The 57671-nt window shown below is 44.7% G+C and carries 46 protein-coding genes (1 of these 46 only partly in view); 13 read left to right on the plus strand and 33 right to left on the minus strand.

What is annotated here, in order from left to right:
* Positions 1-183: 183 nt before the first annotated feature.
* Both RS891_RS18150 and RS891_RS18155 read right to left on the minus strand, forming a co-directional pair.
* Positions 184-1155: an alpha/beta hydrolase gene (locus RS891_RS18150; protein WP_315792771.1), complete on the minus strand. Its 972-nt coding sequence runs from the start codon at positions 1153-1155 to the stop codon at positions 184-186.
* Positions 1156-1390: 235 nt separating this feature from the next.
* The gene (locus RS891_RS18155) at positions 1391-1660 is read right to left on the minus strand and encodes a CD3324 family protein (RefSeq protein ID WP_315792772.1); all 270 of its coding nucleotides are present in this window, start codon (positions 1658-1660) and stop codon (positions 1391-1393) included.
* A gap of 397 nt (positions 1661-2057) precedes the next feature.
* Between RS891_RS18155 and RS891_RS18160 the strand changes: the two genes are divergently transcribed.
* The 4 genes from RS891_RS18160 (at position 2058) to RS891_RS18175 (ending at position 7384) form a co-directional block, all read left to right on the plus strand.
* Entirely contained in the window at positions 2058-3161 is a 1104-nt protein-coding gene (locus RS891_RS18160; protein WP_315792773.1) for a helix-turn-helix domain-containing protein, read from the plus strand.
* A gap of 25 nt (positions 3162-3186) precedes the next feature.
* A complete protein-coding gene (locus RS891_RS18165; RefSeq protein WP_315792774.1) occupies positions 3187-4116 on the plus strand; it encodes an alpha/beta hydrolase family protein in 930 nt (309 codons plus the stop codon).
* 289 nt (positions 4117-4405) lie between these two features.
* Entirely contained in the window at positions 4406-5029 is a 624-nt protein-coding gene (locus RS891_RS18170; RefSeq protein ID WP_315792775.1) for a TetR/AcrR family transcriptional regulator, read from the plus strand.
* Between the two features lie 48 nt (positions 5030-5077).
* Positions 5078-7384 carry an MMPL family transporter gene (locus RS891_RS18175; protein WP_315792776.1) on the plus strand — a complete coding sequence of 769 codons (2307 nt, stop codon included), beginning with the start codon at positions 5078-5080 and terminating at the stop codon, positions 7382-7384.
* 118 nt (positions 7385-7502) lie between these two features.
* On the opposite strand, the gene RS891_RS18180 is transcribed toward RS891_RS18175, so the two are convergent.
* A complete protein-coding gene (locus RS891_RS18180) occupies positions 7503-8114 on the minus strand; it encodes a DUF4304 domain-containing protein (protein ID WP_315792777.1) in 612 nt (203 codons plus the stop codon).
* Between the two features lie 40 nt (positions 8115-8154).
* Positions 8155-9027 carry a LysR family transcriptional regulator gene (locus RS891_RS18185; RefSeq protein WP_113054382.1) on the minus strand — a complete coding sequence of 291 codons (873 nt, stop codon included), beginning with the start codon at positions 9025-9027 and terminating at the stop codon, positions 8155-8157.
* A gap of 111 nt (positions 9028-9138) precedes the next feature.
* On the opposite strand from RS891_RS18185, the gene dapA reads away from it, so the two are divergent.
* Entirely contained in the window at positions 9139-10035 is an 897-nt protein-coding gene (gene dapA / locus RS891_RS18190; protein ID WP_113054383.1) for a 4-hydroxy-tetrahydrodipicolinate synthase, read from the plus strand.
* A gap of 187 nt (positions 10036-10222) precedes the next feature.
* Here the strand turns inward: dapA and RS891_RS18195 are convergent, their stop codons facing one another.
* The 6 genes from RS891_RS18195 to RS891_RS18220 form a co-directional block, all read right to left on the minus strand.
* A complete protein-coding gene (locus tag RS891_RS18195; protein WP_315792778.1) occupies positions 10223-11437 on the minus strand; it encodes a GNAT family N-acetyltransferase in 1215 nt (404 codons plus the stop codon).
* An 82-nt stretch (positions 11438-11519) separates the two neighbouring features.
* Complete coding sequence (locus tag RS891_RS18200) at positions 11520-12695, minus strand: FAD-dependent oxidoreductase (RefSeq protein ID WP_315792779.1); 1176 nt, start codon at positions 12693-12695, stop codon at positions 11520-11522.
* Positions 12696-13177: 482 nt separating this feature from the next.
* The gene (locus RS891_RS18205) at positions 13178-13453 is read right to left on the minus strand and encodes a barstar family protein (RefSeq protein WP_315792780.1); all 276 of its coding nucleotides are present in this window, start codon (positions 13451-13453) and stop codon (positions 13178-13180) included.
* Positions 13454-13468: 15 nt separating this feature from the next.
* Entirely contained in the window at positions 13469-13906 is a 438-nt protein-coding gene (locus RS891_RS18210) for a ribonuclease (RefSeq protein WP_315792781.1), read from the minus strand.
* Positions 13907-14065: 159 nt separating this feature from the next.
* Positions 14066-16645: a glycosyl hydrolase gene (locus RS891_RS18215; protein WP_315796365.1), complete on the minus strand. Its 2580-nt coding sequence runs from the start codon at positions 16643-16645 to the stop codon at positions 14066-14068.
* A 180-nt stretch (positions 16646-16825) separates the two neighbouring features.
* Positions 16826-17563, minus strand: coding sequence for an SDR family NAD(P)-dependent oxidoreductase (locus RS891_RS18220; protein ID WP_113054389.1), 738 nt, complete (start codon positions 17561-17563; stop codon positions 16826-16828).
* 177 nt (positions 17564-17740) lie between these two features.
* Between RS891_RS18220 and RS891_RS18225 the strand changes: the two genes are divergently transcribed.
* A complete protein-coding gene (locus tag RS891_RS18225) occupies positions 17741-18352 on the plus strand; it encodes a TetR/AcrR family transcriptional regulator (RefSeq protein ID WP_315792782.1) in 612 nt (203 codons plus the stop codon).
* Between the two features lie 147 nt (positions 18353-18499).
* Here RS891_RS18225 and RS891_RS18230 read toward each other — a convergent pair whose 3' ends face one another.
* The 11 genes from RS891_RS18230 to RS891_RS18280 all read right to left on the minus strand — a co-directional run bounded on the left by RS891_RS18230 (position 18500) and on the right by RS891_RS18280 (position 33854).
* Positions 18500-18628: a DUF6254 family protein gene (locus tag RS891_RS18230; protein WP_220095247.1), complete on the minus strand. Its 129-nt coding sequence runs from the start codon at positions 18626-18628 to the stop codon at positions 18500-18502.
* A gap of 464 nt (positions 18629-19092) precedes the next feature.
* Positions 19093-20349, minus strand: coding sequence for an alpha-L-fucosidase (locus tag RS891_RS18235; protein ID WP_315792783.1), 1257 nt, complete (start codon positions 20347-20349; stop codon positions 19093-19095).
* Between the two features lie 40 nt (positions 20350-20389).
* Positions 20390-22123: a DUF4091 domain-containing protein gene (locus RS891_RS18240; protein ID WP_315792784.1), complete on the minus strand. Its 1734-nt coding sequence runs from the start codon at positions 22121-22123 to the stop codon at positions 20390-20392.
* 90 nt (positions 22124-22213) lie between these two features.
* Positions 22214-23905, minus strand: a complete 1692-nt coding sequence (locus RS891_RS18245; protein WP_315792785.1) for an ABC transporter substrate-binding protein — start codon at positions 23903-23905, stop codon at positions 22214-22216.
* Between the two features lie 108 nt (positions 23906-24013).
* Positions 24014-24913: a carbohydrate ABC transporter permease gene (locus RS891_RS18250; RefSeq protein WP_315792786.1), complete on the minus strand. Its 900-nt coding sequence runs from the start codon at positions 24911-24913 to the stop codon at positions 24014-24016.
* Between the two features lie 29 nt (positions 24914-24942).
* On the minus strand, positions 24943-25929 hold the full coding sequence (locus RS891_RS18255; protein WP_397333690.1) for an ABC transporter permease: 987 nt from the start codon (positions 25927-25929) through the stop codon (positions 24943-24945).
* A gap of 235 nt (positions 25930-26164) precedes the next feature.
* Complete coding sequence (locus RS891_RS18260) at positions 26165-28387, minus strand: helix-turn-helix domain-containing protein (protein ID WP_113054396.1); 2223 nt, start codon at positions 28385-28387, stop codon at positions 26165-26167.
* A 265-nt stretch (positions 28388-28652) separates the two neighbouring features.
* Positions 28653-30563 carry a DUF4832 domain-containing protein gene (locus RS891_RS18265; protein WP_315792787.1) on the minus strand — a complete coding sequence of 637 codons (1911 nt, stop codon included), beginning with the start codon at positions 30561-30563 and terminating at the stop codon, positions 28653-28655.
* Between the two features lie 207 nt (positions 30564-30770).
* A complete protein-coding gene (locus tag RS891_RS18270; RefSeq protein WP_315792788.1) occupies positions 30771-31607 on the minus strand; it encodes a carbohydrate ABC transporter permease in 837 nt (278 codons plus the stop codon).
* Between the two features lie 12 nt (positions 31608-31619).
* Entirely contained in the window at positions 31620-32489 is an 870-nt protein-coding gene (locus RS891_RS18275; RefSeq protein WP_113054398.1) for a carbohydrate ABC transporter permease, read from the minus strand.
* A 75-nt stretch (positions 32490-32564) separates the two neighbouring features.
* Positions 32565-33854: an ABC transporter substrate-binding protein gene (locus tag RS891_RS18280; RefSeq protein WP_315792789.1), complete on the minus strand. Its 1290-nt coding sequence runs from the start codon at positions 33852-33854 to the stop codon at positions 32565-32567.
* 313 nt (positions 33855-34167) lie between these two features.
* On the opposite strand from RS891_RS18280, the gene RS891_RS18285 reads away from it, so the two are divergent.
* The 4 genes from RS891_RS18285 (at position 34168) to RS891_RS18300 (ending at position 41005) form a co-directional block, all read left to right on the plus strand.
* Positions 34168-35706, plus strand: coding sequence for a glycoside hydrolase family 31 protein (locus RS891_RS18285; protein WP_315792790.1), 1539 nt, complete (start codon positions 34168-34170; stop codon positions 35704-35706).
* Positions 35707-35906: 200 nt separating this feature from the next.
* On the plus strand, positions 35907-37544 hold the full coding sequence (locus RS891_RS18290) for a response regulator (RefSeq protein WP_315792791.1): 1638 nt from the start codon (positions 35907-35909) through the stop codon (positions 37542-37544).
* An 18-nt stretch (positions 37545-37562) separates the two neighbouring features.
* Entirely contained in the window at positions 37563-39296 is a 1734-nt protein-coding gene (locus tag RS891_RS18295) for a sensor histidine kinase (protein ID WP_315792792.1), read from the plus strand.
* Positions 39290-41005 (plus strand): extracellular solute-binding protein, encoded by a 1716-nt coding sequence (locus RS891_RS18300; RefSeq protein ID WP_315792793.1) that lies wholly within the window; start codon positions 39290-39292, stop codon positions 41003-41005. The genes RS891_RS18295 and RS891_RS18300 overlap by 7 nt, the downstream gene beginning before the upstream one ends.
* A 92-nt stretch (positions 41006-41097) precedes the next feature.
* Here RS891_RS18300 and RS891_RS18305 read toward each other — a convergent pair whose 3' ends face one another.
* A complete protein-coding gene (locus RS891_RS18305) occupies positions 41098-41853 on the minus strand; it encodes an SDR family NAD(P)-dependent oxidoreductase (RefSeq protein WP_315792794.1) in 756 nt (251 codons plus the stop codon).
* 310 nt (positions 41854-42163) lie between these two features.
* On the minus strand, positions 42164-42736 hold the full coding sequence (locus RS891_RS18310; RefSeq protein WP_113054404.1) for a TetR/AcrR family transcriptional regulator: 573 nt from the start codon (positions 42734-42736) through the stop codon (positions 42164-42166).
* A gap of 168 nt (positions 42737-42904) precedes the next feature.
* Between RS891_RS18310 and RS891_RS18315 the strand changes: the two genes are divergently transcribed.
* On the plus strand, positions 42905-43351 hold the full coding sequence (locus RS891_RS18315; protein WP_315792795.1) for a hypothetical protein: 447 nt from the start codon (positions 42905-42907) through the stop codon (positions 43349-43351).
* Positions 43352-43397: 46 nt separating this feature from the next.
* Positions 43398-43850 (plus strand): hypothetical protein, encoded by a 453-nt coding sequence (locus tag RS891_RS18320; RefSeq protein WP_113054406.1) that lies wholly within the window; start codon positions 43398-43400, stop codon positions 43848-43850.
* A gap of 151 nt (positions 43851-44001) precedes the next feature.
* Here the strand turns inward: RS891_RS18320 and RS891_RS18325 are convergent, their stop codons facing one another.
* The 8 genes from RS891_RS18325 to RS891_RS18360 all read right to left on the minus strand — a co-directional run bounded on the left by RS891_RS18325 (position 44002) and on the right by RS891_RS18360 (position 52167).
* Entirely contained in the window at positions 44002-44367 is a 366-nt protein-coding gene (locus tag RS891_RS18325; RefSeq protein WP_113054407.1) for a hypothetical protein, read from the minus strand.
* Between the two features lie 207 nt (positions 44368-44574).
* Entirely contained in the window at positions 44575-45504 is a 930-nt protein-coding gene (gene rbsB / locus RS891_RS18330) for a ribose ABC transporter substrate-binding protein RbsB (protein WP_315792796.1), read from the minus strand.
* Between the two features lie 14 nt (positions 45505-45518).
* Positions 45519-46490, minus strand: coding sequence for an ABC transporter permease subunit (locus RS891_RS18335; protein WP_076289211.1), 972 nt, complete (start codon positions 46488-46490; stop codon positions 45519-45521).
* A gap of 1 nt (position 46491) precedes the next feature.
* Complete coding sequence (locus RS891_RS18340; protein ID WP_315792797.1) at positions 46492-47973, minus strand: sugar ABC transporter ATP-binding protein; 1482 nt, start codon at positions 47971-47973, stop codon at positions 46492-46494.
* A gap of 15 nt (positions 47974-47988) precedes the next feature.
* Positions 47989-48390, minus strand: coding sequence for a D-ribose pyranase (gene rbsD, locus RS891_RS18345; RefSeq protein ID WP_315792798.1), 402 nt, complete (start codon positions 48388-48390; stop codon positions 47989-47991).
* The gene (gene rbsK, locus RS891_RS18350; RefSeq protein ID WP_315792799.1) at positions 48387-49268 is read right to left on the minus strand and encodes a ribokinase; all 882 of its coding nucleotides are present in this window, start codon (positions 49266-49268) and stop codon (positions 48387-48389) included. The genes rbsD and rbsK overlap by 4 nt, the downstream gene beginning before the upstream one ends.
* Positions 49261-50250 (minus strand): LacI family DNA-binding transcriptional regulator, encoded by a 990-nt coding sequence (locus RS891_RS18355; RefSeq protein ID WP_315792800.1) that lies wholly within the window; start codon positions 50248-50250, stop codon positions 49261-49263. Before RS891_RS18355 ends, rbsK begins: the two co-directional genes overlap by 8 nt.
* A 453-nt stretch (positions 50251-50703) precedes the next feature.
* The gene (locus RS891_RS18360) at positions 50704-52167 is read right to left on the minus strand and encodes a DHA2 family efflux MFS transporter permease subunit (RefSeq protein ID WP_315792801.1); all 1464 of its coding nucleotides are present in this window, start codon (positions 52165-52167) and stop codon (positions 50704-50706) included.
* 425 nt (positions 52168-52592) lie between these two features.
* Between RS891_RS18360 and RS891_RS18365 the strand changes: the two genes are divergently transcribed.
* Complete coding sequence (locus RS891_RS18365; RefSeq protein WP_315792802.1) at positions 52593-53018, plus strand: MaoC family dehydratase; 426 nt, start codon at positions 52593-52595, stop codon at positions 53016-53018.
* Positions 53019-53115: 97 nt separating this feature from the next.
* On the opposite strand, the gene ppsA is transcribed toward RS891_RS18365, so the two are convergent.
* Both ppsA and RS891_RS18375 read right to left on the minus strand, forming a co-directional pair.
* Positions 53116-55731 carry a phosphoenolpyruvate synthase gene (ppsA, locus tag RS891_RS18370; protein WP_315792803.1) on the minus strand — a complete coding sequence of 872 codons (2616 nt, stop codon included), beginning with the start codon at positions 55729-55731 and terminating at the stop codon, positions 53116-53118.
* A gap of 360 nt (positions 55732-56091) precedes the next feature.
* Positions 56092-57671, minus strand: the 3' portion of a protein-coding gene (locus tag RS891_RS18375; protein ID WP_315792804.1) for a HAMP domain-containing sensor histidine kinase. Its footprint extends 160 nt past the window's final position; the window shows 1580 of its 1740 coding nt (coding positions 161-1740); the start codon falls outside the window, past its right edge; its stop codon occupies positions 56092-56094.

Genomic DNA, 57671 nt, shown 5'->3' on the forward strand with positions numbered 1-57671 from the left:
AATTCGATATGCACAATTATCTAAACTATGCTTGGGTGGTAAAAGGCCGAGTTCTTGTCCCCGACGAAACAAAAAAAGCCGCATCAATGCGACTTTTATCTTTCAAAGCTTTAACTTATATCTTCTGTACTGTTTGCCACCTATTGTCACGGTTCCGATTCCACCTCTAAATTAATCTTATAATCAAAGTAGCTCCAGAGCTTTCAACAAGGCATACTCACTAGAGTTGGCACCTATTTGAGAAAAATGTGCATTCGGAAACATTGGAGCCAAATGATGGTATCCAGGGAGTACTTGCAATTCAATTAACACACCGTCAAAGGCAAGTTGTTTGGCAAATAATAAGGTTTCATCTATAAACAGATCAACGCTGCCTATGCTCATATACGTGGGTGGCAAACCGGCAAGAGATTTTGCACGCGCTGGCACGTAATATTCACTTGTTTCTTCTTGTCCGGGTTCGTGACCTAATACTGATTTCCAGCCGAAATAATTGCTTTTTTTGGTCCAAACAAACTCACCTGCATATGGATGACCTGGCAAAATACTCGTACGATCATCGAGCATTGGACTTCGCAGTCTTAGATGGTGGATGTCGAATTCCTTCTGGTCGCGAATGTACAGGGCTAGCCCTGCCGCTAAACCACTGCCAGCGCTGCTGCCCGCAAGAGCGACTTTCTCGGTATCGATCCCTAATTCCTCGGCATGCTCGATGCACCATTTCAGGCCAGAATAACAATCCTGTAATTGACTTGGCTGAATATGTTCAGGCGCTAGCCGATAGTAAACAGATACACAGCAAAAACCATGTTGCACAGCCAGTGCCGCATTGCTTTGGCGTTCACCGACCGGACTGCCCATAACCATTCCGCCACCATGAATCGAATAATATAACGGCAACTTACTGTACTTTGGTTGGCCGGGTTTAATAATTTCTATACGAATATCAGGACCACCAAAATAACTTGGTATCTCCCTTTCTTCGAATGTGACTGGAAACAACTGTGTTACATCGATTTGCGGCATCATTTCTGTTTGACTTTTCCGTGCTTCCATTAGTGTGGCAGCGGAAAGATCGGTGGTTGGGATTAATTCAATCGCACCTATGATCTCCTGATCGATCAGATGTCTGCTTCTGCTTTTTGGTTCATTCATATTTACCGTTTCCTCGCTCTCTTAATCATGTTCAATGAAGTGCTGCTCGCTCCAATGGTTCCAGTATTCCCGATTTGAATTCTAATCAAAAGTTACACTTTCTCTCACCGTATCGACTTCCCTTCTGCCTAATCCTATTGTAAAGAGCGCACTAAGCTATTCAAATGAAAACAATAAGTTAGAATCGTTTTTGACATAAAAAAACACTGATGAATTTCTTCATCAGTGTCGTGTACTACTTATTTTTGGAATAAACAATTTTCTTAATGGTTTCAACAGAGAGAAAGTAGTCCTTAGCAAGTTGCTCAATGCTGCTATTATTCTTAAAAGCTTGTCTAATAGTGGCATTTCGGTGATCTAACCACTGCCTTCCGCCACTCAAGCTTCCCCAATGGCTATATTCCTTTTCCTGTTTCGGAATGTAAATCGTCTCTCCCTGGACATACTCTTGAATCATTATTATTAACTTTTCGGGTAATATTTTTTTAGCGTTTGTATATCTCACTCTGCTTCACTCCTTATTTTAGAAAATAAGGTGCAAAGCCAAAATATTAGATAAGCTTATTTAGCGTTAGAAAAAATTTAGCCCCATGCAAAGTAACGCTTTTCCAATACTGGCTTTGCACAAGTGAAGAAAGTCACAGACAATCTTAACAGATTCTCCATCAGTAAAGCACCTCCCTTTTACGTTGACAGTATAGCATAAATATTATTACTTCGGACTATCTCATGATCAAAAGTTAGTCGTTCCTATGGATATATTGAATTAACTTAACTTTACCGGGATCGATAACCCTTACCTATCAAGTTTCCCATTGGTTGATTTTTTTAATACAAGTCAACGACAAGTCGCTTGGGAGTTGATTTTATAAACCGTATAATCATAAGCAGAGGTGACGTTGATGAACGAAATTAATTTGGCATCGATTCTAGTCGCAAAACGCAGAGAAAAAGGATTAACACAGGATGCAGTTGCTGCATTTATCGGTGTTTCCAAAGCGTCTGTTTCCAAATGGGAAACGGGACAAAGCTATCCCGATATCACATTTCTGCCGCGGCTTGCGGCCTATTTTAACATTAGCATTGACGACTTGATGGGTTATTCCCCGCAAATGAAGCAGTCGGACATCGCAAAGCTCTACACCAAACTGGCCAACGATTTTGCTTCTCTCCCTTTTGATGATGTAATTGCTGAATGTGCAGCGATCATCAAGAAATATTACGCCTGCTTCCCACTCTTATTGCAGATGGTCAGGCTGTACACCAATCACTTCACGCTGGCGAGAACACAGGAGCAAAAAGAGGCGCTTCTTAACGAAACCATGACGCTATGTGAACGGATTGAGGCCGAAAGTGGCGACATGCAGCTTTCCAACGATGCGGTTATGTATCAGTCGGTTTGTTGTCTGGCTCTCAGGGACCCGCAGCGGGTGTTAGATTTGCTTGGGGAGACTGTGCGGCCCATGATGCCAAAAGGTGTATTAATTTCACAGGCATATCAGCTTATGGGCAACATCGACAAAGCCAAAGAAACCTTGCAGGCTGAACTCTATCAGCACGTAATGGCAGTCTTTCAAGGGCTGCTGAACGTCCTGCAATTAAATATTAATACTATCGAAAAAGCCGAAGCTGCTTTTATGAGAGCGTCCGATTTTGCACGGATTTTTGATATGGAGCGATTAAATCCAAACAATGTCGTCCTGCTTTATGCACTAGGTGCTCATCTATATTGCGTGAACAAATCCCCTGAGAAATCGATTGAACTCCTTGAAAAATATGTAGATACCTGCGTGAAAGGATTCTTTCCTTTTGAGCTTCGTGGAGATTCCTTTTTTGACCTGATTGATCCGTGGCTGAACGATTTCGACGTCTCCGCACCACGCAGCGAGCAAGTTATCAAGAATAGCATGATGAGGGATGTTCTGATGAATCCAGCGTTCAATTCGTTACATGAAGTTCCCGAATTTCAACGATTAGTTCAAAAAATGAATAGATTTATTGAATAAACATGCTGATCGGAGGTTATAGGTTATGGGAATGAACGAAAAAATAATTATTGGCAAAGAAACGAAATATCCTCTAAATGGAATGTTATCACTGCCGGAGGATGGCTCGTCAAAAGTTCCGGCCGTGGTATTGGTGCATGGCTCTGGCCCTGCGGATATGGATGAAAAGGTGGGGAATAACTTCCCTTTTAAAGACCTTGCAGAAGGATTGTCTGACAAAGGAATCGCCGTGCTGCGATATGACAAAAGAACACTCGTCTATGGAAAAGAAATGAAAAACGATACCAGCTTATCCGTTAAAGAAGAAACCATTGAGGATGCTATCCTCGCAGCTGACTTATTGCGTCAGGACTCGCGTATTAATACCAACCAAATATTCATTATAGGTCATAGTTTAGGCGGGATGTTAGCTCCACGAATTGATGCAGAAGGTGGACATTTTGCTGGTATCATTATTATGGGTGGATCTCCACGAAAATTCGAAGAGATTTTGATGGACCAAAATGACGATGTTTTGAACTCGTTGAATCTGTTTTTGAAAATGATTGCGAAGAAACAAATAGCAGCACTATCAACCAAGTTTAATAAAATCTATACGTTAAGTGATGCAGAAGCAAAATCAACTGTCGTTTTGGGTAAATATTCCAGAGCCTTCTACTTCAAGGAAATGGGAGAACATCCATCCATTAATTACCTTAACGTATTAGATAAACCCGTACTCATTTTGCAGGGAGATCAAGATTTTCATGTATCCGTAGACAAAGATTTTAAGGGTTACCAAGACTTGTTGGGAGAAAAGCCTAACGTAACGTTTAAACTTTATCCCCACTTAAATCATTTATTTATGCCAGCTGTTTATGGGGAAATATTAAAAATGAAAAAAGAATACAAAGTTGCACAACATGTAGATAAGAAAGTGATACAAGACATTGCTGAATGGATTCATTCCGTTTAGGAAAAAACATCGTTCATACCATGCTAGATCAAAGAGCTCTTTACAGGGCTCTTTCTGCTTTTCAAATAAACCCCTCGGTTGAATGAAACATCTCATCTATGAACAACGAACGAAGTTTTACGTTTATCGCAAAGGTAATAACTTTCCCTTTGAGCAAATTTGCCTAAAGGGCAAATTTAAGTTAAGATGATCCTGAGAAAGGAGTCGTGTAAAACCATAATGAAGTTAACAACTTACAATTGCTTCCCTCCCGAAACAACCATGACGGAGGTGTACGCATAAGCGGAAAATGATGGCCAAACCAACTTTGCGGCATTTAAAAAAAGAAGCGACAGAGCAATCGCTGGCGATCGCAGCATTTGAACTTGCACTTGAACATGGTCTGGATGGCTTCGTTGTTGAAGATATCGTGCAAAAAGCCGGTTACTCCAGAAGAACTTTCGCAAACTATTTCACATGCAAGGAAGAAGCTGTTGCGATGGGAGCTACAGCTGTTCACAATACTGCTGAGTTTGAGAATTTACTTACCATGATTCCCCCAAATACCTCCTTGCTTGACGTTCTGTATCAACTTATCCAGATGCAGCTTACAGCGGATCTCATAGGAAGATTGCGAGAACTTTTGTTACTTTCGAAAAAATATCCGGTGTTAGAACCGCATTTCCTCGGGGTACTGCATCATATGCAGACGACTGCGCAAGAAACATTGTTAGACTTGTCCAATGGAAATGATGACGAGGTATATACTTATCTACTTATAAACGCAGTTTACGGGATTATTCTTCCTTTAATTGACGGAAGGCTTAATGTGCTGCTCCCTGGACAAAAGAAAACGGACCACCCTAGCACTGAAGCTGTAGCATTCGATGAGTTTTTAGAAACCATGTTTGGTCATTTGCGCAAAGGATTCTAATGCGCTAGCAACCCATAATCACCATAGAGGGAGTGTAAAATTAGAGATATGTCTACATTATTGTATAGATTGGGGAAAACGGCTTTTCGTAAACCGGGGTATTTCATCATCGGGTGGGTATTGATTCTGGGTGTTGTCATTTCTATGATCAGCATCAATGGCATTCATATTAGTTCTGAAATGAAAATTGAAGGCACAGAATCACAAAAGGTTTTGGATCAATTAGCTAAAGAATTACCAGCCGCCTCCGGCGGGCAAGGAAGTGTTGTGTTCAAAGCACCTGACAACGAGCGTCTGGATACGCCTGAACGTTTGGCTGCAGTGATGAAAGCTGTTAGTGAAGTATACGGATTGAAGGATGTGATTAATCCTGCCGATTATGCAGCTGAAGCTGGCAGTTCGGGTGCATCCGCAGACATGGCTCAGGCTGCCAATATGCAGCAATCAGCAACAGCCTCACCTCCTCCCTATGGACCTCTAATGGTGGATGGCGTTCCTGTACCTGGTGTCCTTCTCTCTTCTGATGGTAAAGTTGCTCTGTTTCAATTTCAGTTTACCATTGAGCAGTCTGCAATTACGCAAGATGTATTTGATTCTGTAATTGACTCCGTTATGTCTGCCCAACAAGGGACCAACATCACCGTGTTACCGGGCGAAACGCTCAAAACAGTAGCTATTGGAGTAGGCTCGGCAGAGATTATTGGACTGATCATTGCTGTCATTGTTTTGTTAATCACCTTGGGTTCCGTTGTTGCGGCAGGTCTGCCACTTGTCACCGCACTCCTCGGCGTTGCCATTGGAGTGGGTGGTGCATTCTCGATCTCCAAATTTATAGAAATGCCGAGTGTCACTTCCGTCCTGGCTCTCATGGTTGGTCTGGCCGTCGGAATCGATTATGCTCTCTTCATTGTTAATCGCCAGCGCCGAATGATTATTGATCAGCGCTTGAGCGCACAAGAAGCAACAGCAAGAGCGATTGGCACATCGGGTAGCGCTGTATTCTTTGCTGGATTAACCGTTATTATTGCACTTTGCGGTATGCTTGTCATCGGCCTCACATTCTTATCTACGATGGCTTTAGTTGCCGCAGCTACCGTTCTTATTAATGTATTTGTTGCCCTTACTCTATTGCCCGCTTTACTTGGATTGGTGGGTGAACGCATCTGTTCCACTAAAGCACGCGAGAAAAGTACAAAACATCCTAAAGCGGCTGGCCACGGGATCGCTCACAGATGGGTGAAATTCGTTATCAAGTATCGTTGGATCACAATTATTGCCATCGTCGTGCTTCTTGGCGCGGCAGCCACTCCTATAACAAAAATGGAAATGGGTATTCCGGGAGCTTCTTCAGCTAATCTGGACACGACAGCAAGACAGGGTTATGACGCAATATCCGAAGGCTTTGGAGAAGGATTTAACGGACCACTTATTCTGGTCGCGGAGCCTAACAATTCTTCCGCGCAGGTGACTCCGGAACTCTTGGGCAATGTCATGAAGGAACTCCAAAGCCAAAATAACGTTGCACAGGTTACACCGCTAGGCATGACAGAAGATCTGGCTATCTTTAGTCTTATTCCCGGCACAGGTCCTAACGATAAAATCACCAAAGATTTGGTGAATGAACTACGATCTACTGAATCGAGCGTTGCGAAGACGAATGACGTTAAGATTGGTGTTACGGGATTCACTGCCGTTAACATTGATATGTCAGCGAAATTAGCGCAGGTATTCCCTATCTATGTAGGAATTATTATCTTGCTGTCGCTTATCATTCTGCTGTTGGTATTTCGTTCGATCATCGTTCCAATTAAAGCAACTATCGGTTTCCTTCTTAGCATTCTGGCTACTTTCGGGATCACTACTGCTGTATTCCAATGGGGCTGGCTCCATTCGCTCTTTGGTTTCGACACTGGCGGCCCGCTGCTGAGCTTTATGCCCATCATCGTGACAGGTATCCTGTATGGCTTGGCAATGGACTATCAGGTCTTCCTTGTCAGTTCGATGCGGGAATCATACGTACACGGTCACAGAGGAACAGAGTCTGTTGTTCATGGTTATAATCAAGTAAGTCGCGTAGTTGTTGCAGCAGCTGTAATCATGGTCTCGGTATTTGCAGGGTTCATCTTCACAGATGACGTCATGATCAAACAGATTGGTTTTACATTAGCTGTAGGAATTCTGATTGATGCTTTCATTATTCGGATGGGATTGGTTCCTGCCATCATGGCTATTTTCGGTGACAAGGCTTGGTCACTTCCAAAATGGCTGGATCGCATTCTACCAAATCTCGACGTTGAGGGCGAGAAGCTGATTGCTACGCTTCACGCTAAAGATCATTCCAACTCCAAGTCTTAATAAGGATTTGAATCATAGTATAAAACGAAAGCCCGTTGACCAGTCCAGTCAATGGGCTTTCGTTTTGTTTTACTTCCGTTTTAAAAAATTGATTCATAGGAGTTGTTCCTGTCCAAGCTTATGACACATCATATTTCACTCCATATATATTGAAGATGGCCTTGTATTTATTTTCAAAGATGGTCCAACGATGTTCTGCTCCATACTTTCCATGCAAAGCCCTCAAATAATGGTTAGCGGCTGTTACCTCCCCGGATTTCAGAAGGAGATGGAAGCTCTCTTCACTTAGATGCAAAAAGGGACCTGACATGTAATAATCAACAATGGATCTCGCATCGGTCATCGTTTCAAAGAACCGTATTACTTCTTCCAACCCGGGCAGCAGCACTGCTATCAAATCATCCTTATTCGTATCAGGAGTAACTGCGAATCGATCCGGAACAGCCTGAACAATTTCCCCGATTCTTGCTCTGAAGTGACACTCGGGTTCAAGGGGTGCCGTCAAAATCTCTTTTGATTGAATTTGTGCTAACTCCACTGAGTAAATGCCGCAGTTCACATAAAACATGACATTATCCGCCGAATTTCCAAAGGATTTTTGAAAATTGAACATGTAAACAAGGTCGTCTGCTTTTCTACTGAAATTTAAACTCTTCTTTGTATAACCGTAATTGGAAAGCAACGGCTTTACATCCTGTTTGATCAGATCGTTAAAGAGCTGCTGCAACACAATCCCTCCTTCTCCTAACCAACTCCATCAGTTTAGCGCTTTACTTTTTTAAGCTTTCCATAAAATCGTGCAGCGCGTTGGATACCCACTTCTTCGGATGAAGAACGAGCTGTATTTCGAGTTGGAGCTCTGCATGTTCAAGGGGTAAGGCTTTCAACTCTCCCCGCTCGATTTCTTCCATTACAGCCATTTGCGGCAGAATCGAAATGCCCTCCCCTGACTTAATACTTCTTTTGATCGCCTCCGGATTGCCAAGTTCCAGACCGATCCGATAAGGGATTGAATTTCCGCGAAGCACTCTTTCAAGCAGCTGTCTGTAATTGCAGGTATCTTCAGGCATTATCCATTCCATATCCTTTAGATCATTCAATTCAATCTGCGCCTTGATGATCAGCGGATGCTGAGGATGGACGATCAACAAAAGCGGTTCCTGGCGAATGGTAATCCACTGCAAAGCCGGATCGCTCGAATCATCTGCGAGAATAAGTCCGATATCGGCTTCACCTTCCCTGACCTGATGCAAAATTAACCCCTCACGATTCGTATGCAATCGTATGTTCAGATCAGGGTATTCCTTACGAGTGGCTTGCATATATGGAGGTAAAAAGTAAGAAGCGATAGAGTCCATCGTACCAATCGTTAAGGAGCCACCACCCTGCTTCGCCATTTTTTCCTTGGACTGTTCAAACAGTTCCAACATCTGTCCGGCAAGCTTGAACAACTCTTCCCCGGCAGAAGTCAGACGAATCTTGTTATTGCTGTAGCGTTCAAACAGTTTGACTTGATATGCTTTTTCCAGCTTCTGAATTTGCGTAGTAACACTCGATTGTGCATAACCCAGTACTTCTGCAGCTCTAGTGAAGCTCTCGCGAATGGCAACTTCTCTGAATGTCTGAAGATAGATTAAATCCAACTTGCTCACCTCATCGAAAATATTGATGACAACTATCATTTGTTATAGGTAACTGTGATGCTGGTTCCTATGTTACATTAGTTTCAATATAACGGGAAGAGGTAGTTGATTATGATGAATGAACAACATGTTCAAGGAATTTATATACCGGTAATTGCCCCTTTTTCGGACGACAACAAGCTCGACATTGAATCGTATCGCAAATATGTTACCCATCTTGCCAAACACGACATTCAGGGATTGGTCGTAAACGGCACGACCGGAGAATCTCCGACTGTCTCCTGGGATGAAGTAAAACAGATGGTGGAAGTAACGAAAGAGATTTTGACAAGTCTGAACAAATCCATCCCCCTCGTCGTGGGGACAGGAACAAATGATACCTATTCAACGGTTCATCGGACTGAAATGGCTGCTGAATTAGGAGCAGATGCTGCCCTGGTAGTCACTCCTTATTACAACAGACCGACGCAAGAAGGAATTCTAGAGCATTTTTCCAATGCATCCCGGACCGGATTACCGATTCTAGTCTATGAGATTCCGGCTCGAACCGGTAGTCGCATGACCTTGGATACGATGAGAAAAGTCATGGATCTGGATGGGGTTATTGGCCTGAAGGACAGCACTGGCGGTTTGGATCTGCTGCTGGCGTTAACCCAATATGAGATGAAACCTGTACTTTGCGGCGAAGATGCGTATTTCCATGCGATGCTGTGTCAAGGTGCTGCAGGCGGGATGGTGGCCTCTGCCAACATTCATACCCAACGGTATGTGGACGTGTATCAACGCTTTGCATCTGGTGACGTGAATGGGTCAAGAGACAGCTTTAAGCAGCTGCAGCCTCTGATTAGTGATGTATTTGCAGAACCTGCTCCAGCCTCGATCAAATGGTGGCTTGCTCAGCAACAGCTGATCGCCACGGCAAAACTGCGTCTGCCACTGACTGCCGCATCGGAAAAAGCAAAACAAAGGTTGTCGGATACACTCGCAGAGATGGTTGTACCTTCTTAAAAAAGCGCAAATCTTGCTACGATTGATGAATACATTGATCTGATAAAATGAGACATAATGGAATGGGAAATAAAAACAACCAGTATGGATACATCCATCCTGGTTGTTTTACGTTTAAACACAGATTTTCAGACGGAAATCGAGGTATTGCTAATCCCCAAGGGGATGCTGATCCCTACTTTGAATATTAAAAGTAATCCGAAAAGTAAGGCGCCTGCTGCTCAATAGCATCTTCTAATAAATCAAGCGTTTCTGGATCACACTTAATGCGTCCAATCTTATGCAAATATTCAGGACGCTTATAGCCCAACAACATCGTCGTCATGGTTTGGATACTTATGCTATCTTCACTACGTCGACTTTGACTCCGAATTACTCTTCCGCCTCCATTCGGTTCAATTTGTAGAGTAAATGTGCCCTGATTCCATGACAGTAAAGGGTCTTGCAAAGTAAAGGTCCACTCTCTATCCATCGCTGCGGGTTTGAACGGATATTTTGAGATGAATTGCTCAATGTCCACGATCCGTGCCATAAAGTAAGGCGAAATGGTTTCCTTAATATCCGCATCTTCCAGCAAAAAAGCAAGCTGTTCATCGGTGTGAATATTGCCTACCACTTTAGATATCATTGAAAAATGCGCACTAATGAAATTCCACAGTCCACTTCGTGCCTCTTCGTGAATGAAGATCATATCTTTGACGTGGAATACTTCTTCTTCAATCCAATATAAAATGTAGCCATCCGGTTGACCATCTTCACCATAGTAGACGGCTGCAGTTAAATCATCTGAATCCCACCGCCAATACTCACTCCACGCCAGCTCTTTCCGCAGCATGGCTCCATGGGTTTGCATTGAAAAGCGTTCATAAGCCAGCTTCACATCTTCGCTGTCAGGTTCTACACGTGCCACATCACCAGAAACAGGTTTGTTTTTGGGTAATTGGAAGTCTTGAACCTCAAACACGATTTTATCAGAAATGATCTCCCAGCCTTTACGGCGATAATACGGTATGGAGTAGGGATACAAATACGAAATGGATTGTTTCTTTTCACGCATATTGGTGAGTGCTTGCAGCAGCAGTTTATTCATTAAGCCCTGACCGGAATATTCAGGAAAAGTTCCGACACCTGTGACGCCACCCATAGCGTAAGTTTGGTTAAATATCCGAACCTCAAATGGATATATGGATACCTGAGAAATCAGTTTTTCTCCATCGAACCATCCAAGTACATCTGCCTGTTGTAAGACAGGTGACTTTTCATGGAGAATTTCGTTTTCTTTCCAGCCATGTTTGTGAAGATCATTATGAGTGACCTGAAATACATAGCGTAACAGCTGACTATATTGTTCTAAATGTGATAAATCTACTTTTTTCATTTTTAGATTTTGCTTACGATGCATGCCAGTTATTCTCCCTTGGTTTTAAATTATATGATTTACCAATTGCTTCAGAATAATGCTGGCAATGATCTGATCATAATGATTAAGAGCTTGTTTTTACCTCTCTAAGTTTCCCTGTCGAATCTCTAAGGATAATATCCAGAAACTTATGCGCTGCATTATGTGAGAAGCTGAGCTTAAGATTCATATCCGATTCCAGTGTTGCTTTAGAGCTATATGCAAACATTTTTTCCTCATAGTGCTCTAAAGCCGTTTTTAGATCGCTGTGATTAGCAAGAGATAAACCTAACTCGGCTGCATCAAGCATGGCAATATTCGCTCCTTTTCCTGCAAATGGAGACATTAAGTGTGCAGAATCTCCTATGAGAGTGACCCCGTCCTTATGCGTCCAGCTGTGGTCGATTGGCAGCATATAGATTCTACGAGGCAACATCTCTCCATCAGAATAACGAATGTAATTTTTCAAGTCATCACTCCAATCGGATAATAATTGGAGCAGAGATTCTTTTGCCATGGCTGGCTGTTCGAAGTTAATACCGCAATGATCCAGCCATTCTTTCTCAATCTTGAAAGCCAAATAAGCTCGGATGCGGCCGTCACCATTAAGCTGAGCCATAATCGCTTTTTGATCTTGGAATGCAAACATACTCCCTTTCCCGTTAAACTCGGCTAAATCCGGGTGATTTTCATCAACATTTGATATCCCCATCTCAACCGCGCTTATTCCCGTATAGATGGGCTGCACATCCGAGAGAAACTCACGAACTTTTGAAAAGGCACCGTCAGCACCAACAACAAGATCTGCAATTTCTGTATGCTCATTCTCAAATTGCAACTCAAGCTGACCATTGTCTAGTGAATGTATACTTTTTAGGTGATGGCCCCATTTTATTGTGTTTGGTTCAATAGAATCCAATAACAATTTGCGAAGTACGCCACGATCTATCTCAGGTCTATGGTTATCTTCGGGACCTGAAATTTCGTCCCAATAGACTTTTCCGGTTTTATCCAGAAGTCGTAAGTCCTGACCTTCATAACGAGCATTCACTTCGAATTCCTTTATCAGTCCAGCTACCTCCAATGCAAATTGACCTGACTCAGGATGCATATCAAGTGTGCCGCCTTGTTGACGAGAGTTGGAGGAAGGTTCACGCTCATATACAGTAGCCTTCATTCCATTTTGCTGCAGAATACGAGCCAGCGTTAATCCCGAAGGACCACCACCAATGATAGCAATACGGGCATTTTTATTTGACATATGAAAATCTCCCTTCAATCTTCAATGAATTGTTAAGATAAATAGAATACCATTAAAATATTATTTACCTGTAAACAATAATAGTTGATAAAGATTATCATTGTCAAATAATAACGTGGTGATGTCCATATCATAGAATACTAACGTTTGTTTTTAGAAAAAACATGCTAGAATTAAGAAAGTATCATTATATTCTGACATTCAGCTTGAAACCGATAAAATTCTTGCTGTGTTTCTCTTTCCAATTTAAATGTTAACCCCTCTACTCATAAAAATATTACAACCCAATTTATTGTAAACTTGTTAACTAAATTATTGAACTAAATGCTATTCACCATACGTTAAAACACGTTAGCCTTCTGTTTATAAAAATCCAGACATGTGTTGGTCCTCTCATGTGAGGCAAGATTTCATACTCACAAAAAAAAGCCGCTAAAATAGCGACTTTCAATGGGTCCATCTTATTGCCTCACACAAACCAACTAGTTTCTCAACTCCAATGTAAATCCTTCCAGCTCTTCTTCAGCTTCATGCATCAGGTCCAGCAACTGATCTGCGTACTCTCCAAGAGACTTCCGACTTGCATCAAAATCAATCCACTGAATGGTAAGTGGCATAGGGATAAATCCAGTCAGGCAATCCCATAATGCGTCCAAATTCCGACCATATGTTTGACCTAATTCAAGACTGGTCTGAAGGACGTCATGTAATTCTTCTCTTCCATGAATGTCCTTTCCATTAATGACAATTGTCTTCATATTATCACCTTTTCCCTATTCGATTTGCTTGAACGTACGGTAATGATCCGTTGTTTTATAGATTAATCCATCATTGGAATATAAAATCCGATCACTGCCCCGCGTTCCTCCCGAATAGTTAATGTCTGCTTCGTACCAAATTCTTCCTTTTTTCTTAGGCAACAGCCCTTCTCGATTTTGAAATACGTCACCGCCAATGCTTTTGCCTGGAGCTACTTTTTCCAAATTACCTTTGCTAGGCTCCCATCCTAATTCTCTGGCTTCTTTCTTGGTTATATAATTTTCCGGAAGTTCATTATGCTCCGAAATATACTTGGCTACTTCATCAAATTGCGTTAGAACGGCATTCTCTTGAGATGAGTCATTTAACGAAACCGTTTCGAGTGAGCATCCTGTAAACAGGATCGTCGCCAGAATAAAAAGTAAAGCACCTAACCACTTTTTTACAACCATTGATCTTTGATCTCCTTCTGAAAAATTAGCATCCTCCCTATCATAACATGTTCCTTACGTATACTCCTCTTTATATTCGTTTCTCGTGAATTTCAGCCATCCCAACAGAAAAAGGCTGGAGCAGATATCCCCGCTCCAACCTTTATTATGTTTGCATCCTTACGGCTCAATCCCCCACACCAGTTGACCGTTGATATACCCGGTAACCTGTTCATTGTTTGCGAACTGAGTACCGGATGCCTTAAACGAGTAATCGTTAGCCTGGTTGTAATTGGACCAGTTATTTTTGGAGAACCGTGCTTGAATTTCAGCGCTTTGTCCGGCATTAAGCGTTCCGGCAGAACTCGTAAAACCAACCTCCAAAACATAATCCGCTCCCGCAACTGGCGTAGCCAATTTAACGAATTTGCTGGTTACATTTGCACTCCCGATACTTGCCCAGTCAGACCAGAAACTCTGCGCTTCTTCCCCGTCAATCGTATAGTAATACCGGAGCTTTACATCACTTAACTGAATCGCCGAATTACCGGTATTGACCACTTTAAATTTAGGTGAAATTCCGTTGGTGGACACACTTGTATTGCCGTTAAAAGCTTGGATCGTCAAGTTCCCAGAGGGTACAGAAACACTGCTGTCCACTACGTTTACTGTAAGAACAGCGTTATTTCCTCCGTTAAAATGAAACGTTATCGTATTTGGACTTAGCGGCAGCGTGGAAAGGTAGGATTTACGCAGAACGACGGCTGTGCTTGATGCCGTATAATCCTGGCCCGATACAAGTGTATAAGTTCCATTCGTTATGCTTGTAAGCTGTCTTCCGTTTAAGGTAAGGGTCAAGGAAACATCCTGCGCTAGATTCGCTGCTTTATCAAACGTTGCATTCACGGGCGAAATTACAGCGCTTGTGCTTGGAGTTGAATCTACAATTTTAACTTTTAGTACAGGATCTTGCCCTTGATTAAAATCAAAAACGATGGAATGTTCGCCAACCGGCAGTCCGGTCAAAAATTCTTTTTTCAGCAGCAACGTACTTCCGCTTAACGTATAATCCTGATTTGCAGTTAATGCAGAGGTACCTATCCGTAGACCGATTAACGTATTACCGTTAAAGTTCACAGTTATGGCCTTGTCGCTTGAATTGGGCGTGTGTTTGTCAAATTCAACGGTTGTAGGAGTGAGGGACGCGTTTGATGTTGGATTGTTAGCCTTCAAATTAGGCAGTTCATCCAGCGTAATGACATAATCACTTTGATAAAGCGTTTTCAAAGTTGCTGGATAATTAAAGGCCGAACTCATAAGATGCTCGCCATACCAAGGACAGAAGTAGAGCCATCCTGATTTTTCCTCTGTCAGATTCTGTACACTTGGGACGGTATCGTTCTCTGTCATGGCCACCATTTTCTTGCCATCCGTCAGATCAACCAGTTGATAGAAGGTCGAGGTAATGGCATCCTCATTCGGCACCCCAGACAAACCGTCATTGCGGTTGTAAATCGTATTGTATTTATCATAACCGACAATATCTACCTGATCGTCACCAGGGTACCATGCAGGAGAAGTGTTATATACGTAGCTGTTGTAAGTCCAAATCAAGTTGTGCAGACCGTATGTCTCTGTAAGTTCAGTGTAGAGCATATCCCACAGTTGTTTGTACACATCCGCACCTGCAGAAGCCCACCAGAACCAGGCGCCTTCCCCATTCAACCCGCCGTTGCCCTCTGCCTCATGATAAGGTCGGAAAAGAACGGGCACATTGTTATCTTGAAGAATCAATAGTTGTTCTGCCAGATCATCAATCGTACTCATTACGTATTGATATTCTTTCGTACCAGGAATTACGGCGTTGGCTGTATTAAAATTCGTTTCTGTTGGTTTATAAGTAGCCTCTTTCCAATCCACATGATCCCCAAGCTGGTAGGTCGTGAAATTTCGGGGTACATTGATATGCCAGGAAGCTGTCGCAATTCCATCCCGGTTATTGACCCAATCGATCATTCGATCGGTTGTACCGTCTTCCCATCCGTAGAGCGGATTATAGTTCATAAAATCAAATCCGCGGATAGCTGGATACTTTCCGGTTAAATTATGAATCCAATCAAACTCCAACTCCGTATTGCCATCGTTTCCACCACCGTATATCTCCTGCTGGCCAGAGATAATATGATTGCCATAAACCTCCGTTAGATAATTCATCAGAAGTTGTGTTTCCGGTGTGGCTTGGGGATCAGTAAGGACAGGCTGAACTTCCAGGGGATCAAGATTGGCATAGTCTACAGTGAAGGTGTCGAAATAAGCGAAGCCCCAACCTGCCTTCAATTGAATCGTGTTACTTCCCTGATTCAGCTTCTGATAACCAAAATTGAAATCAGACCATGTTGTTGTGTAGGGCAGCATAAACGAACCTTTGGTAACGCCATTAACAGATAAATATTGAAGTCGGCCATCAGCACTTAGCTCCTGCATGTATCGGGTGGAAATTGCATACATGCCTGTTTCGGGGACAGTCACAGTGAAGGTTATTGTGCCGGAATTCTGCATCCAAACAAATCCACTTCCAGAATATCCAGGCTTGGGTTGACCGTAAATTTCTGTCGTCACTTGAAGATCGGAGGAAAGTAAAGCGTTTTCGCTTTCGATCGTGAAAAGTGGTGAATCTGCATGAACGGGTACTGTCATCAATCCAAGAAGCAGAGTCAATGCCAGCATTAATACGCCTGTCTTTTGGAGCAAAATCTTCATCATCATCTTCCTTCCCATTTTAAAATATGATAAAGAATGATCCCTCTGTTTACTCATGATGGCGCTTTCATTGTAAACATAGCATATGTATCAATTTTTGCAAATATCTGGACGAAAAAAAGCCGCAATTTTGCGGCTTTTAATATGTTAATCCATTTATGTTCGGTAAATAAAAACCTCTTATTGGGCCGTGTATCCTCCATCAACGATCAGGCTATTTCCTGTCATATAGGATGAATCGTCGCTAGCCAGGAACAGTACCGCTTTGGCCATTTCATCTGCTTGTCCGAGCCGCTTCATTGGTGTTGCCGAAGAAAGAGCCTGTTTGCTCTCTTCTGGAATAATCGGTGTATCGATGAAGCCTGGGCAAAGTGCATTCACCCGAATATTTTTCTCAGCATACTCCAGCGCGAGCGAACGAGTCAAATTCACGACGCCACCTTTCGCTGCATTGTAGGCTGCAGAACCGGGTGAACCCACCCATCCGTACATGGAAGCCGTGTTGACGATCGTCCCACCGCCAATTTTGAGCATTTCACGGATCGATTCACGTGCGACCAAGAATACGCCGTCCAGATCTACATTCACCGTATTGCGCCATTCAGCATAGTCAAGCTCGTGCGAAGGATGAACACGCCCAATGCCTGCATTGTTAAATACGATATCCACTTTACCGAAAACATCAACGGTTTTTTTGAAAATCTCAGCAACCTCTTGTTCGCTCGTGATGTTTGCTTTAATAAAGAGGGCGTCAGCTTTAAGCGCTTTCAGTTCTTGCTCAAACGCCGTTCCTTTTTCTTCATTCAGGTCTACCAAGACCACTTTGGCTCCTTCTGAAACGAATAAGCGTGCTGTCGCTGCGCCGATCCCGGATGCCCCTCCTGTAATAACTGCCACTTTGTCTTGAAGTTTGCCCATGATTAAATCCTCCAGTATACTATTTTGAATAGCACCTATTTGCATAAGTGCTATATGACGTTTACAAATATAATTGTATGCTTAAAATTGTAACAATCCAATCATTAAGATACGATGATGTGTCTACTACATCGACACTTGGTGAAACAATGTCTATTTTTATAGGAGTTTTTATGTATGAATGATGAACAAATTTTGAAATCTCAACAGCGCAATAGAACCGAGGAGCATCTTAAAACTGCTCTGATCCAGCTTATTAAGAAAAAAGGCTACCATGCCGTCTCTGTTAAAGATATCGTTGATCAGTCTGGTTACAATCGCAGTACATTTTACTTACACTATCAAGATAAATTCGTGCTCGCCGAAGAATTGTTGAATACGAAACTTGAAGGTCTGAGATTCGCCGTAGGCAAGCCATATTCACATGGTCAAAAGGTCTACACCAACAAGCTTAATTTTGAATCCTTTCAAATCATCGACTATATCTATGAAAACCGAGACTTCTTCGAACTGATTCGATATGATGATACGTTACCTGGTCTGCATACAGGTTTTCCTCAGACAATTCTGAAAATCTATGAGGAGCAGTTTATCTTTGAGACGATCAACGATTTCCCTGTTAACATGGAATATTTTAAGTACTACACGGCTTACGGCTTTTTTGGAATATTGAACAATTGGATATTAAGCGATTTTCGCGAATCACGTGAGATGTTTATCAAGAATGTAATCGAATTGTCTAAAACGCATATTCATTCCTTTTATTATGTAGGGGACAAGTTGGATTAATGGTACCGATGAACTTGTAGGTTTAGGGTCAGATGGATTCGGATAAATTAAAACAAAAATAGCCGCTAAAATAGCGACTTAATTGGAATTGTGTTCTGCGACAGTTGTTATGAAGACTGCCTGCAAATTTCACAGGCAGTTAGTTGCTTAAATCGTAGTATTTTTCTCTTCATATTCGCTTGATAATTGCTTAAGCGATTTGATTTTACCATGAGGATGCTGTTCTTGCTTTCGTGACTTCCAAGCAGCTTCCTGCCTTTTCTTCTGGCTAGCCATAAAAGATCTCCTCCTCTGGAAAATTAGAGTTATACTACTTTTTTAGGATGTCATTTATGGATTATTTTCATTCAAGATCAGCAAATGATTTATTGTTAGTTGTACCAGTAGATTAGATTGTTTAAATTTCATTTAGAGACAAAGAAGGAGAATCTTATCCTCCATTATTTGTCTTTTTTTCTCTTTTTTATGTAATTTATTAGGTGATTAATTTTTCGATCAGCCACATCAAAAAATTTGCCTCTTGATTAATTTTGCACAATGAGCAAATTAAAGTTATGATAATTCCAGTAAATGCTTGCTCGCAAAATTAACAATTATAGTTTTCAATACTATGGAAAAATACTTGTAAGCAGCAGAAAAGAAGCTATATTTTTCGACAGTAAGAGGCTGCCGAAACGCTTGTTTTGAGCGAAGGCAGCCCTATCCCTTAAGTTATATGGTTACCTAACTCACACACAACCTCATTTCCCGTTCCCAACATGATGGAAGCTTAGTTTCTGAAGTGCTGCCTCCTGGTCACTTTCGGTGATTTCAACAATAACACCCCGGATTTTGATCGCAGGGATACGAATAATCGCCTTATGACCGATATGCTTCCCTTCATAAATGGTCACAGGTCGTCTTGACTTTTGAGTAATGATGTCAATCTTGAAGCTTCGTATATTTTCACCCGCTGTAAGATCCTCTTGGATAATAATGTGGTCGAGCATTTGGGGCACCTCGGTCTCGTAAATCCACGATTTTTCAATTTTTCTGCATTGCTCAATTGTTGCGAATGGACGTTCGAAACGGCGAATTTCCGAACCGAATTCCAACAGTCTCTCTACGTCTTTCTGCGGAAGCAGGCCGTTGCGATCCGGTCCAATATTCAGGAGCAGGTTTGCACCCCGGCCAACCGAATGATAATAAATGCCCATAAGTTCTTCTGTACTTTTCAGGGTAAGTTCATTGCTATCGCTATAGAACCAATCACCTCTAATTTGGACGTCACATTCCGCTGGCAGCCATAGGTTTTCACCCAATCGTTCTTTCTTTTCCGTCAAAATTGAAAACTCCGTTGAGTCCACTTCATTCCAGCATGGAATAGGTGCAATACCATCCTCGTTCCCAACCCACCGAAAGTCGGGGTCACCCATATTAAAAATTAAAATTTGAGGCTGCAAGCGTCGAATTTCAGCAATAATACGTTTCCAATCATACGAATGTCCCTCAGAGCCACAACCGTCAAACCACAGGATATCGATTTCACCATATTGCGTGAGCAACTCTGTGATTTGATTGACGAAATAATCATCGTAGGCCTTTGCATCTTGGGTGTAATAGTCAGCTGAACCATCATACGGTGAATAGTACAAGCCGGGTTTCATATCATATTTTCGGCAAGCATCAACAAATTCGCGTACGACATCCCCTTGCCCATACTTCCACTGAGAAGCCGCCACACTAAATCGACTATAGTCGGAAGGCCAATTGGAAAAGCCGTCATGATGCTTCGCAGTTAACACAGCATAGTTCATTCCGGCTTCTTTCGCCGACCGGATCCACTGCTCACAGTCTAAGTCAACAGGGTTGAAAGCTGCCGGATCCATCTGCCTTTCATCGAAATCGACATATCCTTCATAAAAGGTACGAAGTCCGAAATGAAGAAACAATCCAAATTCCCATTTTTGAAAAGCAAGTTGTTTGGCTGATGGCGTTAATTTCTGAACAAGATTCATATGATCCTACCTTTCTCATCCCATTGTTTAAAACAGCTGTTCATTCTGTTTGTCCGTTCTCAATCTCATATAATCGATCGTAGTCCTCGATATTAAAACTGTATAACTGCATGGCCGTTTTGCCAGAGGAGGGCGCAAGCTCTCTCGGATGATCGAATCGAAATACTCGCTGGAGAATCTGCTCAACCTGCTCTTCCTGTCCATTCCGCTTGGCGATCTGCATATATTCGTAATCGCGGATGCCTCGCTGCAGCCACTTATAACGCAGCGAAAGCAGCGGTTTGCCCCTTTTTCCCGGGTAAACGAAATTGGTATCCCCAGCCTTCCATATCATAGGACGATAGGAAAGCCTCTCCAGAGGTTTGTCGGGCCACACGGTATAATTCCACCGTAAAAAGCCGTCCAATTTCAGCTTTTCTGCGAGCCAAGGGATCACCCTGGACTCAATCGACGGCGAACTAAGGAACGTGTTGGGTTTCTCAGGTGAGCAGCAAACGTAAAACGTAAATGTCCCCTTCACTTCTTTTCTTAACTGTTCTAGCTGTTCATACTCTTCTGCAGCACAGTCAAGGACAGGCACATAATCAACAATTCCTTTGATATGTTTACGAATAAACTCGGTATGATTGATGGCTGCTTTATAGCGGAATGATGGTGCCATCTCGCGTAAGCATGCTAAACTTTCCTCAAATAAGCTGATATCAGCCGGTTCATCAGCAACAACGCGAACACGGTCAATCCAATTTTGCGAGATAAAATGCTGCTCTAATGCCACGATATAAGCGCTAAGATCTGATTTATTTCGGATAAACTTATAGCTCCCCGCTTCTTCATCATAATAGCGGACGCGAATGGCATCGGGGTAATCATCCACAACTCCCCCGAACCCTTCGTCCTCATGCTTCCAAATATTGATCAAACCGAATACTTCTAATTCTTGGCATATTCCGTGCTTCTCACCTATCTCAACATACCGATCCAGGTGCGTAAAATCATAATCGAATCGCCCGTCGCTCCTTCTCACAATCTGAACGATACTATATTCATTCAAGTCGGATGGCTCAGCATCGATAAATGATCGCTGTCCGCTCCAAGGCTCCTCTGAAACAACAAGCGTCAACGCCTTTTGTCCAAGCTGAGACAAGCTGTGAAGATATGAATCAAGAAGCGTGAAATGTTCATCGGACCAATAGGAAACATCATATTTTCTTGCAATATTACAGTTATGCTGCCACAAGTCCAAAACGAAAGTATAATTTTCATGCTCTGGCAGCACTTGTTCACTGATCGTTAAACGAAACGTCAGTTCTTTCTCCAAAACCTCATCCTCGAACATCGTATGCGTGTAGAATTTCAGCTTGCCTTCATATTGACCACTTGCAACGGAATCATCGGCATGAAGCTCCACCCACAAAGGTTGGATCTGACGCTTCCTAAGCCATTGATAGGGTTCATCCAGCAGAACATCTGAATTCATAACGCGATTATCGTCCTCTATCAACCCGATAAGCTGAAGATCGATCTTGCAGGGAGCATCCGTTTCCACCTCGCAGCGCACAATTTTGATCGGGCCGCCCTTCCATAACAGGGCATCCCGGTTCATCGTAACGAGCATATCCTCTTGATCTGAGCTGACCAATGCCTGGAAGGCGGCGCTGTCATTTTTACAGCAGCGAAGTTCCAAGTGTTTCACCTGTGTGTCTTCACGTCCCTGATTCCACCAATTGGACGACCACACATACTTATAGAACATGTTTTGCAAACCACAGTTCACTTTAAACTGCACCTCCGTGTCTAATCTGAAAGCCCCTAATTCCGCCAACCGTTCAGTCTAGAAGGTGGAATTAGGTAGGGATTTTTCGAATTATTTCGTATCAATTGCCCTCTGGTAAATTTCTATATACTGACCAAGCTGCAGGCCATCCAGACCTTTCACATAAGAATCCCATTCTTTCTCGATGTCCTTGCTGCCCGTAATGAACTGAGCCATGTTTGACTTGACGTAATCTCGGATTGATGTTTTCAGTTGAGCCGCTACCTGCGTGTCTTCCAATGCTATGAATACGCTGGACGGATAATTCTCCTTCGATTGGAACGGCTCATATTTGGCTGATTCACGCTTCAGACGAACCTCGTAAGCGCCTTCAGCAAGCGGATCCTGCAGAGCTGCCCATGAGTCACGATACTGGTATGTGCGGAGGGACGGTCCAAGCTGATCCCAACGGTCGTTATACGTAATTTTGGTTTCACCATCAGAAATAATTGCATAAGTTGCCGGGTTGCCGTCCATACCCAGCTCACCTTCCTCTGCTTTACGCCATCCTTCGCCTTCCGGACCATGCTCTTGATTCACAATGGCTTCTTCTGTGTACAAGTAGTCAGCCAAACGGATTGCGGCGATTTTCTGTTCATCGGTCGCTTTGTTCGAAATAGCCATTTGCGATACACTTACTCCCGCAAAGTACCCAGCTTGCTGCACACCATTCGGTCCTTTGAGGGGAGGAACGGTGACATACTCTTTATGACGCGGGTGTTTGTCATCGGGGCTGTGGGCGTAACTGATTAGAGCGGTTGTAATGCTGCCAATCACATTCGCGTCTTGACGGTTGCCCAACTGCTGGATGGCATCGGAGTTTTGTGTGAATGATGCTGGATCGATCAGGCCTTCCGTGTAGAGCTTTTTCAAGTACAATAATCCCTGCTTCCATTCTTCCTTATTGGCGACGAAATCCACTTTGTCGTCCTTTACCTGGAGAAAAGTCCCGTTGTCTTTGTCCACTTGATCGTCGATGATGAACGAATTCATCAAGAAGGAAGCGACGTTCCCTGCCCACATGTCGTCAGCGCCGGTAAGCGGAATTTCGTCTTTTATACCATTACCGTTTGGATCATTTTCTTTAAAAGCTTTTAGCACTTCATAAAACTCGTCCGTTGTTGACGGCATTTTTAACCCAAGCTTATCCAGCCAAGACTGATTGATCCATAGCTTCTGTGCATAGTTGCAGTGATAGCACTCGTTCACTTGCGGAAGTGCATATATGTTGCCGTCCGGTGAAGTGATGGAGCTTTCCAGGTACGGCAGTTCAGCCATTGCTTTTTTGAAGTTAGGCGCATATTTATCAATCAAGTCGTTCAGTGGAATAAACACACCCTCTTTGCCGTACTTCATCTGCTCTTCTTTGGTTAAGCTCCCATGCAAAATGACTTCGGGATAATCACCGCTTGCCAGCATCAATTGTTTACGGTCGTTTAGCGCTTTTTCGGGTACGAGATCCCATTTTATTTGAATATTCGTCTTGTCCTGGAGGTATTTCGTGAATGTATTGGTTTCCATATTCTCTATGACGGCGTACTGTGGAGCAAACATTTTGATCGTCATGGGCGTATTGACAATCGGATATTCCCCAACGGGTGTGAACACGTCGCTTGCTTCTGGTGCACTGGCAGAAGGTGTATTCGTAGTTGTGCTCGAATCCCCGCTACAGGCGCTCAAGACGAGTGATAAACAGAGTGCAGCTCCGAGGACGCACGAGAATGACTTTTTCCATGTTTTCATAGTTATGACCCCTCCCATTTATCGAACATTAATTTCAATTACGGAAGCATTCTATCTGCTTTTCAACCCCTCACCTCCTTAAATGCTGGTTGAGCTACCTCCCCGTCACTATCCTTTTAATGAACCAATCATGACACCTTTAACAAAGTGCTTCTGTACGAACGGATAAATGATCAGGACAGGTGCGCTTGCGACAACGATAAGCGAATATTTAAGCAAATCCTTCAACCCTTGCTGCGCCAACATCTGATCGACATTGCTCACCATGGTCGGATCGATCGAGTTCAGAATAAGAATGTTACGCAACACGATCTGTAACGGGAACAATTCTGCAGATTTCAGGAAAATCAAAGCATCAAAGTAAGCGTTCCAGTGCCCTACAGCGTACATCAGCGTCAACACAGCCAAAATGGGTTTAGAGAGCGGAATTACCATACTGGTAATGAACCGGATGTCACTACACCCATCGAGTTCGGCAGCTTCCGCAATTTCCTCGGGAATCGTGGTCTGGAAAAAGGTCCGGGCGACAATTACTTGAAACACCGCCATGGCTCCTGGCAATATCATCGCCCATCGTGTATCAAGGATATGAAGGTTTTTTACTACGAGATATAAGGGGATTAGCCCTCCTTCGAACATCATCGTTATAACTAGAAGGACCATGATGAAATTACGTCCGTAGAACGTTTTTCTGGCGAGCGGATAAGCAAGCATAACAGTCAAAGCAACGTTGACTGCTGTACCTATGACTGTGTAATAGAGCGAGTTCAAGTAACCGAAAACGATTTGTGGATTTCGAAACACCGCTTTATAGCCTTCCAGCGTAAAGTCGACGGGCAACAGCCACACCTTGCCGGATACGACGGCTTGCGGTGAACTAAACGATGATGAAATGATAAAGATGAGCGGAAAAAGGACGATAATCGTCACCATGATCAAAAAAGTATAGACACCGATTAGAAATAAACGGTCACCATACGATTCCCGAATCCTTGACGCTTTGATCATATTTGTTCCTCCTTTCTGCTGATTTGCTGTTACCATAAACTCGAACTGGATAACTTCTTCGCAATATAGTTAACGCTTACAAGAAGAATCAGATTGATAATCGAGTTAAAGAAACCGATCGCCGTCGAAAAGCTGAAGCTCGAGCTGAGCAGCCCCACCTTATACACATAGGTAGAAATGACCTCAGAGGTGCTGATGTTTAGTGGATTTTGCATCAAATATACTTTTTCAAAGCCAACTTTCATGAAATTCCCCAAATTTAATATGAGCAGAATGACGGACACGGGGATAAGGCTTGGTAAATCAATATTGAAAATTTTCTGCATCCGGGACGCACCATCCACTTTTGCCGATTCATACAGTTCAGGGTTGACTCCTGCCAATGCTGCGATGTAGATAATGGCACCATAACCTGAAAATTGCCAGACATCCGACCACACATATATCGATTTGAACAAGCTGGGAATTCCCATGAAATTTGTATTCTCAATGCCGAGTATTTGAGTGAACTTGCTAATAATCCCAACACTCGGCGATAAAGTTACGATGAGAATAGAAACCATGATAACCGTTGAAATAAAGTAAGGCGCATAGGTGATCATTTGCACACTGCTTTTGAAAAAACCGTTACGAATTTCATTTAATGCAAGTGCCAATAGAATCGGAGCAGGGAAACCAACAAGCAAACCGTACATATTAATGCCAAGTGTGTTCTTCAAATACAGCCAAAAGTTTGGTGATTCAAAAAATTGATCAAAATATTTCAGTCCGACCCATGGGCTACCCCAAATACCTTGGATGACGTTGTACTCTTTAAAAGCAATGACGACGCCAGACATAGGTATATACTTGAAAATGACCAAATACAGCAACGGTAGAAATACGACCAAGTATAACTGCCAGTGACGCTTCATTTTTTTTCCAATGAAGCGTAATGATGATTTGCTGTCAGGCAATGCAGGTTCATGTGGCTGGCCTTGCAATGAAGTTTCGGGTTTCCTGATTCTCTTTTGCATGCTTGACATATGCTCCTTCTCCTTCCGTTCGATCTAATTGTTTGCGCTTACATTCTACATAGTAAAGTAGGATAACGAGGTCCAGCAAGAAACAATAATCGTTAACTTAACCGTCTTCGCATGGCCTGAAAATACGCAGCAGCTCCGGTGATTAGCCGGAGCTGCTGCATGAAATACATTATGAAATTGCTAGGCAAGCAGGCGTAGCAAACCATTTTCAACCAATTAACCAAATTCAACCGATCTGTCTGCGCGCTGCTTCTTCGCGGAATTCGCTTGGGGAGTAGCCTACCACTTTCTTAAACACACGGCTGAATGAGATCGCGCTTGTATAACCTACCTTCTCAGCTACCTCCTGCATGGAACCTTGCGTTTCCGTGAGCAAGCGCTTTGCGGCCTGCAAGCGGATGTCAATCAAGAAGTCGACGAATTTCTGTCCGGTCTCTTCCCTGAATAGCTTGCTTACATATTTTCCATTAATGTTAAAGATTGAACTGAGATATTCAAGCGACATGTTCGGATTGGCATACTGCTCTTCGATCATTTTTCGCATATCTCGTATGGTAGCTGCATGCAGACGCCTGTTTTGCGCTTCCTTCAAATCTGTGAAAAAGCTGTTCAACACGGTCAAAGATTCTTCCCGCATTTGCTCAAGTGAATGGCACTCATCTATGATTTTACTGAGCCTCGGTAATCCATCTCGCATCCATATTTCTTGGACCTCTTTTGTCATACCGGAGATTTCCAATCCCAAATAGTAAATGAAATAATTCATCAGATTTGTAATTTCATCTTTCGTTAACAACCCTAACTTCATTTCATTCATGAGCTTATCGTACTTCGTCTTCCATTCGTCCTCAAGAAGTCTGAACGACTGGATGATGGATCGAATTACGTTTAATTGTGAGAACACCTCAACCTGACCGTGATTTGTGATGTGTTCGCTAGTAATGAGCCTATTTTCTCCAAGCACTATCTTATATTTAAGCGCCCTGAGTGCCTCTTTATAAGAATTTGCGACGCTTGAAAGCTCTGTAACCTGCTCACCGATACCTACCGTTACCGTAAATTTCAGATTTTCCTGCACCCACACACGAACGCTCTCGAAAAGTTTGTATGTTATGGAAGTACCTGCTTCCTCCCCACTGTCCACAAATACCATGACACTTAGCTGAAATGCCGAAGTCCACTCGGACCAAAGCGCGAGCCCATATTTTGGAGCAAGCTCCTGAATAACACTACGTAGCGCGAATTTAAGAAGGTTTTGGTCTCTGCGGGAGTATCGGCAGCAAAAATCACTGTATTTATCCATTTCGATCACAAGTACGACTTGTTTATTAAACGAGTATGGAAGCTGAAGACTGTTTGTTTCTCCTATCCATTCCTCATGGGTTAAACCCATGTCACCTTCAATGAGTTGGTGGAACAAGTACCTTTTTCGCAAATGCAGATCTTCATCGTGCTTTTGCTGATACTGATTTGATTGCTCAATAATATTGGACAAGGCCGATTCGATGAAGGAAAATTCATCTCCCAACTCCTTGGACAAAGGGAGACGGTAACCGCGGATTCGCGCCACAATCTGTTCCAGCGGTCTTGAATTGCGTCTGGTAACATAGAGCAACCATACAAAACCACCCCCGATCGTCACGATACCGATGATAAACCAGACATTATATAATGAAGAGATTACATGGAACAACTTTCCATTTATAAGTCCGCTTTGGTAGGACCATCCGGTATAGCTCGATACATAATTGGAGAAGATCTTTGATTGTTCTTTAGAATGCAGATCACTAAACAAATCGTTTCCCGCGGCGTCCCGAATTCCGATAAAGCTTGTTTTTGAATCGTATAGGTCAGCAATACTGTTCTGCAACGAATCAGTTGCCACATTGACGACGATCATGCCTTTCTCGCCTGTAATAAATGGCGCTCCCCGTACCAAACTAACGACAGACTTACTCCCTTTTGTAGAAAACTGCTCGAAGCTTCTTACGCCCGACCATTGCTTGGATGCGAGCGGATCCATAGACTTTTTAATAAATGGCTCATCCCTGTAGTTGCTAAGTTGATCACTTGTCGCATTACTGAGCACGAAATTGTCTTCATAACGCACAAAATAGATCGAATCAATCATGGGGTAATAGGATATCATATCCTGCATTTTTTTAACTGCGCTTATGTTGATGAAAATGTTATTCTTCTCTTCATTATTGAAGAAATCAATCAACTGCTTATTATTTATTGTTTCCGACATGATCATATTGTCTATCGCCTTCAGGGAAGTATCGATCAGACGCATCGCCTGTAATGATAGCATTTTATTGGCGTTAAGCGCCTCCTTACGGCTTTGTTCGCTTAGTATCTGAAAAAAAACAAAAAACGTAAACGTGACCACGACAATAAAAATCGGCATATAAGAAAACAGCAATCGATTAAATAACGTTTTCCTCATATCCAGCCCCCAATTTTTTAAACGGAATGATATTTATTACATATTGTACACGCTTACATCTGAAGACGTCCATACAAACGGTAAGTCCACCACTCAACAATATGTAGACGAATTCCCTCTTTTTTGGCCATACAAAAATGCACCCCCCTAGAATTTCATCGGCTAAACCCAGAGGTTTTTCCAATGTCTATTCTAAGGGGTGCACTTCACTCAACAGTAAGAGTCATTCTCTTAACTGTCTGACTGGAAGGGGATTGCTGACCTTTTATACTCCCGAATCGGTAGGATTCACACTCACTAAGATGCGGTCGATATCTGGGGCATAACCCGTCGGCTGTGAGAATAGAAGCGTATTGGACCCCGCCTGCAGATGTACTGTCGTCTCCTGAGAAGCCACTGTTGTCCAACTGCCGGAACTTGGGAAGTTGAGCGATGTACCAGCCGCTCCATTCACACTTAATATGGCGGAGCGGCTTGCTTCACCATTCAAGTACTGAATCGTTAATTTGTAGTTACCTGCTGACGGCACTGTTACACTATTGAACTTCAGCGTGCCGCTACCGTTGCCTAAATAACCCACCTTTGCCCCACCTGAGCAAGTCGTACAGTTCGCAATGACCGCTGAACCTGCTAACGTGTTTCCCGCTGCCTCTGCCTCATAGGCGCTAACACCTGAATTCGGAGGTGTTACTGGCGTCACGGGCGGGTCAGCCAGTAAAGTAGAAGTTGTAGCACTCGCAGAAACATGGAAACCGGACAGTGTTAGCCAGCCGTCTCGGTTTGCGTCCTGACGTGTGTTCGCAAAGCGAATTGTTTTGCCGCTGGTGAGTGGATTGACAATTCGCATGACCAGCCTGTAATCACCGGCGGGAAGGTTGTGATTCGCACTATATGAGAAAGAATAGTCCGCGTCTCCAGGCAAGATGCTTTTCAGATTCCATGATTTCGTGCCAAGCGACTTAACCCATGTGTCGGAGGAATTCAGTACGCCAAACTCGACCTCCCAATTGTAGTAAAACGGAGCAACGCCTTTGTTCTGGAGTTTGACGTTGACTTGCAGTGAGGACGCCGATGAATCACTCAGCTGCACGGATGAATTGTACAGCGTATAACCAAGCATTTTATGAGCTTGTAGCGCATTAAGCTTAGCCGTCTCGTTAGGTAAAGAATTTTTGTACACACGATCATACATTAGCCAAGAGGCATGTGTCGTTTCGACTGAGGTCTGGAAGTCTTCACCGTTTTGGTTGGGCCAGTGCTGCCAAAAACTCGTATCCTGCTGGAGGGGTGGATATAATTCGCCACCAATCGGATGAGTCTTCCAGATGTCCTGCAGGCCGTTTTGCGTAATCAAATTCCAAAAACCCCAATCATTTGCGAACAAGGTTTCGTACGAAAAAGAATCATCATGGTAGCCGAAAGCGTTTTTCAAATCTGCTGTACTCGCCGAATAAGGGTACCTGGCAAGTACCTGGGTCTTCTGGAATGCACCCTTGAATGCCGAAAGCAACCCGTCACGGTTAGTCTGGTTCATCTCCCAATTCGTTGGATCGGTATTATAGGGCCATGTATGCCACTCTCCCCAAAATCCGTATAATCCTGTTGTCAGAAAGCCAATTCGAGGATCACCATCGTAGCGGGCCCCAAGTGCGCTGACGAACTGTCGCAACGCCTGATTTAAATTTGCGTCGTTCCAGTCTGGGGCCAGACTGTGGGTAGATGTATCGTGATTGCCGTTCTGATCATAATCCCGGGTCTTAAGCCCGCCGTTAATTAGAAACTGCGGAATACCGCTTGTACGCCCCGGGTAGTCAACGTAGACACGAAAAGCCGCCTGGTTGCCCCGACTAGCGATATCATTAAGATAGGCATCCAGCGGTGCCCAGTTGTACGTGTTCCAGTCCGTCATCAGGTCACGAAGAGAAACGTAGAACCATTCCATGCTGTGCGGAAAACTACTGTTCGGATCAACACTTTCCGATGGAAGCTTGGAGAAAGGTAAAAAGCCCTTCAGTGGGTTTAGCTCCAGCCCGGCTTTGTTCGGGTCATAGGTTTGGGCCTGCCATTCTCCTGATGCATATGCATGGTTGGGCTTGAAGTTTATAAACATTATTGAGCCAAGTAGACAAAGGACGACCATCATCAATCCTAACCTTGCAAGTCTTGCATTGGACATTGCATCGTTCACTCCTGTTCGCATGAGATTAACTATTAAATATGGCAACAAACATACTCGCCAGCCTTACTCACCCCCTCTCCAGCCCTGAACTCTACGCATGAATGAGAACCCACCCCGTCTCTACTTGATACAGAAAGCTTAATAAACGTGGTGGTAGTACGCTCAGTCCTTTTCACAGATTACAATCGTTGTAATTCAAAAAGATCATCCCTTACTGGCACTAAAGGCGACACCCTCAATAAACCGCCGTTGGAAAATGAAAAACAGTATGAGCATCGGAATAACGGCCATGAACGCACCAGCCATCAATACGGGATAATCCGTACCAAACATGGAGACAAGTGTGGCAAGACCTGCTGACAGCGTTAATTTTTCCGGTGAACTGTTGATGATAAGCGGCCACTGTAATTCGTTCCATGACCAGAGCAGTTGGATGATGACGACTGCAACCAGTGCTGACTTGACAAGGGGCAGCATGATATAGCGAAAGATTTGGAACGGATTGCATCCGTCGAGCACTGCCGCCTCCTCCAATTCTTTGGAGATGCCGAGGAAAAACTGGCGCAGCAAAAAAGTCGCAAATGGGCTGACGAGCGAAGTGATCCAAAGTGCGGTCGTCGTATTCACCAATCCAAGTTTGCTCATCATCAAATATTGCGGTGTATAGAACACTGGGTTGGGAATCATCATGACCGAAATGATCAGAAAAAAACACAGCCCTCTACCTGGAAAGCGAATACGCGCAAATGCAAAGGCCGCCATCGCGCTGAAGACGACAGGGAATAACGTCTTCATGAACGCAGCCATCAGCGTATTCGCATAATAATGCAAGAAGGCCGATTGCCTTAGGGCGTATACATAGCCTCGGAAACTCGGCTCGGCAGGTAATATCGTAATCGGAATCTGGGTCGCCTCCGTTGTCGTCTTGAGAGACGTAAGAATCATCCAGAGAAATGGAAGCACCATGATGGCTGCGCCAGCGATCAGAACCAAATGTATAATAAAATTGCTTCTATGCTTCGAAGAGACAACTCTGCTCACTTTCGTACCTCCTCAATCGTAAATCACCCATTTTTTTTGCAGCATGAACTGAATACCCGTCAAAACTAGGTTGATCACCAGCAAAATGTTGACGATAGCTGCTCCATAGTTCTGATCGTAATAGATAAATGAATTTTGGTAATAAGCGTATACGAGAGAACGCACGGCCGGTAGCGCAACGTTCGTTTTACCAATAATCAGATAGATACTGTCAAAAATTTGTGTGGCACCGATCACAAGCACGATCGACGTAAAAAATAGCGTTGGTGTTAATAGCGGGAGCGTGATGGAACGAAACTTGCGAAAACCAACAGCGCCATCAATCTCAGCCGCCTCATACAGAGTGCGCGGAATTCCTTGAAGCCCAGCTAGGATCAGCAACATGTTAAAACCAATCGCTCCCCAAACACCGACCATGACAAGAGCATACATGGCGAACCGCTTGTCAGATATCCACGCGATGTGGGTGCCGAGTACGGAGTTCAGTAGTCCGTAATCCTGTGCGAAAATAATGACCCACACCATAGCAGCCGCGGCCGCCATCGTGACCTGCGGTAGAAAATAAATGACCCGATAGACAGACTGTCCCTTAATCTTTGCGTTAAGCAGTACGGCGAAGAACGTTGACAATATAATCGTCGTAGGTACAAACAGCACGACATAAAGTATCGTATTACGTAAATTTTGCCAGAACTCCTCGTCCATAAATAATCTCTCGTAGTTTGCCCAACCGACCCAGTGGTTGACAAGGCCGAAGTTTTCGGACTTCAGGAAGCTCAGATAGATGGAATACACAGCTGGCCAGCTCCAGAAAACGAGCGTTCCGATCAACGTCGGAGCGATCATCATATAAGCCCATATATATCTGCTTTTTGAATGCATTGCCTTCACCTCATTTGTGCCATAGGTATTCCGTTTACCGGAATACCATCGACAATTTTGCCTGGCGTAGGACGCTTACTTTGCGTCCTCAATCGCCTGATTCATCATTTCCGCGACTTTCTTGGCGCCTTCTTCGATTGGAATCGCGCCGCCCCATGCCTGCGACATAATTTCTGCCTCTTTCGAGAACCAGACTGGGTACGATTTTGAACCACTCGGGTACGGAGTAGCGTCCGCCGCTTGATCAATGAATATCTGCAGGTTCAAATCGGGATTGTTCTGCACCCATGCGTCTTGCGTATTATTGAACGCCGGAATCGCTGCACCCATCTCTGCCGTGATCTCAGCGGCCTCCTTGGAGCCGAGAAACTTCAGGAACTGCCATGCTTCATCCTTGTGCTTCCCCTTAGTAGACATGACGTTACCGATGCCATTAATGATATTGCCGCGCTTGACCTTCCCCTTCGGCAGGGGTGCCCAATCGTATTTTCCTTTGATGATTTCACTACTCGCCAGATTGCCGTTGTCCCAAGATCCATCGAAAATCATCGCGAGCTTGCCGGACTTGAACATTTCGACCGAATCCGTGTCTGTCATCTGCTGGTGCGTCGGTGAAGCCTTGTCAAGAATCATCTGGTAGCGGGCTTTTAGTGCCTCAATCGAAGCCATTTCGTCGTAGCCAGATTTGGTCATGTCGTCATTTAAAATAAAACCACCGTTCGCTAACATGTCGTTCCAGTAGCCTGCTTGGGTGTCCAACTTTGCGCCAAAACCGTATATGCCCTTGTCTGGCTGACTTAGCTGTTTGGCGACTTCAGAAAGCTTGGCATAATCCCATGTATTGTCTGGATAAGGAATGTTCGCCTGATCAAACAGCTCCTTGTTGTAGGCCAGACCAATGGTATCGAAGTCCTTTGGAATACCATAGTTTTGCCCGTCCTTCGTGTAGATGGAGACAAGGTTGGACGCGTAGTTGTTCAGATCGATTTCATTGGCCTGGACTTTGTCCGTGATTGGCTCGAGGAACTGGCCCTCTGCGTACTTCATAAACTGACCACCATGCATCCAAAATACATCGGGCAGCATTCCCGCTGGCGCTGCGGCGGACATCTTCGTCCAATATTCGCCCCAAGGAATAGCATCAACTTTCACCTTGATATTCGGGTGCTGCTCAGTAAACGCATCTGCAATCGCCTCCATCGCAGGCTGCTGGTTTTTATCCCAGATCGTGTAAGAGATCGTAACGCTCTTCTGGGCACCACTGTCGGTAGCCCCGCCCCCGTCATTAGAACTATTACAGCCCGCCATCAACGTGACAAGCAGTAAGCTGGCGATCCCTGCCGCCATTTTTTTTCTTATATTCATCGTCAAACTCCCCTCGACTTTTTCTTGAAAAAGAAGATTGTACTCTTACGTCCAGCAATCATGCTCCAAAAGCCGGAGACGGAAAAAATGCGCGTTTTTTCCGCCAGTCGATCGTCGTGAGCTCATGACGTTCTCATCATAAATCAGGAAAAATCCGGTTTAAATGCCCAGATTTTAAGATTCAAACCACATTTTTAAGATCCCCTTCCCAACTGCGGATGATCTCTGCATAATAAAACCCGTACCTAAATTCAAACGATTGGGGCAAATCATCCGCAAGATTTTGTCCGCAATTCCAAAGGAGACTTCTCCCATGAATAATATCTCAATCACCCGGCTGCCCGGTGAGTACTGGTGGGGCGGTGTGATCAACGATGGCAGCTCCATGCCGTTTGGCAAAACAACATATACGAGGGATTTACGTGTGACGGATGACAATCAGGCCTCGCCTTTGCTGCTCTCCAATAAGGGCAGATATATTTGGAGCGAGGAGCCGTTTGCCTTCCATGTGGACGAGAATGGCCTTTCCGTCTTTGATAACGCTGGTGAAGTCGTCGTGGAAGAGGAACATCGTTCACTGCAGGAAGCATACCGTCATGCTGCCGGCACACACTTCCCTCCTTCCAAGCAAATGCCCGACGCCCTCGTCTTCACAGCCCCGCAGTACTGTACCTGGGTCGAGATGTTCTATAACCCTGCGCAGGACAGAATTATCCGTTATGCAGAATCGATTCTAGCGAATGGACTGCCGCCCGGCGTCCTCATTATCGACGACAATTGGATGATGGATTATGGCATGTGGGACTTTGACAAGCACAGGTTTCCGAATCCCCGGGAGATGATCGATACGCTTCACGGCATGGGGTTCAAGGTGATGCTCTGGATGTGCCCATACGTAAGTGCGGACTGCACCATGTTTAAGGAATTGCGGGCGGATGATCTGCTTCTAACAGGCGTGGACAACGCGCCAATTATCCGACATTGGTGGAATGGTTACAGTGCAGTTGTGGATTATACGAAGGAGGAAGGTGCGGCCTGGTTCAAGCGGCAGATGGATCGTCTAATCACTGATTACGGTGTCGATGGTTTTAAGCTTGACGCCGGCGAGCCGTTCTTGCCGGGCGGAGCGGACACGACCCAGCCCGTTGCATGGACTCGTCCCCTGCGGCTGCTTGAAGATTGCGAAGCTTACGCCAATCTCGGAGTTGGCTATTCGCTCGTTGAGCTGCGGATGTGCTGGAAGCTCGGTGGCCAGGGACTCATCCAGCGCCAGCGGGACAAGACTCATACGTGGGACGCCACTGGGCTCAGCGGACTCATACCCAACGCGATTGCTCAGGGACTGCTTGGCTACGCATTTAACTGCCCCGACATGATCGGCGGCGGTATGGACGGCGATATCAACTCCCCGGAATTTCACTTTGACAGTGAGTTGTTCCTACGGTACACCCAGTGCGCCGCGCTGTTCCCTGTGATGCAGTTTTCCATGGCACCCTGGCGCGTGCTGAAAGGTGAAGAGCTAACCTGGTGCCTTGACGCCGTACGGCTAAGATCCGAGCTTGGCCACGAACTGCTCGCGCTTGCTCGCCAGGCCTCTGCAGATGGCCTACCGATACTGCGCAGCCTGGAGTTCGAATATCCCGAGTGCGGCTACGAGCTCGTAAATGACCAGTTTCTCCTCGGACAGAATCTGCTCGTTGCGCCAGTCGTCGTCAAGGGACTGACATCCAGAAACGTGGTTTTTCCTGAAGGTCAATGGCAGGATGAGGATGGGAATATCATCAACGGGCCAGCCGAACTTCAAGTTGATGCGCCCCTCTCACGTCTGCCTTGGTATCGTAAAATCCAATAGAAGGTATATCTCCATGAAAAAATAAAGCTCGCCCTGATTGGCGCAGGCGCCAGAGGGCTGCTTCGCTAGATGGGCGAATTCAAAGCAACGATTTTGACGTCTTCGACCTTCAATTGACAAAGGAACAGTTCTGCTCAGATAATAAAAAGGTTGAAGATACACCATCCGTAACAAGCGAAAACTGACTGGGGGATTTAAGCATGTATGAGCTACTAATCGTTGATGATCATGCTCATCTCGTGGACAGTCTCGAACGCACCATGCCGTGGGAAGCGCTCGGCATTGGCAAGGTTCACAAGGCTTTCTCTGGTGAAGAGGCACTTGAACATTGCAAGAGCTATCCCGTCGATATTATCATCACCGATATTCGAATGCCCGGAATCTCCGGCCTGGAGCTGATCGAGCATATAAAAAAATACGACAAGCACTTCAAAAGTATCCTGTTGTCCGGCTATGGCGAATGGGACTATGCGCAGGAGGCAATCAAACAGCAGGTGGATGGTTACCTGCTCAAACCGGTCGACCAGAAGGAGCTAGCCGACATGCTGCACCAACTCACGGAAGCACTCCGCCTGGAATGGGACGAACGGGGCAAACAGGAGAAGGCAATGAGCATGCTCAGCGAACATATGCCATTGTTTCGAGAAAAGCTGCTTATTGATCTGCTTCAAGGTAGGAAGCTTCCTCCCAAACTGCTCGAAGAAAAAATGGCTTATTATCGGTTGCCATTCTGTCCGAGCGACGAAACTGCAATTTGCCTCCTCCGTATTGAATCTTCTGCAGAGGAGTTGAACTGGAAGGACAAGTCCCTGCTCTCCTCTGCCGTCGCAAATATCGCTGAGGAAACCTTCTCGGAATTGTTCCATGTCTGGCACGGGCGTGATGCATACGACCATGAAGTCTTCGTTCTCAAGGTACGGGAAGAGTCATGGCTAGCGCGAGAGAAAGAACCGGAGCTTAATCGACAGCGGTCCCTCGAACATTTGGCGGCCAGGCTTCAGCAGCACGTCAGACACTTTCTCAAAAGCAGCATTTCAATCGTCGTTAGCCACTGGCAGGTCATGGTTCACGGCCTGCGTGAGACTTACCAGGACTCACTGGCTATACTCACCCGCCATCTTGGCGGTGAGACGGACCTCTTAATCCGCATGCAAGACGCCTTAGTGCCTGAAAAGCCCTACCGCGTCCATAGCCTTTACGAGTCGCCCACGATGATCCAGTTGTTCGAAATTTACCAGTGGGAGGCGATCTCTGCCAAGTGGGACGCCATTTTCCTTGAGGTGACAAACAAACGAATGGATTCACGGGAAACGCTACTTGAGCTCTATTATCACGCGATGGGTGCCTTCAGCTTTTTTGCCCACAAAAACGGACTCAGCCTGCTTGAGATCATCCCTCCAGAGCTGGACAAGGCCACTGAAGCCAACCGTTTCCGCCATATGTACCAGCTTCAGGATTGGATAGTACTCACGCTCGAGCGATTGCGGGAGATGACCAAAAGCGAATGGAACAATGAGCAAGTAGCGCTCATCCTTAAGGTCCAACAGTTCATCACCGCGCATCTCGCGGACGCCACGCTGCAGACGGCAGCGGATCACGTCGGCCTGCATCCCGCGTATTTGTCTGCTCTGTTCAAAAGCAAGGCAAGCGAGAATATTAGCGAATATTTGTACAAAATGCGCATGCAGCGCGCGCGGGAAATCCTTATCGAGCAGCCAGAACTCAAGGTTAGCGACGTTGCGACGGCAATCGGCTACCATAAGCCGCAGTACTTCATCAAATTGTTCAAAGAGCATTTTGGACTGACACCGCAAGACTTCCGTCATCAATCCTCCTGACCGAACGGGGACACTATAATGAAACTAACCATTTTCACAAAAATTGTACTTGTCATCTTTCTACTGCTCGTCTCTACCCTGCTTCTTTACTATCTGACAAATCGCTCCAGCGTGCGGCTCATCAAGCAGGAAATTCAAAGAGTGAAATTGAATGAGCTTACTTTCCTGGCCGGAGACATCGACAACAATCTGTCCAAAGTATCGTCCTTTAGCGATTTTCTCGTACTCGACAAAGATGTGCGACTGCTTGCGACTCCTTCCTTTCTGGAAGGAGATTTTGAGTTAAACAAGTTGAAGCGGCGGGTATCGGACAAGTTGAACCTTTTGCATGCCTTGAACAACTGGAACGCCGAATTTATGGTGATTTACGATGAGGACAGTTCATCTTTCTCCTCAACGTCCACTTCGTCAAAGTTAAGCGAATTGTACCTGGAGACACACTTCCGCCCGTTCTGGCAGTATGAGCAGACGGGCGATGGCACGTATTTGACGTATTATTTGGCGCATCCGTACACCTTCCGCTTTGATCCGGAGGAAGTGTCTTATGTCGTCAGGGCCAAGATCGACACCAAAAATGTACTTGCCTACTTGGACCGTGCCAAGGGAACGAACGACAACAGCGCAATCTTGTTGTCTACGGCCGGGGATGTGCTGACAAGCGACACAGAGAAGCTTCCTTTCATTCATGAATTGACAAGCCGACTTGATGTTGGTAAAGAAATGAGTGGTAACCGGCTAATTAAACTGGATGGGGAGCAATACCTCGTTAATTTCACTGCTCTGAGTAACTTCAAAGATTGGTACATCGCGGACTATACCCCGATCAGTGAGGTACTCAATCCAATCTATGCTAACCAGCGTCTCTACTATTTCTCTAGCGTTTTCCTACTTCTGTTCAGTATCCTGCTCGCCCTGCTGTTATACCGGGACGTGCAGATTCCGATACGTAAACTGCTCTGGGGCGTTAGGAAAATCACATCCGGCCAATATTCCATCACACTCCACCAGGAGAGTAATGACGAATTCATGTATTTGTTTGAGCGCTTCAACGAGATGTCCAAAGAAATCAAAGAATTAATTGAAAGGGTTTACATGGAGCAAATCCGCTCCAAGGAGGCAAAACTGCGGCAGCTTCACTCCCAGATCCAGCCGCACTTCCTGTACAATTCGCTTGCGTTTATCAAGAGTATGACTGAGCTTGACGAGAAGCAAGCCGTCGTTGACATGTCTATAAGCTTAAGCCGTTATTTCCGGCAAACGATCAAGTTCGAGAACACGTACACAACGGTGCGGGACGAGCTTGAGCTCGTCCGGTTATACCTGACGATCCAGAGCCTTCAGATGGACCGCTTTATTTTCACCATTGATGTCGAAGAGCAGCTTCTCGATATACAAGTGCCGCGGTTGCTACTACAACCGCTCGCGGAAAATGCCATTCTGCACGGCATTGAGTCGCTGCGGATGGTTGGGGACATCCGAATTCGCGGCTATTCCAACGGAGAATATTGTGAGCTGATTGTGGCGGATAACGGCTGTGGTGTCGAGCCCGGTCGACTCGACACGCTTCGTAATGCAATCTACTACGGCGCGGACGCCAATACTGCGTGGGCACTTCACAATGTATATGAGCGGATGAGAGCAATGCTCGGCTCGGAGGCCAATATGGAGCTGTCTAATGGAGATCTGGGCGGATTTCAGGTGACGTTGCGCTGGAAAGTGGTCCGTGAACAGGAGGCAACAGAGATATGTTAATCTGGAAATGGTTGAAGCAAACAGGACTGTTTGGTCTCGCGATCATCTTGTTCCTGGTTGTTATGATTTTCTCGTTTATCTTTTGGGAAGATCCAACGGCCCCCTCCCAACTACTGGAGAAAGAAAACACGTCTGTAGGGCCTGCCCCTTCGTTCATCGGTGGAAAATATGAGTCTCCCGTCGTCTTGACGACCGTTGGGCATCTGTACCCGGACATCGAGTTCAAAAACGGTGAGGATCTGCAAAACAATGTACTGAGCCGACTGTTTGAGGACAAGCTTGGCATCCAGGTCAATTACCTCTGGACGACGACTGGTGATGAGGATGTCTACATCAATAAACTGAATACCTTGATTGCGACCGGTCAGTCCCTTCCTGATATCGTTACCTTCAAGGGTGGACAAAATATGTATCCGTTGCTGCGCTCCGGTGCCTTCCGCGACGTAGGAGAGTTGTTCGAGCAGTATGCCTCACCTAAGTGGAAGGCAGCCATGGCGCAGGCACCCGAGTCGTGGGACCGATACATGATCAACGGCAAAAAAATGGCGATACCAATCCTCGACGGCAAGATGAATTCGAACGAGGTATTGTACATTCGTCAGGATTGGCTTGATAAGCTTGGTCTGCAAGCACCCACCACCCTGGACGAGATGGAATCCGTCATGGATGCGTTCGTTCATCTAGACCCGGACGGCAATGGTAAAGACGACACCTATGGACTTAGCATCAGCTTAAAAAATTCGTTTTTCACCTGGATGTCGGATGCGGGCTTCGTGTTTGGGGCTTATGGGGAGATGCCGGATATCTGGAGCACAGACGCATACGGGATGCTGTCTTACGGTTCGGTACAGCCAAGTATTCGGCAAGGTCTAACGACGTTAAAACGCTGGATGGAGCGAGGCTACATACCAAAGGATGCTGAGATTCTCGATGAGGTCCAAGCGACGGAATCATGGAAGCTTGGCAAGGTAGGCATGATTGTGGCGCCGCTATGGGCGGCCGGATGGCCGCTAGGGAACGTAACTACGAACGTACCGGACGCCCGGTTCGAGGCATACCCGATCCCCGCCGGGCCGAGCGGTTTATCCGGTACGCGTGGCACGCCGCCAGAGTATGGCGCAATTGCTATCAACGCAAATATGGCGAATCCTGAGATTTTTTTCAACTATATGAACTTTGTTTATGACAACTTCATAGATCCTCCTGCTGGCTCGCCATATCGCTGGGGTATCGCTGAAGGCTACGACTACGGCTATGAGGATGGCAAGGTGACATTCCTGGAAAGCCAGGTTCCGGGCGGTTTTGCTGACCCCCAGAAGTATCTCTTAAGCCTGTCTCTGCCCTCGGTCCCTAACTTGCTCAGTGAATCGATTGCCCGTATCAACAGCGGCGTATCCGATCAGACCTCATATGACATCAAAAACAAGCTGCTCCGTACACCGCAGGAGCTGAAGGGTTGGCAAATCGTTGAAAGCAATCCCTCCGTCTACAAGACAGATGCCTTCACCGGTGCACCAACGCCTACGATGGAAAAAATCGGTGATGTCCTTGACGAGTTACTGCATGACGCGATGCTCAAAATCGTATACGGGCAGGAGCCGCTGTCAAGCTTCGATCTCGTCGTCGCTAGATGGCACAAGCTAGGTGGTGATAAGATCACTGAAGAGGTGAACGACTGGTACACATCGCTGGAAAAAATCAATCAATAATCGTTGTTTTCTGTGGGTTATATAAAAAATGAAAGGATGAGATTAAAAACATGGCGCACAATGTTTAGTTGTACGCCATGTTTGATGAAATATTAATGCAATTCTCCTATGATTGGATAGATTGGGCTTCTCAGATTGAAATTGTAGTTCAGGTCTACAATCCCTACGACTTCGTTGTTATCATACAGATCTAACATAAATCCTGCCATTTCTTTGGCGGTGTGGTATTTAGACATATTTGCATTGTAATCAAATTCTTCTGTATCTAATGATTTCTTCACAAATTCTGTTTCCGTTATAGCTGGAGCAAGGACTTTTGCTTTTAGTTTTGCACCTTTTATTTCAAGTTCTTTGGCAAGCCCTTCTGTGAAGGCACTAACGTAGAATTTCGTCGCCGAATACGCAACACTTCCAACAGCAATGGCATAGCCAAGTGCGGATGCAACGTTAATTAACTGAGTTCCCTCTACTTCTGCATAATCACGCACATACAGTGTGGAAAGGATTGTCAGGGATTCAATGTTCACACGCAGCATCGTTTCAACTTTCTCCAGATTCTGTTCTGCTACAAAAGAACCTTCACCAAGCCCCGCATTGTTAATCCAAGTCTCAATTTGATATTCCTTCAGTGCGTTATACAGTGTGTATGCCTGAGCAGTATCCGATAGATCACTAGTTTGAACAATAACATGTACTGTAGCGTCAATATTCTGAATTGCTAATTTGAGTTCTTGTAATTTGTCCAATCTTCTTGCGACCAAAATTAAGTTTTTGCCTCGTGCAGCAAACGCCAATGCTGTCTCATATCCAATCCCTGAACTTGCACCTGTAATAACTGTGTATTTCATCCTATTTTCTCCTTATCAACATGTATTTTAGTATAGTCAAACTTTGAAAATGGTTTTAGAACGATCGTTCTAAATACTGCAAAAAAAAACAGTTAGATCTAACTTGCTATTTAGAATATCATTTCTAGAACGAACAGTAAAGAATTATTTTCTGGCTACTATATAATCACGTGGAACAGGAAACCATGAGTTTTGCCAGAGATGCGATACAAGTTCTTTATAACGATAACTGGACAAGAACCTGTATCACTAAAACAACCAGCCTTCATGGAGACAACCCCTCTTTGCCTGCCATGCCTTAACTCCATTTTCAATCTAAAACGGATAATGTCATATCCATAATATTTGTTAATTTTTGCGAATCCGTAGTGGTTTTAACCAACGTTCGTATCCCCACCCAAGCATTCATCAAATAATGAGAAATAACTACAGGGTCAACGTCAGCCTTGATTTCACCCTTTTGCTGGCCTTCCAGAACAAGGTTTCTCAAGAATTCCTCTGTTCGCAAGTAACTCTCATTAACCAAGGATGCAACCTCAGGATCCAATACGCCCAGTTCCACGCCTGAGTTTACAAGAAAACAGCCTATAGGTTGTCCTTCATTTCTTATTGTTGACTCAAACAATGCCCGAATAATCTCTTTGATTGGTTTTTGGGTATCAATTAGAAAACTCATTTTGTTGGTCTGCTTCGATTCATATCGTTCAAGAGCTTTCATAAACAGAGCATGCTTATCCCCAAAGGTATCATAGATACTTCTTCGATGAATGCCCATATATTCAACCAAATCCTGCATCGAAGTTTTCTCATATCCTTGGGCCCAGAACAGTTGTATTGCTTTATCTAATACTTCATTAACTTCAAATTCTTTGGATCTTGCCATCTTCATCACCTCGAATAATCATTATACATTGAAGCCCCCGATTGGGAAACTTACATGGTTCCAGAGGATATAAGGTTAGTTCCACGAAAAAATCCTTACCAATTAGCTGATAACTCTTTGAAACTAGCTACATAAGATATAACAAAATAATAGATTGGAGGAATTGTTATGGTTCGTACGCTTGACGCTCGTACTTCACTCGGGTCTAACGGTGTTGCTCCGTTTAATGTTCCACTCACTCCAAATACGCCTACTTTGGTGGGTATCCTTGGTCTAAACATTGTCAATCCAGGAACAGTTGTTCGCACTCAGTTTAACGGAACCTATCGGATTTCGGTAGCAAATTTGTCCTCACAACCTTCTTCCGTTCGATTTGAAATTTTCAGAGGTTCGACCTACACAGGCACGCCGATTTATGTCGTTTCCCAGCCTATATTTCCATCTGTGGGTAGCATACTGGCAAGCTTCGATGGTTCTGATTTCAATGTGCCTCCTCCTCCTTCCGGGCAGCTTATCTATTCTTGTTTTGTGACATTTGTTCCGGCATCCCCATCAGAGCAAGCCAGCCGCGTTGGTCCAGAATGCTTCAATGCGGTTTCATACAGCGACGATTAACTCATGGCTAACTGGACTCTATGAAAATACGGAAGGAGGAAATTTCATGGTTAAAACGTTAGATGCACGGACTTCCCAAGGCTCCAATGGCCAGCAAATTTTAACTCCCAGCTTTACGAATGGTGTCCCTCTATTGTTTGCTCAGGTTGGATTGCAAATCAGTAACCCGGGTATGTCGATTCGGACTTTTTTTTCGGGAATCATCGAACTTACGGCAAGTCAGTTGCCAGTTAACGGAGATCTTGTCATAGAAGTATACCGAGGTTTAGGCGGTTCGCAACAGCTTGTGTATCGGGCCACTACAACTGTATTGGACAACCCTTTTTTCAGTCCTTGCATTTTAAGCTTTACCGGTTCGGAGTTCAATGTACCAGCCCCAGGCAACGGGCAGCTTGTCTATTCAGCGTACGCCACATTCTCCTATAACCCCATTTATAATGTGAATAACGTACGTTTGGGTCCTGAAAGTTTCAATACAACTGTTTATTCTGATGATTGAGTCAATATGTTTGAAGCGTATGAACAAAAATTAAACCATCTCAATAATTGAGATGGTTTTTTTTGGATCTTGCTAAAAACTTATTTACACGAACCATTGACGTTTCTTGAAAAAGTGTAAGTATGGCAAATACGATTTTTCCCCCAGCAATTTATTTTCTCATAACGTCATCCATGACCTGAACAGCCAGTTCAAATGCTTTAATTCTTCTTCTCAAAAGCGTTTTTTGAGGGCTGCCCGTTTTTGACTTACTGTAACTGTTCTCAAGTGATGGGAATAAACCGCTAAGAACATTGCGAGCTTCTGCTAACTCTTCCTTGGTGTAATGATGAGCTTTTTGATTCCAGGCCGTTTCAAGCATCGACAAACCGATATATAAGGCGTTCAGTCGTTTCTTTAATAAAGTAGTGTTATTCCCTTTCTGAGTCAAATTAGTCAATGCGTTTTCGGATTTGCGTATGGTCGATTGGAAGGCATGGATGGATTGCAATTTATCTTCCTCTGATACATTTTCCATGTAGAGCTAACCTCTCCTTTTCTCATGCATACAACTAATTTACAATCCCGGCGAGATGTGATTAATAATATAACGATTAAAAACTACCGCAGGCTTCAATGTCAACTATCGTCTCCAGTGTAGCAGTTGGATAAAATAAAATGAATTAAAATGAAATGAAAATCCCGCCCTAGACTTTTACGTCCAGAACGGGATATACAGGATGATTTAATCGTTTGCGTTTTCCTTAGTCACCAGCTTCAATTCAGCTGGAATTGATTTCTCTACCTGCTTGCCGCCAAGCACATCCAGAGCAGCTTGCACCGCCAGTTGGCCAATCAGTACTGGTTGCTGAGCGACTGTTGCTGTCAACTTTCCGTCCTTAATGGATTTGATCGCGTCATCGTTGCCGTCAAATCCAATTACGGGAATGTCTTTACCAGAACTTTGAATTGCTTCAATCGCGCCCAGCGCCATCTCGTCGTTATGGGCAAATACCGCCTGCACATCAGGATTGCCCTGCAGCAGATTCTCCATCACATTCAAACCTTTGGAGCGATCGAAATCGGCAGACTGCTTGGCAACCACATTGAGTTTTTGGTCAGCAATCTCGTGGAAACCTTTCCCCCGCTCTCTTGTTGCAGAAGCTCCGGGTACACCCTCAAGTTCGATCACTTTTGCACCCTCGCCAAGGTGTTCTACGAAATATTCCGCGGCCATTTGTCCACCTTTGACGTTATCCGATGCAACTAACGCTGCCACGTCGCCTTTGTCTGCGGAACGGTCCAATGTAATCACGGGAATACCTACGCTATTAGCCGACTGAACAGCCGTTGAGATTGCCGCGGAATCCGCAGGGTTAATCAGAAGGGCATCCACGCCCTGTTGAATCAAGTCGTCCACATCATTCGTTTGTTTAGCCGAATCATTTTGAGCATCAACCACGATAACTTCAATTCCTTGTTTTTTGGCTTCTGCAACTACCCCGTCCTTGAGGGAAACAAAGAAGGGATTATTCAACGTGGAAACTGACAGGCCGATTTTTTTCTGTCCATTGCTTCCGGCAGAGTCAGGCTTAGCCCAACCCGGAGGCTCCAGAGAGCATCCTGCCAGAACAATCATCATCACGCTTACAAGCAATATGGTTAGTTTTTTCATGTTTGCTTCTCTCCTTAAGCCGTTTTCTTGCGGTCCAGCAGGACAGCGATGGCAATAACGACGCCTTTTACAACCATTTGATAAAACGAGTTCACTCCGAGCAGGTTCAAACCATTGTTCAGCACGCCGATAATCAGGACCCCAATCAGTGTGCCGACGATCCGTCCTCTACCACCTGATAGACTTGTTCCACCCAGAACGACAGCTGCAATGGCGTCAAGTTCATATGAAGTACCTGCCGTAGGTTGTGCAGAATTCAGACGGGATGTCAGGATCGCGCCTGCCAGCGCTGACAGCATACCTACCAAGGAGTAAATCATGATTTTTACACGATGCACTTTAATACCTGAGATAATCGATGCTTTCTCGTTGCCACCAAGCGCATACGTTTTACGGCCAAAAGCCGTTTTATGCAAAATCGTCCACAGAATTACGAAAGTAATGAGCATTGTGATTGCTGGAACCGGTATGCCTAGCATATAACCACGACCGAACAGTTGGAACAGCAGGCTATCGCCCAATCCGGTAATCGGATTACCGTTTGTATATACCAGCGTCAATCCCCGGAACACCGTCATCGTCGCCAAGGTAGCAATAAACGGGGCCATCTTACCCTTTGTAATCATCAGGCCGTTCACCATACCCATGACACCACCAAGTGCCACCCCGATAATGATCGACAAAATCGGATCCAGGCCAGACAGCATCATATTGGCTACAAAGGCGCTCGATAAAGCCAAAATGGAGCCGACCGACAAGTCGATGCCGCCAGTCAGAATGACAAATGTCATGCCAAAAGCAATTAGCGCATTAATCGAAACCTGACGCAATAGATTCAAGATGTTAAGCGGTTCCAAAAAGCTTGGATTCAACACCGATACGATGATAATCAATATGATCAGTCCGAGCAATGGACCTAATTTCTGTGTCACATTTGTCAAGCGGAAACCGCTCTTGGCGGATTGGTTTTCCTGCAAAGTTGTCATATCATTGTCCCCCTGTAGCCAATGTCATAATGTTTTCCTGTGTTGCTTCTTCTTTTGCCAGTTCACCACTAATTCGTCCCTCATGCACTACCGCGATTCGATCACTCATACCGAGTACTTCAGGCAGCTCCGAAGATACCATAATGATGGCAACTCCGCGGTCTGTCAGCTCGTTCATCAACTGATAAATTTCCCGCTTAGCTCCAACGTCCACGCCTCGTGTTGGCTCATCCAGGATGAGTACACTAGGACCAATGCCGACCCATTTGGCGATAACCACCTTCTGTTGGTTGCCCCCTGACAGGTTTCGTGCTGCCGTCTCAGAGGATTGCGTCTTAATTTGCAAACGTTTGATGAGCGTATCGACGAATTCCTGTTCTTTCTGAGTCGAGATGAAGCCCTTACTTGAGAAGCTGAACAGATTCGGTAAGGCCATATTTTCACGAATGGAGAAATCGAGCACCAAGCCTTCATCCTTGCGGTCTTCCGTAATAAATCCAATTCCATGTTTAACCGCATCCGCTGGCTTCCGAATATGAACCTTTTTGCCTCGAATAATGATTTCGCCAAGGTCCAGAGGTTCCAAACCGAAGATCGCCCTCATGATCTCTGTTCGTCCAGAACCCATCAGCCCGGAAAAGCCGAGGATCTCGCCTGCTCTCACTGTGAAGCTAATATTCTGGAACAATCCCTTGCTGCTTGCGTCCCGTACTTCAAGGACCACTTCACCATACGAAGGATTTCGTGCCGGATATCGTTCCGTGAGTTCCCGTCCAACCATCTTCCGCACCACTTCGTCAAAACTGGTCTCCGGAATCGTTTTGGTGTCTACCGTTTTGCCGTCCCGCATGATCGTAATCCGGTCGCAAATGGTGAATATCTCCTCCATCCGGTGCGAGATATATACGATGGAAACACCATTTTTCTTAAGCGAAGTGATTACGCCGAACAACTTCTGAATCTCCCGCTCCGTAAGCGCCGCTGTTGGCTCATCCATAATGATGACTTTGGCGTCGGTCATCAGTGCTTTGGCAATTTCAATCATTTGCTGCTGACCGACAGAACATTCACCGGCAGGACGATCCAACGGGATCTGCACGGAAAGCTTGGCAAACTGCTCGGCGGCAAGCGCTTTCATTTGTCTTGAATTCAGCAACCCAAAGGATGAAGTTATTTCCTTACCGATGAAGAGATTATCAAGCACCGTCATTTCCGGCCAAACGTTCAACTCTTGGTGGATAAAAGCAAGCCCCATCTTCTCGGCTTCTTTCGGATTGGCAAAATAGGTTTCTTTGCCGTCAATGGAGATGGTTCCCTGATCCCGCCCGTGAAGACCAATTAAAATGTTCATAAGCGTTGATTTGCCGGCCCCGTTCTCTCCCATCAGGGCATGAACCTCTCCTTCCTTCAATTCAAAATCTACCCCGCTTAGCACTTGGTTGGTGCCAAACGCTTTATATATGTCCTGCATCTGAATATGCATGATACTGTCCCCCTTTTAACCGAAAATGACGCCCGATTGTAAAATGCAATTGGCATACGGTGTAGCTTCGCCCGTACGAATGACGACTTTAGCATTCCGGGTCAATGCCTTGAATTGTTCATGGCTGATGGAAACGTCAATGACTTCATCGCCAAATTTCTCGGTAATACATTGCAAAGCTTCTGGATTCCCTGTCTTGACCTCTGTTGCCAAAATCACTTTCTCAACGACCATATCGTCTGCAATAAGCTCCACGACCTCTTGAAAACTCGGTGTCCCCAGTTTCAGGGACAGATCAATTTTGGGTATACCATCTGGAACTGGAAGGCCAGCATCGGCAATGACAATCATGTCTGTATGACCCAGATCAGATAACACCTTGGAGATGTGACTGTTCAATATTCCATGCTTCTTCATTTCAGGCTTTCCTCCACTTCATCCCGTGTCGGCATGCCTCCTTGTGCACCGAATTTGGTCACAGATAGCGAAGCAGCCCGGTTAGCGAATCTAATGCTGTCTTGTAGTGGTTTACCTTCCGCCAGAGCGACCGCAAATGCGGCGTTAAACGTATCACCCGCTCCGGTTGTATCCACTGGTTCCACTTTGTAAGTTGGTACAACGATCTCCTGTACGCCGTCAAAATATCGAACCCCGTTGCTGCCCTCCGTAATAAACAACTTGTTTGGATATTTGCGCAGCGCCTCTGCCGGGGTCATTCCCTGAAACAAAATCTCGGCCTCATGTTCATTCGGTGTGATATAAGCAGCTTTGTCGATGACCTCATCCGGTACTTTTCTCGCCGGCGCTGGATTCAACAACAGGGGCGTTCCGCTTTGGGCACAAATTTCGCTGACACGAACAACGGTTTCCTCCGGAATTTCCTGCTGAATCAGTACAATATCTGAACGTTGGATCACTTCTGCCGCTTCATCCACATAGGCTGCTGTAACTTCGCGGTTTGCTGCTTCAACGACCACGATACTATTATCACCTTCAGCCAACACGATATGAGCCGTACCGCTCTCCAAATGTGTAACCGGTTTCACATTCTGCGTATTTACACCATTTGCTTTGAAATTATTTAAAATGGCTGTACCAAAAGCATCATCGCCCACCCGGCCGATCATGGAAACGTCGGCCCCCAGCCTTGCGGCAGCGACTGCCTGATTTGCTCCTTTGCCGCCCGGAACGGTTTTGAAGCTGTCACCAAGGACGGTTTCACCCGCCCCCGGCCGCCTTGCAGAAGTAACAACCAAATCCATGGAGCTGCTGCCAATTACGCATATTTTAGCCATTTGAATTCACCTTTCTTGTTGTGCCCCGTTCAATGAAACTGACCGGAAGCTGTATGTGTTTGTTTTCGATTGGAGCTTGTTCCACAAGTTTGATAAGCAAACCGGCAGCTTCCCTTCCCATCTCGTACGCCGGTTGGCGAATGGTTGACAATGCCGGCGATAACAGGCTGCTCATCGGGATATCATCGAATCCAATAATCTGCATATCCTCCGGAACTTTTTTGCCGATTCGCAAAGCCTCATGCAGTACCGCCATAGCTGCAATGTCATTACTTGCAATGACTCCGTCGGTATCGCCATACTTGTTGAAAAGCTCATCCGCCCATAACCCAACATCGTTAAAGGAAAAGGATGTCGTTTGGATTACACGGTAATCCAGGCCAGCCTGACGTATGCTCTCGATTGCGCCTTCAAAACGATCCTGTGCAGGTTTGATATGTGTTGGTCCCTGCATAACTGTAATTCGGCGGCTTCCGCGCTTGATGATTTCCCGTGCAGCCAGACGTCCACCCTCTCTGCCATCCGCAAATACGGAGGGACTGTCCAGAGGTGTTCTGTCAAGAAACACCACGGGAATTTTCAAATTCTCATATATTGAAGAATGAGGGTAATTCGTTGAAGAGATTACGCCGACTACATTATTCTGGATAAAAGTCTGGATATAATCCTTTTCCTTCTGTTCATCCTCATCACTATTTCCGAAAATCAGTCTGAATTCCTGCTCTTGCATCCGGTCCTCTACGCCGCGCGCAAGCTGCGGAAAGTAAGGGTTTGCAATATCGGGTAACAGCAGGCCAATCAATTTGGACTTACGCTTGTATAAAGAGCGAGCTACCTCATTGGGAGAGAAGTTAAGCTGCTTGACCGCTTCCTCCACTTTCTTACGAGTGTCCGCATGAACATAACCTCTTTCATTAATGACCCTTGATACGGTGGCTACTGAGACACCAGCCAAATTAGCTACATCTTTTATTGTTGTCATGAACGTTCACTCCTATGTGTGTAACCGGTTACAGATATGAAATTATCATATTTTTTTCAGTTTGACAATCTTTTTGTTACTGGAAATTTACTCCATACACCAGAAAAGAGACCTGATTACAGTTGCATCATCATGCCATAGCAGCTTCAGAAACAATCCATATATTCAAACCAAAAAAACAATTCTTATCAGTTGTATATCAGGATATCGACCAGTTTATCGCCTTTTTCGAGGGGGACTCCGACGTACGTATTAAGGTACTCCATTACCTTGGTGAGAAGCTGCAGACCTGGAATAAGTAAACGGATTGTAGGGGATTCTCTTTTTAAAGGATCATCGTGGTTTTCGGAAATCGAACTGAATATAAGCTAACCTTTTCAACTCTGGATTGAACTGAAAACAAAAAAGCCGCTAAATCAGCGACTTTTAAATGGAGCATTGTTTTGTCCAATGCTAGTTCAAGCGATTGACCACTACTCTTTTGATGAAAAGGGAAAGCACAAACCCAACAAAGGCAATGATCATGCCAAATATGAACGCATCCTGTACACCGGCAGTCATTGAAAGCGGGATAAGTGAAGAGTCGTTTGGATTCGTTGCCTGACTCATATATTTGGCTTGTCCATTACTCATCACGCTTACCGCAACAGCTGTACCAATCGCACCAAATACCTGCTGCATTGTGTTGATGATTGCCGTTCCGTGCGGATAAAGCTGCGGTGGAAGCTGGTTGAGGCCATTCGTTTGGGCAGGCATCATGATCATTGAAACGCCGATCATCATAATAACATGAACCATGATAATAAAGGCCACCGAGGAAGCAAGGGTAACGCCAGAGAACAACCAGAGTGCCACAGCTATTAAGACGATCCCAGGAAGAACGATCCATTTGGGGCCATATTTATCGAACAGCCTGCCCATAATCGGAGCCAAAAGTCCGTTCAATGCACTCGCGGGCAACAGGATCAGACCTGCGCTAAGCGTGGAGAACGCAAGGCCTACTTGCAGGTACATTGGCAGTACGAGCATCGAGGACAAGATGACCATCATGCAAAGTGCAACCATTAGCGCACCAATTGTAAACATCGGGTACTTAAAGGCGCGCAGATCAAGCAGCGGATTGGGTATTTTCAACTGTCGAATTGTGAAAAGAATAAGCGCAACAAGACCGATTGCGAGGGAGATGACTACAGTAGAACTGGTCCATCCCCCAGCCCCTTCCCCAGCGCTGCTGAAACCATAAACAATACCTCCAAAGCCTAGGGTCGACAACAACATGGACAGTAAATCAATACGCGGCTTGGTCGTTTCAGAAACATTTTGCATCGTGAGAATTCCAATGATAAGAGCCATGACAAGAAAAACAAATGAAAGCCAAAAGATATAATGCCAGTTCAGCGCTTCAATGAGCAAACCGGCAATTGTCGGCCCGACCGCAGGGGCGAACATGATAACGAGTCCAACCAGTCCCATGGCTGCACCGCGCTTTTCGACCGGAAAAATGAGCAGTATCGTATTAAACATAAGTGGTAGTAACAGCGCGGTACCTACTGCCTGAATAATACGCGAAACCATTAATACACCGAAACTTGAAGCAACGGCTCCAATCAGAGTACCGAGACATGAAAATAGAAGTGACGTTATGAACAGTTGTCTTGTTGTAAAACGCTGCATTAACAGTCCTGATAGCGGAACGAGTACCCCCATGGTCAGCAAATAGCCTGTTGTCAGCCATTGAATGGTCGCCGATCCAATGTTGAAGATCTGCATCAAATCGGTAAGCGCTACGTTTAACGCCGTTTCACCGAACAGACCGATAAACCCACTCATCAAAAAAGCGAGAACGATTGGAAATACTCTAATGTCTTTCTTGACTGCTTTAATTCCAGCATCGGATGTGGCTGTAGAAGCTCGCATTATTTACACTCCTTTAGTTCTGTTGTGAATCTCCCCAACCCACCATTCTCCAAAAAATTGTTGTGTCCAGTAAACTAATAATGATTCTCATTATCGATATACACAGTGTAGCAATTGCTCCTACAAATGAAAATACACAAATTCCAAAAACGATATGTATAATTATCTAATTCAAGCTTGAAACTGTTTTCATTGAAGCCATAAAATCCTGTGTTTTAGCAAAATGATATATGGAGTATAATCAAATGTTCACCCAGTTGATCCATGTTTAAATTCTTAATATTTTTTGTGGGCACTAAAGAATTCAATAGTTTCGGTGCAACCCTACATGGTTTTAATTGGATACTAAGATACAAGTTCTAGGTGAGTATTGCTTGCCTTAAATTCGACTTATCCTTTAGAGTAGAAAATGGAGGTGTACATCATTGAAATTTAACAAGTATGTAATAGGCGAAACCTATAGAACAGAGTCTATTCAATTGTCAAAGAAGGATATTATTGATTTTGCAAAAATTTACGACCCTCAATATATGCATATAGATGAGAAAAAAGCAAAAGAAGGCCGCTTCGGCAGCCTCATTGCTTCGGGTATGCAGACGATGAGCACATCTTTCAAACTTTGGGTGGAACTCGGGATATATGGAGAAGATGTTGTTGCAGGTACGGGCATGAATAACATTAAGTTTATCAAACCTGTGTTTCCAGATGATGAAATCAGTGTTGTCTCAGAAGTGATTGAATTGTCCCCAAGAAGGAGTAGTGGTGGAATTGTCACCGTGCTGCTCACTACCTTCAACCAAAATAATGAAAAGGTCTTTCAGGCAGAATTAAGTGCTCTGATTAGCAATTGATTTTTGATTTTTTGTACAATTCGTTTCCGTTGTTGACTTTGAAAATAAAAAACGATCGCACATCAGGTCTGATGCGCGATCACTGCATTCGTGTATTTTACAATATTTCAATATATCCTTCGGTTCCATGTACCCGAATTCGTTGCCCATCTTTTATTCGATGGGTTGCCTTCTCCACTCCGACAATGGCCGGCAAGCCATATTCACGCGCAATCACAGCTCCATGGGTCATCAGTCCACCCACTTCCGTCACTAGGCCTTTAATAGATACAAATAATGGTGTCCAACTCGGATCCGTATAGGGAGTCACTAGTATGTCTCCATCTTCCAGATCCGCATCTTCAATATTAAAGATGACACGTGCACGGCCCTCGATAACTCCCGAAGAAACAGGCAGACCCACAATGGCTTCGGCTGGCATATTTTCACGTTTATACTGACCTGTAATGATTTCACCATCAGACGTGATCACACGAGGGGGAGTTAGCTTTTCATAGATTTTGTAATCGTCTTTCCGTTGAGTAATGATCTTCTCATCCTGTTCATTGGTGCGAACAACTTCACGAAGTTCTTCATAAGTGAGATAGTATATATCTTCTTTTCCAGCAATAACACCCGCTTGTGCAAGTCGCTCAGCTTCTTTCAATAAAGCCTGTTTATATACAAAGTAACGATTGATCATGCCGTATTTGGGATATTCCCGATAACCGATGAAGTTGCGAACCAGGTCGATCATTCGTTTCGTTTCCTTGGCTTTTTGTTCACCACCAGGCAACAGCTTCAATCGATCTAGTATCTCCTGTTCTTTCTTCAACGCTTCCTGTCGTCCCTGCTCGAATTTCCGTTTGCTTTCATTAGGCTTAAAGTTTTTGATGTTACCTAGAATCAGCGGCACAAGGGTAATGGGTTTTTCAATCCAACGGGTTCTGGTCAGATCAATTTCTCCGGCACATCGCATTCCGTATTTGTCCAGATAATCCTGGATAGCGTCCCTTGTGTCCTGTCCTCCCTCAACCTTAAGCAGTTCATCCATAAAGTCATCCTCTTTCACATGCTGTAAATAAGCAATGACTTCAGGATAGGGACGAATTACATCTGCAACATCCAGTAAAGCCAGACCCATTTCCGAAGTGATATTGTTATGAACAGATTGAGACAGTGTATCTGCGGCATTTTTCTCACCCAACCACTTTTCCATGTTTTCATTAATCCATGCAGAAGCATTCATGGCAGTCATAAATACATTTGAACTTCGTGGGTCAGATAGAAATCTCTTCAATTCTTGGAGATCTTCAAGGATAAAATTAAACAAATCCAACCCAGACTTGTTTTGGATGTTACGTTTTAACGCTTCTACTGAGGCTTGATTGCTCGTAATCAAATCAGAGACGATAGTCGATTCATTTTCAATATGTGCTTGAAACCCCTCGGACACGCTCTGTTTATGGTTATTACGTGGTATTGGTGCTGGCTGATCAATAGGTAACGATTTTATGAAATTCTCGCGCTCGATTACAGTTGTAAGTGCGTCCTTAAGGAGCGGATCGGATTGTCCCATGGTATTTATGAAGTTTTCTCTCATGACAGGCGAAGCCAGCCTAGGCGTAATATCAACAAACAATCTTCCACCAGCTATACGCATGGGTGCCGGAGTCGTTAATAGGAAGAAAGATAAGCCCAGTGGTTTCATGGGATCAGTCATCATTTGTTGATGACCCACAGAAAGGTACACATGATTTTCCTGGTCGCTCGCTTCAGGAATCGGGTATAACGTAGTGATTGGCCGACTTTGGACTATATAAAACGTATCATCCGCCAAACACCATTCAATATCTTGCGGGAAACCAAAATGAGCCTCAATCTGTCTTCCTATGCGTGCCAGTTCTAAAATCTGTTGATCGGTAAGTGTTTGCGTCTTTTGCAGCACGGGATCGATCTGATGTGTAGACGTTCCACCCTCTTTCCTTCCATACATAGCCAACGTTTTGACGGCTATCCTCTTGTCGACAATTTCACCTTCTCGTACTTTATAACAATCGGCAGATACCAAGCCGGACACCAACGCCTCACCAAGTCCAAAGCTGGCATCTATGGATAGCAGTTTTCGGTTGGATGTAATCGGATCAGCCGTAAATAAAATCCCTGAGGCCGCTGGGAATATCATCTTTTGAATGACAACGGACAAATAAACCTGACCATGATCAAATCCATTTTGCATACGGTAGATTACTGCGCGATCCGTAAACAGGGAAGCCCAACATTTGCTGATATGGTGCATAATTGATTCTTTCCCAATGATATTTAAATAGGTGTCTTGTTGACCCGCAAAAGAGGCATGTGGTAAATCTTCAGCGGTCGCACTAGAACGTACCGCATACGCATGACCCTCTCCAAATGTGGAGAGATAAAGAGCAACTTCTTTTTCAACATCGACAGGAATGTCTACGCCCATAATAAGTTCCCTGATCTTCCTGCTGATATTACCAATTTGCTCTCGTTCTCCTATTTTCAACAAGGTTAGTTGATTCAGTAACGCATGATATGCTTCATTTTGTTCGATGGCCTTTTGATACCCAACAGTTGTAACACAAAATCCATCGGGGACCTCTACTCCTTCAACCTTTGATAACTTCGCTAGATTTAATCCTTTTCCACCAACGAGCGCAAGTTGCAATTTTTCCGTTTCCTGAAATCCGATAACCAAAGAATTCATTCCGTATCTCCCCTAACCAATAAATTGAGAAAAAAACATTTGACAAAGAGTTTACCGCCATGATAAGATTTAAATATAAGATAAGATATTTATGTCTGCGATATCAAAAGAAATGTAATCTGATTATAACATTGTGTTTATTTATATACAATATCGAAGAACTTGGGATAATTGCCCAGGTTCTTTTTTGATTCAAATATTATTAATAGCCTATCAAAACATGGCTCTCCTCAACCAGATTACTTTCGTGCAGCATGGTTATGTATCACAGATGTAGAAGACACCAAAAAAAAGCAACCTGCCCTCATATGAGGGCAGGCTGCTTTTTTCGGTAATGGCACTTTAAAGACAGTAAACAATTCAACAGGGTAACAAGATCTCAATTTTCGTACCTTGCCGGATTTTGGATTGTACATGAATTTCTCCGCCGTGTGCTTCCACGATCGTTTTGGCAATGCTCATCCCAAGTCCAGAGCCAGCCGTCGATTCCTCTGTATTTGTTCCCCGATAATAACGATTGAACAAATGCTGCAGCGTTTCCTCGTCCATCCCTTTGCCATTATCGAATACGCGGATACATGCCTTATTGTTCATTCTGCCGATGGAAACGGTCACGTTCACGCCTGGGGGGTTATGCTTCACGGCGTTGGACAGCAAGTTATCCATTAACCGCAGCAACCAGGTTTCATCAGCCTGTACCCACAAGGGACGCTCCTCTCCAACGTAGTGAAACTGGTATTCAGATAGCGTAGCGTCATTGACATACTTCAGCACGGAGCAACGCACCAGCTCAACCAAATCGATTTTCCTAAGCTCCATAATCGAATCACCTTGCTTGAGCTGATGGATCATGGAAAAGTCAGAGATCAACTCAAGCATGTAATCCCCCTTTTCCCGGATCGTCGCCCCCATGGTACGCATCTCTTCTTGGCTCCATTGTTCCGGTAAACTCTCAAGCATATATCCATAACCTTGAATGGTGGACAGAGGGGTTCGCAGATCATGTGAAATTCCTGACATCCACTCTCTTTGATCTTTCTCCAGCCGCTCGCGCTCCTTCTCGGTTTGGGCCAATTGATCAGCCATTTGATAGAAGGATTCAATGACTTCCTTATAGAGCCTGTAGCGGTTTCGCATCGTGCCATTGGAGCGGAATATCTTGCGTTTGTCCTTGGCGGTAAGTACCTGATCATACTGCCCACGCCCCATACGTTCGAACCAGCCTGCGAACAAAATTAGTGGCTGACCGTAACGGTAGCCATGCCAGACCGATAAGGGTACTGCCAAGAGAAGAGCTAGACCTGCAAACCACATGAGTCCGCGTGTTGCCGTATCCATCGCCGGATGTTTCAAAGGACCACCCGCTGGATTGCGCGTATAAAGAATCCAGGTCATTCCACTACGCTGGTCCCGATGGGCTACAATATTCGTATCATAGTTGCTGGGCGATTGCTGGATTGCCAGAATGTCCAGTGGACGGTAGCCCTTCTGCAAATAAGTTTCATCACCGATGGCTTGTTCTGCATGACCAGAGGAATTGATTACCTGGAGATAACTGCCGGTTTCACGCAGTCGCTGATCCAGAAAGGGAAGCTTTTCGCTAGACACCCTCCCTTGTTGCCCATATTCGTGGAACCAGGCCATGAGCTGATCAAGATCAGAACTTTGGTAGCCAAGGACATACAGAACCGGCACATTAAAGGCAAAGTTCAGATGAGTTTGAACAGCATATGTCCCAAGTGTCCGTGTCTCCTGAATATCGAGCAGTTGGGCGATAGAGTACGATGGCGACAGCCCATCATACGAATTTGTATTTACTTCGTAGATGACGTCCCCTTCGGCATTTACAACCTGCATCCACATTCCTTTTTCCTCAATGAGCTTATCCCACTTGGGGGAGATCTGAATGGTCCCGTCCTTTGAAGAAGCTTCTTGAGCAA

This window comes from Paenibacillus sp. BIC5C1, assembly GCF_032399705.1.
Taxonomy (GTDB): Bacteria; Bacillota; Bacilli; order Paenibacillales; family Paenibacillaceae; genus Paenibacillus; species Paenibacillus taichungensis_A.

Coding starts and splice junctions, on each gene's coding strand:
- RS891_RS18160 (WP_315792773.1), top strand. CDS start 2,058: ATGAACGAAATTAATTTGGCATCGATTCTAGTCGCAAAACGCAGAGAA.
- RS891_RS18320 (WP_113054406.1), top strand. CDS start 43,398: ATGGTTAAAACGTTAGATGCACGGACTTCCCAAGGCTCCAATGGCCAG.
- RS891_RS18200 (WP_315792779.1), bottom strand. CDS start 12,695: ATGTCAAATAAAAATGCCCGTATTGCTATCATTGGTGGTGGTCCTTCG.
- dapA (WP_113054383.1), top strand. CDS start 9,139: ATGATGAATGAACAACATGTTCAAGGAATTTATATACCGGTAATTGCC.
- RS891_RS18355 (WP_315792800.1), bottom strand. CDS start 50,250: ATGACAACAATAAAAGATGTAGCTAATTTGGCTGGTGTCTCAGTAGCC.
- rbsD (WP_315792798.1), bottom strand. CDS start 48,390: ATGAAGAAGCATGGAATATTGAACAGTCACATCTCCAAGGTGTTATCT.
- RS891_RS18260 (WP_113054396.1), bottom strand. CDS start 28,387: ATGAGGAAAACGTTATTTAATCGATTGCTGTTTTCTTATATGCCGATT.
- RS891_RS18225 (WP_315792782.1), top strand. CDS start 17,741: ATGAATGATGAACAAATTTTGAAATCTCAACAGCGCAATAGAACCGAG.
- rbsK (WP_315792799.1), bottom strand. CDS start 49,268: ATGGCTAAAATATGCGTAATTGGCAGCAGCTCCATGGATTTGGTTGTT.
- RS891_RS18215 (WP_315796365.1), bottom strand. CDS start 16,645: ATGAAGATTTTGCTCCAAAAGACAGGCGTATTAATGCTGGCATTGACT.
- RS891_RS18310 (WP_113054404.1), bottom strand. CDS start 42,736: ATGGCAAGATCCAAAGAATTTGAAGTTAATGAAGTATTAGATAAAGCA.
- RS891_RS18255 (WP_397333690.1), bottom strand. CDS start 25,929: ATGCAAAAGAGAATCAGGAAACCCGAAACTTCATTGCAAGGCCAGCCA.
- RS891_RS18165 (WP_315792774.1), top strand. CDS start 3,187: ATGGGAATGAACGAAAAAATAATTATTGGCAAAGAAACGAAATATCCT.
- RS891_RS18250 (WP_315792786.1), bottom strand. CDS start 24,913: ATGATCAAAGCGTCAAGGATTCGGGAATCGTATGGTGACCGTTTATTT.
- RS891_RS18265 (WP_315792787.1), bottom strand. CDS start 30,563: ATGTCCAATGCAAGACTTGCAAGGTTAGGATTGATGATGGTCGTCCTT.
- RS891_RS18280 (WP_315792789.1), bottom strand. CDS start 33,854: ATGAATATAAGAAAAAAAATGGCGGCAGGGATCGCCAGCTTACTGCTT.
- RS891_RS18195 (WP_315792778.1), bottom strand. CDS start 11,437: ATGCATCGTAAGCAAAATCTAAAAATGAAAAAAGTAGATTTATCACAT.
- RS891_RS18205 (WP_315792780.1), bottom strand. CDS start 13,453: ATGAAGACAATTGTCATTAATGGAAAGGACATTCATGGAAGAGAAGAA.
- RS891_RS18285 (WP_315792790.1), top strand. CDS start 34,168: ATGAATAATATCTCAATCACCCGGCTGCCCGGTGAGTACTGGTGGGGC.
- RS891_RS18150 (WP_315792771.1), bottom strand. CDS start 1,155: ATGAATGAACCAAAAAGCAGAAGCAGACATCTGATCGATCAGGAGATC.
- RS891_RS18315 (WP_315792795.1), top strand. CDS start 42,905: ATGGTTCGTACGCTTGACGCTCGTACTTCACTCGGGTCTAACGGTGTT.
- RS891_RS18360 (WP_315792801.1), bottom strand. CDS start 52,167: ATGCGAGCTTCTACAGCCACATCCGATGCTGGAATTAAAGCAGTCAAG.
- RS891_RS18245 (WP_315792785.1), bottom strand. CDS start 23,905: ATGAAAACATGGAAAAAGTCATTCTCGTGCGTCCTCGGAGCTGCACTC.
- RS891_RS18275 (WP_113054398.1), bottom strand. CDS start 32,489: ATGCATTCAAAAAGCAGATATATATGGGCTTATATGATGATCGCTCCG.
- RS891_RS18295 (WP_315792792.1), top strand. CDS start 37,563: ATGAAACTAACCATTTTCACAAAAATTGTACTTGTCATCTTTCTACTG.
- RS891_RS18175 (WP_315792776.1), top strand. CDS start 5,078: ATGTCTACATTATTGTATAGATTGGGGAAAACGGCTTTTCGTAAACCG.
- RS891_RS18210 (WP_315792781.1), bottom strand. CDS start 13,906: ATGGTTGTAAAAAAGTGGTTAGGTGCTTTACTTTTTATTCTGGCGACG.
- RS891_RS18335 (WP_076289211.1), bottom strand. CDS start 46,490: ATGACAACTTTGCAGGAAAACCAATCCGCCAAGAGCGGTTTCCGCTTG.
- ppsA (WP_315792803.1), bottom strand. CDS start 55,731: ATGAATTCTTTGGTTATCGGATTTCAGGAAACGGAAAAATTGCAACTT.
- RS891_RS18305 (WP_315792794.1), bottom strand. CDS start 41,853: ATGAAATACACAGTTATTACAGGTGCAAGTTCAGGGATTGGATATGAG.
- RS891_RS18290 (WP_315792791.1), top strand. CDS start 35,907: ATGTATGAGCTACTAATCGTTGATGATCATGCTCATCTCGTGGACAGT.
- RS891_RS18230 (WP_220095247.1), bottom strand. CDS start 18,628: ATGGCTAGCCAGAAGAAAAGGCAGGAAGCTGCTTGGAAGTCACGAAAG.
- RS891_RS18325 (WP_113054407.1), bottom strand. CDS start 44,367: ATGGAAAATGTATCAGAGGAAGATAAATTGCAATCCATCCATGCCTTC.
- rbsB (WP_315792796.1), bottom strand. CDS start 45,504: ATGAAAAAACTAACCATATTGCTTGTAAGCGTGATGATGATTGTTCTG.
- RS891_RS18340 (WP_315792797.1), bottom strand. CDS start 47,973: ATGCATATTCAGATGCAGGACATATATAAAGCGTTTGGCACCAACCAA.
- RS891_RS18170 (WP_315792775.1), top strand. CDS start 4,406: ATGATGGCCAAACCAACTTTGCGGCATTTAAAAAAAGAAGCGACAGAG.
- RS891_RS18220 (WP_113054389.1), bottom strand. CDS start 17,563: ATGGGCAAACTTCAAGACAAAGTGGCAGTTATTACAGGAGGGGCATCC.
- RS891_RS18235 (WP_315792783.1), bottom strand. CDS start 20,349: ATGAATCTTGTTCAGAAATTAACGCCATCAGCCAAACAACTTGCTTTT.
- RS891_RS18300 (WP_315792793.1), top strand. CDS start 39,290: ATGTTAATCTGGAAATGGTTGAAGCAAACAGGACTGTTTGGTCTCGCG.